The organism is Vibrio sp. Isolate30, from assembly GCF_022397975.1.
Taxonomy (GTDB): Bacteria; Pseudomonadota; Gammaproteobacteria; order Enterobacterales; family Vibrionaceae; genus Vibrio; species Vibrio fortis.
The window spans coordinates 634,385-692,055 of sequence record NZ_JAKEUS010000002.1 but is presented as its reverse complement, the minus strand read 5'-3'; the positions used below and the strand labels follow the sequence as shown (position 1 = coordinate 692,055).

Genomic DNA, 57,671 nt, shown 5'->3' with positions numbered 1-57,671 from the left:
TTGATTCATCACATTCGGCATTTATGGGGCGTATTGAACACATAACTGCGGGTAAAGAAGCCGTTAAACGAGTGCATAGTTCTCAATCCATCAAACAGTATATTGTTGACCTTGTGATGGCAACGCGTTTCCCACATCTGTATCCAGACTCTCGTTTAGAACAGTGGATTGAAGTGGGTGTAAGCCCACGAGCATCGATCGCATTAGATAAATGCAGCAGAGCACATGCTTGGTTATCAGGACGTGACCATGTGACGCCAGACGATGTTCGATCAGTAGTCGTGTCGGTGCTGGGGCATCGAATTACACCGAGCTTTGAAGCTTTATCCCAGTCAATCAGTACTGAGCAGATCGTCGACGAACTGTTGATGAATGTCGCTATCACTTAACCGGACCATTGTCCCGCATTCCAACTTTAGATAAGTCCAGAAAATTAGATAAGTTCCGAAAAATAGTAGGAGAGCGTTATGGCTCAGTCATTCGATTCTAGAGTCGCGGCGTCATTTGAATCATTAATGGCACTCAGACCACAATCCACCGGGTTCTCACTTCCACCGTTGTCCAAGAGTCGTAGCCGTCAGGCGGGAAGTCATGTATCCAGTTATCGTGGTCGAGGTCTAAATTTTGAAGAGTTTAGGCATTATCAAATGGGTGATGATATTCGCAGTATTGATTGGAACGTAACGCAAAGGATGGGAGAGGCGTATATACGAGTTCAGAGTGAAGAGAAAGATCTGCCTATCGTATTAGTCGTTGACCAGCGTAGTAGCATGTTTTTCTCTTCGGTCGATACTATGAAGTCGGTTGTAGCGGCGCAAGTAGCTAGTTGTTGTGGTTGGAAAATATCTAAAGATGGCGATCGAGTTGCGGCGCTCATCTTTTCTGATCATCAACTTCAATGGTACAAACCGCAGCGTCAAGCAAGTCATGTCGCGCGTATTCTCCAATCTTTAGCACAAACGAATCAACTGTTGTTGGAGAGTCATACTAGCCAGTCTGTAGAGGGTCTTTCATCTGCGCTTAATAAACTCGCCAAGCTCAAGCTTAAAGGCTGTCTGATGCTGTTTATTTCCGATTTCAATGGTATTACTGAAACGGATGTACAGAGAATTCAATGGTTGAAAAGACATAATGATGTGATGGCGGTTGCGATCAACGATCCTATGGAAACGGAGTTGACCATTTCAGACCCTCTAACCATCAGCGATGGCTCGCTACAGTTGCCTGTTGATAGGTCGTTAAACAGTCAACTCGTCAACTATAACCAGGAGGTCAAGCGAGCCTATAGAGAGGTTTATGACTTACTTCGAACTGGTTCTTTGGATGTGATTCGCCTGAATACATCGGGTGATCATATTGCGTCGTTCATTAGCCAAGTAAACGGAGGTCGAAGTGTCTGACAATCGTGTGCTGTTAAAAGACTTTATTGACCCAACGGTGATTGTGGATGTCAGTTGGGCACCGACCACATTGGGTTGGAAGATTCTTTATACGATATTGGTGGTTTGGCTTTTTTGGAAGTTAGTTCATCGCTATCGATGTTTCAAAGCAAATCAATATCGTCGCGACGCATTGGAAAAATTGAATCAATTAACCCGTGATAGACGAAACGGCATCATTGATGTCGACCAAGAGTTGTACCAATCAAATCGTATTCTTAAAGCCGTTGCGTGTCATGCTTATCCAAACTCTGATGTGGCTATGTTGTTTGGAGCCAAATGGTGTGATTTCCTCACGAATGTATCTGAGTTATCGCAAAGAGTAGGCCACGCAGCACCATTCAAAAACAATCAGGGTGGAGTGTTACTGGCTTGGCAACAAAATTTGTATACGTCAACCTCGACACATGATTGGACAGAGGCGCAACTCAAACAAATTCGTCAATTCGTAAAAGCTTGGATTAAATACCACCCCGGAGAGGTTCAATGATTGCATTTGAACATATGTGGGCGTTTGGACTACTGCCTCTACCAGTGATTATTTACCTATCGCTCCCTATTTATAAAACCCCACAAAAGGCCATTAAGGTTCCATTCTTTAATACTTTGGTGCGCTATTTAGGTGTCAATGGTGAGCGAGGTACAAACGCGCTGAGTGCCGGAGCATGGCAACGGTCATCGTTGTTTCTTGGGTGGTTACTTTTAGTTCTCGCAGCGGCGAAACCGGTATGGCTTGGACCTGAAGAAATAAGGGAACTTGCGGGGCGCGACATTATGATTGTATTGGATTTATCAGGTTCGATGGCAACGCGAGATTTTGTTGATTCTAATAAAGCAGAGCAGAGTCGATTGTCTGCATCAAAAAGCGTATTAAAGTCGTTTGTTGAGCAAAGAGAAGCTGATCGCTTTGGTTTAATCATCTTTGGAGACTCAGCATTTTTGCAATCGCCGTTCACTATCGACCACGCTGCATGGCTTAGGTTATTGAATGAAACGCAACCTGCTATGGCAGGCCAGAGTACACACCTTGGTGATGCCATTGGTCTAGGGATTAAGACCTTTATTTCCGAGGCCAAAAACCAAGATAAAGAGACGTTACCCACGCGTGAGCATCTCATGGTTGTTCTGACAGACGGTAACGACACGGACAGCCTAGTACCACCTATCGATGCAGCGAAAGTTGCGGCGGCGAATGGAATTAAATTACATATTGTGGCGATGGGTAACCCTGAAACTAGAGGGGAGCAGGCTGTTGATATGGAGACAATCAAGCAGATGACCACGATAACCGGAGGAGAAGATTTCCTCGCAATGTCTACGAAAGAGTTGACAGCGATTTACGACACCATTAACAGGATGGAGCCGAGTGTTTTTGATAGTTATCGATACCAACCAAAGCAGAGCCTGCACTATGTTCCAATTTTGATGGCTTTTCTCTACCACCTGTTGTTCATGCTATATCGCGTTGTTAAATATTCAGCCTTGGCCAGCGTGACAACCTTAAACAGTGTGACAAATAAAGAGGCGCAGCATGATGGATAATTTTCACTTCATACGCCCATTATGGTTGAGCCTACTGATTCCTTTCATCGCTGTAGTTTTCGTTAACTGGAGGAATAATTACAAGAACAAAGAGTGGGTGACACACATACCAAAGCACCTGTCGGATGTGTTATTGGTTGGGCAGGAGAGTCGCGGAAAGAACCTACCAATTCAACTTCTTGGGGTTCTTGGTTTGGTCGCTATTATTGTTGCTGCGGGACCAAGTTGGTACCGGCAAGCCTCCCCATTCGCTGAAGATACAACACCGCTGGTGGTGGTACTTGATGTGTCTGATTCAATGATGCAAAACGATCTCGCTCCAAGCCGTTTATACAGAGCTAAACAGAAAATCTCATCTCTGATTGAGTTGCAGGGAAAGGGGAAAACAGCATTGATTGCCTATTCAGGGAGTGCGCATTTAGCGATGCCATTGACACAAGATATCGAAGTCTTTAAGCCGCTATTGCAAGCGATTAAACCTGAAGTGATGCCACGTGAGGGAAAATTTGCTCAATACACATTACCCATTGTCGATCAGATCATTCCAAGAGATAGCGTTGCAGCAACGGTGTTGTTGGTTACTGATGCGTTAAATCAGAGGGCGCTGTCTGAGTATCATGATTACTTTAACGCGAGAGGGTACCAACTTCTCGTTTATGGGGTTGGTAACCCAAGTGTTGAGAGTGCTCTACCAGTTGAAGAAGAAAAGCTGTCGATGCTTGCCGAAGCTGCCAATGGGGAGTTAGTTCTATTCACGTCTGATGATCAAGATATCTTGCGCCTGAGCGATAGGGTTACCGCTTACGCTGAGCTATCGTCCAATCAGGCAGAGCCTTGGTTTGATGCGAGTTATCCGTTGGTTTGGGTATTGGTGATTCCCTATTTATTGTGGTTTAGAAAAGGTTGGCTCGTGCAGTGGAGTGTGTTTGGCTTGGCTTTGGCATGTTCTACTAATAGCCCTCAACTCTCTGCCGCAGAGCTTTCGATGACCGATCTATGGCTAACTAAGAACCAACAAGGGGCTTTGCATTATCAACAGCAAGAGTACTTAGAAGCCGCTAAGGTTTTTCAAACTGAGCTTTTAAAAGCAGGCGCTTACTATCAGGCGGGGGATTATGAAACGGCTCAGCAACTTTATATGCGAAGTGATACGTTACAAGGTCATTTAGGAGTCGCCGCCTGCCTTGCACAACAAAAAGAGTTCGTCGCTGCGAGAGAACATTATCGGGATATTGTTAATCGCTATCCTAGCAATCATGAGGCGCAGCATAACTTAAAGGTGATTGAAGCTGTTATCGCATATATTGATAACTTCACTGAGCAACAATCAAAAAGCAATGAGCGACAAGTCAGTAGAGAAAACGGAGACAAACCACAGCGAGCCGATGGCGTTAAACAACAAGTTGAAAAAGACCAGATCATTGAGGAACACCTGTCTGCAGAAGAGGTTTTGAATGACTCAAACGCCAACGAAAAGTGGATGAAGCGCGTGCAGAGTGATCTATCTATTTATTTGGCTAAGAAGTTTTCGCTCCAGTATCAGCAAGGGCAAGCAACAACAACGGAGTGGCGCGATGGAGAAGAATAATTGGGTTCAGTATCTCTTGGTTTGGCTTCTTTTCTTTTCCGCTACACTTTGTGCTCAGGAACACAGTACACCAACAAGTGACTCACACATTATAGTAAAAACTTGGATAAGCCATGTATCGAACAGGCCGGTTGCCCATGAGCAAGTTTTGGTTAACATCGCTGTGATGACAGATACTTGGTTTACCAAAGGAACGCGGATACATCGCTTTGAGATAGATAACGCGATGGTGTTGACCAACAGCATGTCGACGATGAACTCAACGGAACGTCTAAACGGAAAAGTGTATTCGACACAGCATTGGCAAGTGGAAGTATATCCATTGAAAGGTGGTATGTTCAAAGTTCCCTCAATCACGATTGATGTTGTGACAAAAGGTGAACGAGGATCATTGCCACAGACGTTAATGACAGAGGCGTTGGATTTTGAGGTTGAAACAAACAACGCTCTTTTGAAGCTTGAACACTCATCTCTCCAACCCGGCTCTACGTTGGTAGGACACAATGCCCAGCTTTTAGAGGAGTGGACGATTACAAAGCAAAGTTCAGAGCAAAATACAGACCTTCAAATTGGAGATTCAATAGAGCGTAAGGTGACCCTATTAGCCGAAGATACGGTGAGTATGTTATTGCCTTCTGTTGTTGAAGCATTAAGCGAAAACAATACGGATTTTATTAGCTTCCCTATTCTTGATAAGACACAAGATGAGATCGTTCGAGGTTTAAGGCTCGCCACCAAAACGCAAACGGCAACTTATGTGGTAAAACAAGCCGGTCAAGTCACTTTGCCTGCAATTACGCTAATGTGGTGGGATACACATGCACAGGCAATGCAGGTGCTGAAATTGCCAGAGAAGACTTGGCAAGTGAGTCATACACTGGCTTCGTTTTGGGACATGTATAGTAGAGTTATACTGCTTACATTAGCTGCAGCGCTTACTGTTATTTTCGGTTTAATGCGGCTCTACCACTACTTACAAAACCAATCTAGTAACGCTTGGTGGACACTAGCTGTTTCGATAAAGAGGCGAGACATCCCATTATATGAGACGTCACTTTATCAGATAGCACTTAGTCGATATCGGAAGCGAGTATTGGTGACAGGTGGTTATGCGCCATGGGCGCTGCGTGAGATTCAAACAAGATATAGAATTCACAATAAGCTCGCCAATATTGACAGAAACAATGTCTCGCGAGTCGAACTCATTAAATTGTTTGTAGGCTTTATCTTCAAATACGAACGCCTCGACTCGGTTTAGTTAATCATTGAAGGAGCCGCCTGTAGTACTTTATCTGGAGTACCGAAAAACTTTTGTGAGCCATCCTTTTCCATTAGTAAACATCTATCTGAAACTGCGACCATGGCTTTACTGGTAGTGGTAAAGATCACCGTGCAATTTGCTAACCGTTCTTTGAACAAAAGAGTGAGATAGCGGCTGTTCTCATTTTCGGCACCAACGAAGGGCTCATCGAGAATCAGAACTTTTTTATGGCAGTCCCCCAGACCGATTGCTAAAACCAATTTTCGATACACGCCGTCAGGAAGTTGGTCGAGAAACTCCGTATTTAAGAGCGTATTCTTTCCTTGAGGTAAGTAGGGTAGAAGGTCGAAGAAGTTGAGCATCTCATCAATGGTTTCATCTTGCACATATCCGTTATATACCGTGTAGTTAGCGTGCACAGTAGATGGGTAAAGGTGCATGTTGAATGGAATATATGTGAGGCTACTTCTAAGTCTGAAGTTATTGAACTGAGCCACGTTGTAGCCGTCATAGAGTAGCTGGCCTTGAAAACGGGTTTCTATTCCAGAAAGGATGTTCATTAACGTTGTTTTTCCGGCACCAGACGGTGCACATACCGCTACTTTTTGTCCTGGGGTGGCAGCAATAGATAAATTAGTTAGACCGTTGCCTACCCCAGGATAACGGTGTGACAGTCCTTTGATACTAACCCGGCCACCCAACTCTTGAATAGGTGGACTTTTCTCCATTTTGGTTTTGTCGTCATCAAGCGACATCAAAGCATTGATTTGGGCAGAAGAGGCCTTAATCGTGTCGATTTTTGCGAGTGAATTGTAGATCCCCATGATCGGCGTGAGTGTCTTCCAAACCAAAATGATGATTGCGAGCATTGCGCCAGGGTTGGCATCTCCAGCCATCACCGCAGATACTGCAGTAACAATACTGGCGGTACCAATTACTTGAATCAGACTACTGCCGAGTTGCTGGATTTTAGAGTTAGTAATTGAAACTTGATGAGAGTCTTTAAGGCGTTGAGTCAGCGCGGCGTTGAAACGGGACTTGACGACTGAAAGTAGTGGTAGCTTTTGTATTGAACCTACGTTGGTTAACAACTCGTTCCACTGGTAAGAAACCATCGCGTTGGCGCGAGAACTTCGCGATGTGGCTTGCAGGTAGATATAGCGAGCATAAATGCAGAACACCACCATTATCGCGATGCCAATTAAGACTGTAATAGCAGCGCTTCCAGACATAGCAAAAATCGCGATAAGAAAGATAAAGATAAATGGCAGATCAAAGTAGCTTAAGCTCGACTCTGCTGTTACGAGCTGTCTAAACTGGTCGATATCTTTGAGTCGCGCTAACTGTGAAGAAGTAGTGGCGCTAGAGGTCATCGCGTAGGGCAGCCACAATAACTTAGAGATAACGTGGTATGAAATATAATGGGCAAGCTCTTGCCCTGAGGTGTTGAGAATACTCATTCTCTGTCGTTTCAAAAAGTGTTCCATTAGAGCGACAGCAATTGCGCCAGAGGCAAGCCAATATAAGGTTGAGGCGGAGTCTGCGGTTAACGCAAAGGTATACACTCCCATAATGAAAAACGGTTGTATGGTTCCAAACAGAGTGATGAAAAGGCTCAATAGAGCGAGACTTTTAAATTCAGCACTATGTTCATAGAAGATGTGTTTTACCCAGTTACGTTTGTCTTGTGATTCAGGTGGAGGCTCACGAAAAATACGCGAATAACTCGATATAGCGCAAACGTGCGCCTTAAATTTTTCCGGAAGTGGACTCTGAATGGGGATATCATTTTCGTAGTCGTATAGGTGTAACACCTCTTTGTCGACACCTAACAAAATGTAGTTCTGACGATTGATTGAGATAAACGCAGGGCAACTGAGTTTTTCTAGTTGTTTAAGGTTGGTGATTTTTTCGTGCAGACATTGGTAGCCGAGTCGTGAAAGCGTGGCATCAAACGCTTTAAAGTGGTTTTTATCACTGATAAACGTGTCCGATAAAAGCTCCGCAGTGCCTTCCCATTGCAGAGCGACCAGAGTGTAGCTTAACCCCAGTAATAGAGGGTTTTCAGCGTAGCGGCTTGAAAGGTGGCCTTCTCTAAAGTGGAGTAGGCGCTCTTTTATCTCGTCAAAAGCAATTAATGTATCCATGCTATGCCACCTCACGAGCTTTGATGTGTTCGATGTTACGATCTTTGTGTTTTATCTTGTTACTTGCGATAACGAACAAATAAGAGTTGATCCTTGGACGCAAACAAGAGAGTAAATTAGCCGAAAAGTCGACGTCATAAGCGAGATCGAAGTCATCTATGAGTACGATTTTCTTATTACTGAGTAGTGCTCGTACAATGAGCAATGCAAAGTTAACCTTGCGTGAGAATGGCTTAATACCTGTAGTGGTAATCTCAGTGTAGAAACCTTGCTTGAGGTCGTCGATATCGCTTTTGATTCCTAAAGCTTCACACAGTGAGTAAGCGGCCTTGTGAAGTTCAGGTCGAAAGCAGGTGATATTATCGATGATCGTACCATCAACAAAAGTGCTGTGCTTATTGATCATGATAATGTTGTCGGTGAGGGTGACCTCGATTTTTTCTTCCAGCGTTGCCTCACTCGAACATTGGCTTAACCCTCGCAAGATCGACGATTTACCTGACCCAGATTGACCGGAAAGTATGGAAATTTTATTCGCTTGAAACAGATAGCGCTCTTGGCCCTTATAACTGACATATTTTGGTGGTACGCCTACTCGTTGATTGGATTTATGCTCAGTCGCCATTTCTAATATTTCATTCAATCTCTTGATATAACTCTTATTAACCTTCCATTGGCTAATGGCACGCATGGTCTGTTGGTAAGGGCCAAAGAAACGATTGGTGAGAAGAATAATAGCGGCCATTACGCCTTGGCTTATATCGAGGTTGATAACAGCCATCGCGCTGGTCACGACAGTTAGGATTACAGCAAGTTGTTGAATCAAAGTTAATGTTAGGCTGAATTTTGATTCTTGTTTCTCAAATTCGCTAGTGTGGTATTCACGCTCTTTAACCATGGTGTTCATTAAGTTCTCAAGCCTGTACTCCATTGAGCGACCTTTGATATCGAGCGGATAGGAGATGATATCGATGATGTTAGAATTCGTGGTGCCATCGATATCAGATTTTTTCTGCATCAAAGCCACTTTGCTTTTTGATAAGTGAAGGGCTGTAACTAACAGGAATAGGGAACTCACTACCAAAATTAATCCAGCTAGCGGGTTGATAACCGCAATGATTAATAGAGTAACAAGACAAGTAAACGCGTTGATGAGTGCGCCGATGAGTTCACCGCTGTAGTAGGAACGTAACCCTAGAATGGTGGTGAGTCTCTCCAAATATGAGCCTGTATCTAGCTTTTTGAATTGAGCACTGTCTGAATGACAGATGGCGTTGAAGATCTGATTTGTCGCAGACTGTTCAAAGCGGTTGCCAATTCTCGATACCATCGACTCTTCAATATTTTTGATTTTATAGTCGAGCATGATCGCGATCAGGATAATCACGAAGATGAAATAAAGAGATGAGCTCGATTCGTTTGGGATAATACGGTCGAAAATGATCAGTATTGAAAACGGTAATACCAACCCAAGAATAGTGGTCAATATACTCGATATCACTAAGAAGCTAGTATCGCTTGCACTCAACTTCGGGAGATAATTAAGTTTGTCCATTATTCTTCTCCTTGAGCTGACAAGCTGTCGATGATTGATAAATCAAACGTGTCTTCGATAGGAATCATCCGTTCAGAAATACGATTGAGCTCTTCTAAATCTATGGCGCCGAATAGGGCTCTTAGTTTGGTGACATTGATGACGTAATCATATTGATTGGTGTAGTACTCACGAATACTGTCAAAAAGATCTGATTCGGAATTCAGTAAGTCGGTTAAGGTTTTTGTGCCAAGTCGATAAGCCTTTTTGTTACCTTGGTAAACGCGATAGTTTGCGATCACAGCAGCACGTAAATAGGACATGGCCTCGATGTTAGCATTGATGGTCAGTACGGTATCATCTAGAGCAAATTGAGCGTCATTCAGCGCTTGGTCATATTGAGCGGAGAATTGCTGAATGCGGCCTTTGTTCTTTTGATATTCGTAATAGTCACTACCGCCCTCAAAGATGGGCAAGTCGACCGTTAAGCTGTAGGTTGTGGTGTCGGTTTTAGAATTGTCACGATTGCTGTCTTCGTACTCGTAATTAGCTGAAGCTTGTAGTGTAGGGTAGAAATCAGAACGCGACTTACTCAGAGTTCGTTTTGATTTATCTAATAGCGACTTTGCAATGGCAATGTCGAAATTCATTTCTACCAGTTTTCCTTTAAGTTGTGCTTTTTCTGAGTCAGAGATAGGCAGATATTGATTGTTGAGCGCAACGTCAAAAGAGGGGACAACTTGGGTTTGTGACGTTGACTGCAACTGATTCAACGATAAATTTATCTGTTTATTGATGTCTGATATCTGTTTGCTGGTGGTGTTCTTTCTCGCCTGCGTTTCATAAACATCCGTTTTCGGTAAATTGCCTAATTCATTGTTACGAGTAACTTGTTTTAGACGAGACACTGACGAACGATATTGAGCATCGGTGACTTTTCTTTGAGCATGAAATTTTAGATATGAAAAGTAGTTATCGACAACTTCAACCACCGTGTCATTGACCAATTTGTCATGTTGCAGTTTGCTGATCTGCACGTCCAATTCCGATTCGCGGTAAGTGTTATAACGCGAGACATCTAACAAAGTTTGTGATACCGATAGGGTGTAACCATTGCTGTTGTAATTTTGGTTGCTTGGCTGCAAAGCGCGTACGTCTGATTCATTCCATGTCGTATTGGCGTTGGCATTGATAGTCGGATAGAAAAAGGCTGAGCTAATGTCTTTGTCAAACTCGGTGCTTCGAATTTCATACCTTGAATTGATAATGCTGTAATTCTTTTCAATGGCTTCATCGATCACTATAGATAGCTCGCCAGCTTGGGTATTGATATTACCAGCAAGGGCGATTAGGGCGATTAAGGACAGACGAATGGACGACTTGCTATGCCCTCTTGCATCAAACGCTGCGTTCATTAACCCACCTTCCTAATCGCCATGTATTTCTTGATAACGGAATAAATTTCATCATTTTTGTATGGCTTACTGATGACATAATCCATGCCAGCATCGACACAGCGTTTGTGTTCTTTGTTACTGGTTAGAGCTGTTGCACCGATGATGGTGGTTGGTGGTAGGTGATTATCACGTTCGTATTGTCGAATATGAGTCGTTGCTTCTATACCATCCATGTTTGGCATAATGCAGTCCATGAAGATGATATCGAATTGTTGTTCTTTGATAAGCGCAACGGCTTTGGCACCGTCATCGACACCTTGGCACTGGAAGTCAAAATTGGAGAGAATTTTGTTAAGAATGATCTGTTGCACTCTATCATCTTCAACGATCAAGAATTGCTTGTCAGACTGGTTCTCTTTCTCACTTTCACTGTCCAATGTTTTAACGATATTGTCGACGAAGTCGATAGGGGTGAACGGGTGGTAAAACACATAATCAACGTGGTTGTATGTATCGTCTAGATCGGCTGAACTCGACATAGAGAGCATCAGTTTGATCTCTTTGGCCGCTAATCGTGCTTTAAGTGTCTTACAGAATGAATCGAGGGTGATACCCTTAATGTGGTCAGTTAAGAATATTCCGTCGTGAGGTTTTAAATCCTTCATCATCTTAAAGATGTCGTTAGCCGTGCTCGCCAATACCACATTGGCTCCTTCGTTATTAAAGGTTTGACTCAATATATCGAGCTGCAGGCTGTCGGTACCGCATAGTAAAATGGTACGCCCTTCTAAACGGTTAGTTAAAGGGGCGTACTGAGAGGTGTTGACATCAAAATTGATTACCATCTTTTCTGCTTCTTCCAATGACATCAATATCGCAGAATAGTTTTTGATTCCGGTAAGTAGGTTATTTGCGAGTTCGACATTGGTAATATCTTTGATTTGCGCATCACTCCAGTTGAGTCTTTCTAGACGCTCTATCTGGGTATAAGTATCGCGATAAAAATAGAGTGACAGAGTGATACGTAATTTGTCGACCTGAGACGAACTAGTGCATCCAACATGAAGTAAAGCATTTGCGTGCGTAGGGGTAGCAATTTTATTGGATATTTGGAGCAGCAATATCCAAAACAACCCGGTTTGACTGCCGTAGAGCTGAGCCGGAATGGTATTTTCAACGAAGCACTCAAGTGTTTTGGATTGTTGCTTAGATTTAGTGGCAGTAAGAACAATCAACTCACTAATTAAGTCATAAAAGTCGATATTCTTGTCATCGTTTAACGCGTCTACGTTCGATAAACGGTTGAAGTTGTCTGCGAGGTTTTCTAACGTCCACGTCGCGGAGATGATCTCTTTGGCAAGCAGTGCGCCATTTTCATCACTGTCCTTTACTAGCAGCTTAATACCACCCTGAATGGTATTGGTAATTCCTCGAACTTCATAACCCAACAGGTTATAAAGACGTTGGTATAAGTCAGTCTGTGATTTTTGCTCTTCCAACTGCTCATAACTTGACAGCAGCTTGGCGTAGATATTCTTTTCAATGCTTGAAGTTTCGACACTTGAGATACGTGCCTTTACAGCTTCGTGGTCGATGCTTTTGAGGTTACTTGATATCTGCTTAAAGGTCGCATGCGCTTGATCTTTTTGTGTTCGGGTCCGACTTAATAGTCGACTATTTTGGGTAAAATAGACAAATAGCGTCAAAAAGAGCGCTAGATTAAAACCGACGATCGTATAGAGCTGTAATTGTGAGTTTTGCGCGGCTTGGTTGTGGTAGTTATCCATGAAGCTATTAACGGTATTGATGCTTTTCTCAGATGCCACTCGCAATGAACGGTTTAATTGGTTTAAATCTCCGGTTTCTTGATATTTTTGGAAATGAAGCTCTAGCAAATCAAAACCTAAAACGCCTGTCAAAAGGGCTAGCGACTTCTCTTCAGAGATCAGTCGTTGTAGTTCTGATAGCTCACCTTGAAGATTACTAATCAATAAGTTAACTTGATTTTTCTCACAGCGTTGAACGTTGGTACTACATAGGTCTAACGTTGAGTTTAGTGTTGATATATCACTAAGAACTTGATGAGATTTACCAAATAAGAGCGACTGGGCATTGCTACGCTCATTGTTGTTGTAGATGGTTTGAACGGTATAAACCGCACTCGTACCCAAAATAGCAACGATAATAATGAACAGTAAGTGACTTAGTTTATGGGTGTATCTATTTGACTGACTCATGGCCGCTACCTCTCATCAAAAGATTCATCGAGCGCGGTCATGATCGGCTTCAAGGCGTAATCGATCACTTTTCGGCTACCGGTTTTAATGTCTGCAGTAAACTCCATGTAAGGAGCAATGTAATATTGGATTTGATTACGCGTTAGGTAGTTCTCGGTAATCTTGATTTTGGCGATGTAGTACTCTTGCTCTTTTTCTTCGTAAGAGCTGCGAGAAATGGATTCGATGTTGCCAGATAAGATGCCGTACTTGGCAAAGTTATAGGTATCGAATTTGAGTTTGACCTCTTGTCCTTTTTCGATGAAGCCTACGTCCTTACGCGGTATTTTGACCTCTGCATGCATCTCATTGTTGAGTGGCGTGATATCCGCGATGCTGTCTCCGGGAGGGATGACGGCTGATTGGTAATTGAAGTTGATTTTGTCGACCTTGCCATCAACAGGAGAGAACACTAATAGCCTCTCCACCTTGTCGGTTACCGACGGAAGTTGAGTCTGTTTGATCTTAAGGTTGTTGTTTACTTCAGTAAGTTTGGCGTAATAGTCGGTTCTACGATTCTTTTGGTTGTCACTCAACTGCTTTTCAAGACGAGTAAGTTGGAACTCTTCGTTTAAGATGCCTTCATTAAGATTCTCAATCTCACGCAACATGTTCAGATGCTGTACCTTCATGTTCAGCACATCTATATGCGATGCCATCTCTTCTTTATAAAGCTGATCTTTGATCTTCAGTTGCTGATTAATCACGGCCAGTTGCTGCTTTGAAGAGGCAACACGACGGTTCATTGATTCGATCAACCCTTTTTTATGCTGAATATCATGTAAGAACAGCTCATCATTAGATCGATTTCGATTGTTTTCTTCTGTCCATGAGAGGGTTTGCGTTTCAACTAAAGCAGGGTAGTTTGCGTAATGTGAAAAGTCAGGTTGTGTGTCATGAATGAGAGCTTGGTATTTGAGTTTTTCGACCTGAAGTTGAGATATTTCGTATCGAGTGGATTGCAACTCCGACACACGGTCTTGCGAAGTTAATGTTGCTATTTTTTGACCTTTATAGACAAGGTCACCGGGAGAGATATAGAGCTCTTCTAGAATACCGCCTTCTAAATGCTGTACTTTCTCAACGTCCGAATCGAGTAAAACCTCGCCTCTTGTCGACACGGTAATATCAATGGTGGCTTGGGTCGCCCAGATCACGATGCCTAATATAAAAGCAGCAATGATCACAAAGACTTTATTTACTGTAACTTTGTCTTGGGAATTTGACGTATCGAGCGTTGATTGGTGCTCTTGGTTAATCGAGCGCTCGATGATTTTATCTAGTTCATTCATAAGCCAGCCATCCTTGCCCTTCGCTTTGAATTGTTCGCAGTATACGAGTGGTATTGAGTATCAAGCGAGTTTATTGACGTTGTAATTTCGCTGCTCGGATAGGCGGTCCATATGCAACGCGTTTTTGTTTTCTTTTTACTCTAGTACAGATTTGTTAGAAGAGACGCCTAACTCGTTAATTTTTAATATGTATTAAACAGAATGAGCGTCGGATCATCTTTTTATTCCATACGGCTTTGATCAGCTTGTGTTATGTGCTTGGTGTCCTATGCTACGTATAGCATAGAAATAATAAGAAACAGATAAGTCATTGACAAGGAGTGCGTATGCCAGTTGGTCAGAACCCAGAAAACAACGAATTGAACGATGCAGTTGAGCAAGTTGCCACAGAGGACAAGTCGCCTTCTTCGTCATCTCATCCCGGAAATCAAAACAATCAGCAATCGACGACGGCAAATACAGTAGCTACAGGCTCTGACTCAGTCGCTCCGTTAGAGGAAAACGAAGAGCTGCAGTCAGAAGGCAACGAACAGCCGACTGCTGAACAACAGGGTGAAGGTGGGAATCAAGGCGGTCAACCTGTTTCCGCTGAGGCGCGTCAAAGTGAGGAGGGTGCCCCAGCTTCTAAAGTGCAAGAGGGCAGCCAAGAAGATGAACAACCATCGGAACCAAGTGAGAGCGCTCAGTCAAATGTCGGTGCCCAACAGGTAGGCGGAAATGCTTCTACTGGAAACTCTGGTAGTCAAGCGTCGAGTCAATCGGCTCAGCAATCGAGCTCACAACAATCATCACAAGGTGGAGAGAGTTCTAGTGGAAGCCGAACGACAAATTCTGATGGGACGAGTGATACTAAGCAGGATACTCAAAGCTTTGACGTTAATGTAACCCCCGACCGCTCTATCTATTCTAACGAGCTTGATAATAGCGATACGACGACAGATACCTTGTCGTTTGATGTCAATGTCGAAGCAGTGAACGACCTTCCAGATGCATCACCGACCTATCATGAAATTGATGAAGATGGCGTATTAAATTTCACGGCGGATGATTTGCTTGCTAATTCTACTGACGTTGAGGGGCCTGTGAGCCTTCAATCTGTCGAATACTCAGGTGAGGACGGTGAACTTTTAGAAAATCCAGACGGATCTTTTAGCTTTACGCCTAATGAAAACTTCCACGGTGACGTGGTGTTTGATGTTGTGATTGAAGACAACGAAGGTGCAATCGCGCAAACGAGCGCGAATCTTCACGTAGTCTCTGTTAATGACCCGGTCATAGCTAATGATGACTCTGAACTTGGTGCCGGAGAGCCGAGCATTCGCTTAGATGACGAGCCTGAAAATGGTGTACTTCAATATCTCAATGAAGACGATGTATGGGAAGACGTTGTTGTCGGTGAAGTCTATTCTGCAGATACTGAACTGCAATTTGTGCCAGATGTAGATGCCGTTGAGTCAGCGACGATTGATATCAAGGTAGGTAGCTTTGATAGTGATACCAGCACGCAGGTGTTTGATGGAACGGCACAAGCGTCTGACTGGGGTGTAGTTGATGGTGATACCGCTGTATTTACCCAAGACGATGTAATAATCACGACTCAAGTGACTGGTGGCGATCTTACCGCTTGGAATGGTGCCGGAACGTCTGTAGGGGCGGGTATTGGCGACCAATCCAATAATGGCTTGTCTCATAATGATACCTTGGTCGTCACTATCGAAGGCGAAGATGTGAACCAAATTACCTTCCAGCTTGACGGGCTTGGCGGTTGGTTTGATGAGTCCCATAGAAACGCGACCGAAGTGATCATTACCGCTTACGATGAAGAGGGCAACGAAATCGATTCTCAAGGTGGGTATCGAGAATCGGGCGAGTTCCAAGATCAGTATGTGTTCACGACTGATCAACCAGTTCATCACTTTGAACTTGGCACCACTGGGGGAACCGGCACTTATGTCGTGCAGAATATGACGGTATCTCGCACGCTCTCAGAAGAACTACAACTTGTGACCATCCAAGGTGATGGTAGTGAAGTGACTAGTGCTACTACGCTAGACCTAAACTATGATACTGCTGATCAGCCTATCGATGTTACTGAGCAGTTGATTGACGTGGATGACACCATTACTACGAGCCCTATACAAGTGTTGGAAGATGGTGTCCTTGTTCTTGATGCAAGTGATTTGCTGGCCAATGACACCGACGCAGATGGTGACTTATTATCGATAGTCGAAGTGCGAATGCTGGATGAGAGCCAAGGTGAAGTTGTGCTAGACGAAAATGGCTCGATCACCTTTACTCCAGCCCCTAACTACTTCGGTGACGCTCAGTTTGAATACACGGCAACAGATGGTAATGGCTCGTTTGATACAGCGACGGTATCTGTGGATGTCATCCCTCAGCAAGATGCGCCAGTTGTAGATGGAGTCTTAACGGATCAGGTTGATGAAGATGGTTTAATTACGCTGACTCAAGCACAACTTTTATCCAATGTTACTGAACTGGACGGTGAATCTCTAACAGCGCTCAACTTGAGTATCGACGGAAATGGAGTACTCACGGATAACCAAGATGGAACCTTTACCATTGAACCGGGCGAGCACTTTGATGGGTCAATATCTATCACCTACGACGTCACCGACGGCATTGATACGGTTAGCAATGAACTTCAGCTAAATGTTGAAGCCGTGGCAGATGCTCCAGAGCTCAGTGTGACCCCAAGTGCAGACAACCTAGACGGTGAGGTGATTCGCGATAATCAGAATGTGGTTGAGTTCGATATCGACGCTTCTTTGGTGGATCAAGATGGATCTGAAGCACTAAGTGTTACGGTTGGCGGTGCACCTGATGGTAGTGTAATTCGCTACGATAGCGACGCGATTCTTAACGATCAATCGAGCGGTTTAACCAGTTTTACCGACTCTACCGTAACAGTTACTTTTGAAGGGGAGAGTGCAGGTTATAAGAACTCAGTAGGTTACTATGTGGTAGAAGAGGATGGCTCGATCACCAACGTGAATATGGTGTATAGCGATGCTTCACAACAAGGCGCTGGTGGTACTTTAATACCGGGAGAGTCTTCTTTCTCGTTCGAACTTGAAGAGGGTCAGAGCTTCAACCTATTCGTCATCCCGAACGGTGGTCGCTACAACGATTTTGAATCACTGGAAGGCGGTGAATTTGTCTTTAGAAATGAGGATGGCTCACCGGCAAGTATCACTTCAAATGACCCACAATTGATCTACATTGCTGAAGATGGCACAGAAAGTGTGGTGCGTGGCCAAAATGGTGATGCAGTATTCCATGGTGGCACCAGCACAAATCTCAACCAAGACGGCGTAGAACATACTCGCGTTAATATGAACGACGACGGCGAGTTAATTTACGGAATTGAAGATCTATATGGTGGTGGTGACCGCGACTATGACGATTTCTCTTTCTCGATTGATTTAGGAGAAACAAACCAAGCAATTTACAGCGGTGAAATCGTAATCGCGGACGGTGAGCCAGCTATCATTCCATCTGTCGTATTGGACCAAACATTGGTATTGGAAGTACCGGAAGGCTTTAGCGACGATATTGACTTAGTGATTGAGGCGACCTCAACGGAAAGCTCAAATCAAGACTCCGCGACAACAAGCCAAACCTTACATATTGATGCTAACGAATATGCGCCAGAAGTATCACCATTGTCTGATTCGGTAAACGAAGATAACGCTATTACGTTTACTCAAGATGACCTTCTCGCTAACGCAACAGACATTAATGGCGATGATCTGACAGCATTGAATGTTTCTGTTGATCCTGCGGTTGGCTCCGTAAGTGCAAATCCAGATGGGTCGTTTACAGTGACTCCGCTAGAAAACTACAGCGGCAACATTGACGTTACCTATGATGTCACGGATGGGACACACACTGTTCCTGCTGTACTCAATTTAGATGTGGAAGCGGTCGCTGATGCGCCTGATGTTTCAGCCAGCCTAGGAGCTATGGTTGATACGGATTTTGATACCAGCAATGCTCGAGAAGAGTGGAATACTGATAATGCGCATGGTGGTTTAGAGATTCGTGGAGAGCAAGTCTATACCGGTATTAGTGATAGCGAGCGTGGTAACGTCATCGAGTTAGAAGTACACAGAGGTGATGAATCTAATATCTACCAAAATCTTGACCTTCAAGCCGGAGAAACCGTCACTCTTACCTTTGATTACTCGGCACGACGTAATTGGGAAGACGATTCAGATATCGAACTGTATTTTGATGGTGAACTTATCGACACCATCAGCCAAGACACAGTAGGGTGGCACACTTATAGTTATGAGCTGACTGCGACCACTGATAACCCACGACTTGAGTTTAACGCCCCTGATGACAACAGCTTAGGGGGCTTGTTAGACAATATTCGTGTTACTGAAGTAGCGACAGAAGATAACGATATTCGTATTGATATCAGCACAATGCTTACTGATCTAGACGGTTCGGAAAGCATGCAATCAATAGTCCTAGATGCCTTGCCGGAAGGGAGCACTTTAAGTGATGGTACTAACACGTTTGATGCAACAGCGGATAGCGATACTGTCGATGTGTTGGGGTGGAATTTAGATAACCTGCAGTTTACCCCACCTCAAGATTTTAACGGTGAGGTAAGCCTACAATTGTCGGCAACATCGGTTGAGAACTCTAATGGCGACACCTCGACCACAACGACGGATTTAACCTTTAATGTTGAAGCGGTTAATGACGCACCTATAGCACCAACACTCTTAATGGAAGGCGTTGAAGATCAGGTTATTACCATTGACCCTGCTTTCATTCTCTCAAAAGTAACAGATGTGGATGATACTGAGTTCACGTTAGAGAGCCTGTCTATTAGAACGCCAATTCAAGCGTCAATCACACCCACTCAAGACGGGCTTTATCACGTTGTGGTTCCTGAAAACTACAATGGCGCTATCGATCTCGCTTATGAGGTCAGTGATGGTGAAGCAACGACTGAAGGTACAGTAAACCTCAACATCATGGCTGTGGATGATACTCCTTTCCAAGATGGCAATGCACATTTAGCGGTGGACGAAGACGGTGCAATTACGTTTAACAGTTCTGACTTAGTGGATCTGTTTGGTGATGTGGATAGTTCATTAACCGTGTCTCGCGTGGTCACTGCAACGGGTGAAGAAGCAGAAGGAACCGTTGTGGACAACGGTAATGGTACTTGGACGTTTACTCCAACCGAAGATTTTGCGGGCACTACAGGGCTTCAAGTGGTTGTCACCGATGGTAATACCGAAGCCAGCATGGATATGAATGTTTACATCCGCCCAGTAGCAGATGGTGTAGCCATCACTACAAGCTTCGATGGCCCGTTGGTATTCAAAGAAGATACAACCGCACACTTCGGTATTGATATTGAACAGCTTGATACGTCAGAAGTTATGACTAGTGTCACCATGACAGGGTATCCAATTGGTTTTACTGTGAGTGACGGTCCAAACACTGTAGTGGTAACGGAAGAAAATCAGGCAATTGATATTGGTGAATGGAACCTTGATGCACTGACCATGACTCCTCCAGAAAACTACAACGGTGAATTCTCAGTTACTTTATCAGTCGTTTCTCTCGATGAAGTTGAAGATCCTGCAGACAATGAGGTGACAACTGAGTTAGGTCAAGGTGAACCAGAGTCTTCTTCGTTTGTTCTCGGTGATGAAAGCTATGCACTGCTTGAAAGTGAAGATTTGCTTGAGTTGGTGCCCAATAGTGACGAAACAACAACTATCAGTGACGTTTCATACAATGGCGATGGCGGTACACTTATCGACAATAACAATGGGACATGGAGCTTTTGGGGGGATCCAAACTATCAAGGTGATATTGATATCGACTTTACGACATCTGATGGCAGTCAACATCAAGTGTCATTATTGAATGAGGATCCTCTTGATGAGCCACAACCCGTGAATGCGATGGCGAAGAGCGAATCTGAGCCTGAGAGCAGCTCAAACCAAGACCCCGATTATACAGCTGCTCCGGGAGATACGTTCGACGTTCATATTCCGGATAATATTAGTGAGAACGGCGATGTAGATCATATTCAAGTTACTGGTTTACCTGATGGAGTAGAGCCTGTTCAAGGTGTTTCAGATGGTGAAGGAGGCTACAGCGTCAGCAATCTTAATGCGCCAATGGCACTGAAAGTGGATGAGGCATTTGAAGGGGAAATTCAATTGGAAATGGTGGGCATTGATGTCAATGATGTCCCAGTCGAAGGTGCGGATGCGAGTGTATCGATCCACATTGATGAAAGCTACGAAATGCAGGGGACGAGTGCAGATAGAGCAGGGAGTCCAATGTCTGGTGACGACAGCTCGCAAGGCGATTGGACTACGCAAGACAACACCGATATGGGTGTAGATGTTATGGATGACAGCTCTAGCTTCGATAATCAAAACGGTGAAAGCTCAGTTGATGACGACTTGTCGATGTTAAGTGACTAACAACGTAGCAATTTTGCGATACCTAATCAGCAGCCGTACTTACAGTACGGCTGTTTTACTTTAGAGGAGTATGCATCTTTTCTCGAAGTTAAATTTCACGAACACCAACCTTAGTTACAAATTGTTACACTTTGCGATTGGGACAACTGTACTCTGTCGTTGTGTTAATTTCGGCCACACTGCACTATTCTCTATCTGAATTTTCCATACTTAAGTATCTACTTTATGAATCTGGCTCAAGTCGACCTTAACTTATTAGTCATCCTCAAGCACTTGTTAGAAGAGAAGCATGTATCGAACACCGCATTAGCACTCGACATGAGTCAGCCAACGATCAGTCGTTCGCTACAAAAGCTTCGCACAGTCTTCAATGATGAGCTGTTGGTTCGCGGAACTTATGGTTATGAGCTGACACCGAAAGCTGAGTCGATTAAACAAGATCTCACATCAGTGTTAGGTCGCTTGGAAAAGCTAGTAGCAGGGGACGTTTTTGAGCCCCAGAGTAGTGATGCAACGGTTCGATTCTTTGGCCTAGTTCCACAAATTTCACATCTGATGCCTAAAGTGATGGCGGAAATCCGCCGTCAAGCACCGAACATGATTGTGGATATTGATTCTATTCCTAAGCGCCACTTTGAGAGCTTGGTTTCAGGAGATGCACACTTTGTTCTTTCTACCCATGAACCGTCTAGTTCAGATCAGAACCTGTATCGTACCTTTGTGACCAGTCGCGATTATCGTTTGTTGATGAGTAAAGATCACCCGCTAGCGGATAAAGAGATCACGGTTGATGATCTCCTGAATAGTCAATTAGGTCAGATTTCACTTCAAGGCGATAAAAAACTGTCTATTGAAAGCCGATTTAAAGATCTTGGGTTAATCGATAAGCAACGTAAGTTATCCATTCCTGTTCAACTCTCTAATTTCAATGTGGCTCCTGATATTGCAGAAACGACCGATATCATTTTCCATTTACCAACGCCTTTCGCTCAGCAAGCTGCAAAACAGCGAGACTTGGTTTGTAAAAGAGTGCCAAAAGCTCTGCGCCATCCATCAGAAGATGTTTATCTATATTGGCATAAGCGTTTTCATAATGATCCGATGTGCCAGTGGATTCGACGTATTTTCAAAGAGTTATACGGTTAAATGCCATCATATCTACAATAGTTACCACTAATGTAAACGTATATATTAATCAATATATGGATATGGAAGAGGATCTGTATTTGAAAAATAAATAGTCAGAATTACGATAGGGGATGAAACTTTCGTTGATGAAAATAGTAACCGAATGTCTAATGCAAACCATTATCATTTGTAAATAAAGACATTATACTATGACAGATCGTTCCCTTTTTTCTGCTAAGCCTTTCGCTATCGCAGTCGCTTTTATTTGTTCATCGGCTTCAACCGCCTCTTTTGCTAACAACGAGTCAGCAGAGACAGACGAGCAAATGGTTGTAACGGCGACACGAACAGAAACGTTACTAAAGCAAGCACCTGCTTCTATGTCTGTGATAACGGCAGAGGACATTGAGAACAATCCAGGTATCACGCTCGCCGACATCGTAGCGGATTCAACCAGCGTAGAATCAGACTTCGATAGCACACGAGCAGGGCGTCAGATGATCTCGATTCGTGGTATGGATTCGGATTACACCTTGATCATGGTAAATGGTCGTCGCTTGAGTTCTGCAAGTGCGATCATCCGTGGCAATGACTTTGACTTATCAACCATCCCAACAGAATCAATTGAGCGTGTAGAAATTATCCGTGGCCCCATGTCGGCACTGTATGGTTCAGACGGCATGGGCGGTACGATCAATATCATCACTAAAGCACCGGAGAATGATTGGAGCTCAACTTTGAGCATGGACACTTCATCGCCAATGGATGGTAACGGTGGCCAAGAGCATTCTGTCGGCCTAACCACATCAGGCGCATTAATTGAAGATGAGTTGTTTGCTCGCTTTTCTGTAAACCAAACCAGTCGTGATGCCTGGCAGCCTTATTCTGGAACTCATAGCTCAGGTTACGACAGAGAAGATATTACCGCGCTGGAAGGTCGTGACACACTAAGCTTGTTAGCGAATCTAACCTGGTATGCAACCGACAACCAGACCATTGATATTGATTTAGGTTATAGCGATGATGAGCGTGAATCTGCTGCTGAGAGTTCAAGTTCTGTCATTGAATCTGACACGCGCGTTGTCAGACATAGCCAAGCCATTACGCATAGTGGATTCTGGGGTTGGGGTGATACTCAAGTTCGCTATTCTCGTGAAAATGTAACTGACAATGATGCAGCTGACCTAGGAAACAACTTTAGCAGCGACATCGAAGAGCTGACTCAGATTGTAGAGGCATCAGCAACGACGTATCTAGGTGATAGTCACACACTGACTTTTGGTATGGATTACCAACTGAGTAAGCTTACCAACAAAGAGAACTTAGTGAGCGGCGCTTCTGAGGCGTATCAAGGTGCGCTGTTTGTACAAGACCAATGGGAAATGACCGAGCAATTAACTGCAACAATTGGCGGCCGTTTAGATAAACATGAGCTTTACGGTGAAGAGTTTAGCCCACGAGTTTACATGGTTCATCAAACGACTGATGATCTGATTATCAAAGGTGGTGTGGGCAAAGCTTTTAAAGCACCTACACTTACTCAGAACCAGTCAGACTACCAAGTATCGAGCTGTAAAGGCGGCTGTGTGTTGGTCGGTAATGAAGACCTAAAACCAGAGACCAGCCTAAACTACGAGCTAGCTACAGTTTATACTCAGCCACGTTGGAACGTTGAAGCGGCCTTATTCCGCAACGAGATCAATGACCTGATCGAACGTACCGAAGGCTATTGTCCAGATGGTGGTGATTGGAACGAAAGTGCACGTCAGTGTGAAGATTCAAATGGCAACCCAACGGGTAACCTTGGTGCTAAGACTTATCAAAATGTATCTGAAGCAATCATCCAAGGTGTTGAACTAGCGGGTGGTTTCCAGATCTCAGAACAATGGGATGTGTCGGGTAACTATACGTATTTAGATACGGAAGATAAGTCCACCGGTGAACAGTTGCTGGAACGTTATAAGCATTCTGGCTTGGTGAAATTGAACTGGAGTCCTACTTACGATCTAATGGCGTTTGTGAGTGCGAGATACCGTGGTGAACGCCAGATTGAAACGGATTTAACACAAGATGCCTACACAACACTGAATATCGGCACGGTATACAATGTGAATGATTCTGTTCGTATTCGAGCGGGTATCACTAACTTAACGGATGAAGCCGTTTCTCAAGAACTAGAGTACTTAGGGTATGTTGAGGAGCCGCGTACTTACTACGTCGGGATGACTGCGGACTTTTAATGTCTAATTTCTAAGAACTACCACCGTATTAAAACAGAAACGCAGGTCTTGAGGACCTGCGTTTTTTTGTTTTGTTCTTTATGAAAACAACTTTGACGTTAGTGGGTTGCTTTTTTCACACATGTGATGATCGCGTTCCCTGAATTTTGATCCCAAGGCGTCAGCTTTTCATAGTCGTGTTCGAACAGGTGAACATCGAAATACGGTTCTAATAATTGAACGATTTCTGCAAACGTAAATGCAACCATTGGATGTTCATCGTTCCAAATTTGCGTCTCACTACCTGTTGTTTTTTCGATACTTAGTTTGAGCGCTTGTCGATCGCCGCTACCCGAATAGAACCAACCTGAACGGAAGGTAAATGCATCTTGTTCTAAGTTGCTAGTATGACGCACAAACAGGTTGTTATTAATCTTGGCTTTATCGACAACATTAAAGCAGAAGATGCCATCTGGCTTCAATGCCGCATGAACACTCTCAATACAAGCTTTGAGATTCTCGATACCGTCGTTGTAATGAATCGAATAAAGGAAGCAAGTGATCAAATCAACAGGCTCATCGACTTTAAAGTAGCTCATGTTTTGTTGCGAAAACTGAGCTTCAGGACAGCGTGTCATAGCGATATCGAGCATAGGTTGATTCAAATCGAGCCCACTGCTGGTATAGCCGTAATCGATGAAGTGTCGAACGTGCGGACCAGTCCCACAAGCTAGGTCGAGGTGAGTACGACCTGTATTGCCGAAGATCTGGTGTAATCGACGTACGCAATTACTTTGCGACTGATAGTCGATATCGAGACACATTAAATCGTAGTAACCAGAAAGATCGGTATAGAGGGCATTAGTACGCATATTGACCTGTAGTGATTTGCTTAACATTGAGGAAGTGGCGCATCGTAAGGGACGCATTTTAGAAAGAGAAACAAAAAGGATTTATCGTTACGACCAACAATTTTTCTGTGTGAGTTTGAAAACCACTGGTTGAGCTTATGGGCAATTAGCGGGATGTTTTAGCGGGTAAGTCTCTGCTATGAAAGGCTTATCTTGGGTCTTGAATTATAAATCAGTGTTCAGTTATGCTCAGTGGTTCGTTCTAGTTATTAATCCAAACAATAATTAGAAAAAGCACAAAGCAAAGGAATGGATTCAATGGAAATTAGAAAGGATGATTTGTCGGGTGGTGATGTGATAGCGCTCCTCGAAGAGCACTTGGCAGATATGTACGCTACCTCTCCAGCCGAAAGTGTTCATGCGTTGGATGTCGGCGCACTAAAGGCGTCAGACATTACGTTTTTCAGTGCCTGGAAGGCCGATGTTCTGCTTGGGTGTGTTGCTATTAAGGAACTTGAGCCTAAACACGCCGAGCTTAAATCGATGCGAACGTCTCGCCATGCAAGACAGGGCGGTGTTGCCAGTAAACTGTTGCAACATGTGCTTGAGGTCTCGTCTTCACGTCAATATCAAACCCTCAGTCTAGAGACGGGATCGGAAGAGTACTTTAAGCCCGCTCGAAACCTCTATGAGAAATTTGGATTTCGCTATTGTGAGCCTTTTGCAGACTACAAGCTTGATCCTCACAGCCAGTTTATGACCATAGATATTCAGACAATATGACCACGTATTTATCTGGCTTCTCTCTTGGTCTGTCGCTGATCTTAGCGATTGGTTCTCAAAACGCTTTCGTATTAAAACAAGGTTTGAAAAATCAGCATGTATTTATTGTCTGTTTAGTTTGTGCGGTGTCGGACGCACTCTTGATAAGCTTTGGTGTGGCTGGATTCGGCGCTATTGTTGAGAAGTTTCCACAAATTGAACAGATCGCTCGATTTGGTGGTGCGCTGTTTTTGGCTGTGTATTCTCTATTGAGCTTTCGCTCTGCCTTGACTGAGAATCATGCATTGGAAACCCATGTTCAAAGTAAAGGCTCTTTGTTTAAAGTGGTATCCGTGTGTCTGGCGTTTACTTGGTTAAATCCCCATGTGTATTTAGACACGGTTGTGTTGCTTGGATCGATTTCAACCCAGTATCAACCCAACCAGATGCAGTTCGCCATTGGCGCGATTACGGCATCATTTGTGTTCTTTTTCTCTTTGGGGTTCGGGGCACGCTTCTTGTCGCCACTATTCAGTCGTCCTAGGTCTTGGAAAGTATTAGAATTTTTAGTCGGAATTATGATGGCAACGATCGCGATTAGCCTCGTACTTTAATCACTACCAGTTTGAACAAAACGACTTAAGCCCACTGAATCTTATGATTGGTGGGCTTTTTGTTTCCCCAAGTTACGTCGTGTTTATCTGGCTCTTTAGACGTTGGTTGTTTTACAAAGATTAATATGCCTCTAGGTGTCTATGGTTTTGTTTTTTGTCCTACACTTAAGCTATTGAATATCGTCAGTTAGCTAGGAATTACAAAGTGATAATACAAAATTATATGGCTTTGTTAGGAGGTATTGCTGCAGGCTTAATATTGATGCCTTGCGCTATTGCCGCTCTTCCAGTTGAGGTAAGTGTAGTAAGTGAAGCAAAGTTCTCAACAGTCCCTTATTACTCTGAGTGGCCATCTTTAGAGAGTGCGATAAAAAAAGATCCTCAGATCGAAGCTCGTATTGCAGAAATCTTAAGTCGGATGACGCTAGGTGAGAAAGTCGGGCAGATGATCATGCCTGAATATCGACAAGTGACACCCGCAGAAGCAAAGCAATACAAAATTGGTTCCGTGCTTAATGGCGGTGGTGGTTGGCCGAATGAAGATAAATACGCAACCGCACAAGAGTGGGCGAAACAAGCTGACAGTTACTGGTTAGCACTGGATGAGGCCTATGCTGGTCGGGGATTCCGAATTCCATTCATGTGGGCGACAGATGCCGTTCATGGCCACAACAATGTGTATGGGGCGACGCTGTTTCCCCACAATATTGGACTTGGCGCAGCCAATAACCCTGACTTGCTTCGTCAGATTGGTGAAGTGACTGCGATAGAAGTCGCAGCGACAGGCATAGATTTAACCTTTGCACCTACAGTGGCAGTGCCAAGAGATTATCGTTGGGGACGAGTCTATGAGGGTTATTCAGAGTCTCCAGACATCACATACCAATACGCGCCTGCCATTGTGGAAGGGCTACAAGGTAACCAGCAACAGCTGCAAACCGAATCAAAGGTCATTGCTACCGTAAAGCACTGGCTCGGTGATGGTGGAACCAACCATGGTGTAGACCGAGGAGTGACTCACTCTACTGAAGATCAGTTACGTAATATTCATGCGCTTGGTTATTTTTCTGCCATTGAGGCCGGCGCACAAGTCGTCATGACGTCGTTTAATTCTTGGCAAGAAATTGATGGATACGACGCCTCTAACGATGGCGAAAACCACAGCGGTAAACTGCATGGTAGTCGTTACCTTGTCACGGATGTACTTAAAGAAAAGCTAGGATTTGATGGCATCGTGGTAACAGACTGGAATGGGCACGGGGAAGTAAAAGGGTGCACTAATGCTAACTGCCCGCAAGCTGTTCTGGCGGGCAATGATCTGTTTATGGTAACTGACAATAAAGATTGGAAAGGCTTTTATCGTAATGTCATAAAGCAGGTACGCAGTGGCGTAATCCCAATGTCTCGAATCGATGATGCGGTGACTCGAATACTGCGAGTAAAAATGAGAGCGGGCTTATGGTTTAAACCTAGGCCTTCTTATCGACTCTATGCGGGGGATGAATCTCTACTCGGCGCAGAGAAGCATCGTCTGGTGGCAAGGCAAGCGGTCAGCGAATCGTTAGTGTTGCTCAAAAACAACAATCAAGTCTTACCGCTTAACTCAAACAATCAGACTTACCTTGTGATCGGGAGCGCTTCAAATGATATGCAGAAGCAGACTGGTGGTTGGACGTTAACCTGGCAAGGAAACGAGAATCGACGTACAGATTACCTGTACGGAGAGACGGTACTAGAGGCTTTCATAGAGCAAGTCGGGGAGAAAAGAGTATTTACCGACCCTGTGACTGCTCCAATGGATGCGATCGCGATAGTCGTCATGGGAGAAGATCCATACGCGGAGATGTTTGGTGATATTAAGCAGCACCAAAGCATCGCTTACTCAGAACTAAAAACCGCTTACAAGCGGGATTTACGTTTGTTGGAACAATTAAAGCGACAAGGCTTTGAAGTGGTTACTCTGTTTTTCTCTGGTAGACCGTTATACATAACACCGGAACTGAATCTGTCTGATGCCTTTGTCGCGGGTTGGCTTCCAGGAACCGAAGCAATGGGCATCACCGACGTGTTGTTTGGTGTGAATGGGAAAGATTTCACTGGACGATTGTCTTTTAGCTGGCCAAGTGACAAGTGCGTAAGTAATGTGAGCCGCCTAGAATCCCGCATACCAGATTATGCCGTTCCAGAAAACGAGCGCTCTTCTCAAGATAGCCCTCCGCTATTTGAATATGGTTATGGTTTGAATTATCAAGAGTTCAATCAACTCGATGAGATTGATATAGAGACGAAAAAGATAGGCTGCGGTAGAGATATTCAAACGACTAAAGCAACACACAGTTTTGAGATTTTTGGACGACTCGTCAGTGACCAATTTGTTCCCAAAGTCAGTGGTCAAGTAACGCAGTGGAAAGGAACATTTATCTCTCGATCTAAAGTGACGGAGATAGGTACCGCCCATACCACGCCAATTAACTACAAGCACCAACAAGACGCACTGTCTGTCAGCCTAGGACAGTCACTACCTATGCAGTTTTATTTGCAAACACCCGATAAGAAGGGCGTAGATCTCACGGATTACTTATTCGCAGGGTCTGATTTGGAGTTTGATATCGCGGTCTATGGTTCGGTTCCTCAATCTCTAAAGCTCGCGAGTCACTGTGTATATCCATGTGGCGCTATTGCCTCGATAGAAAAAGAACTGTCTAAAGCCTTATTGAACCGAGATGAACCATGGTTAACGGTTAAAGTCCCGCTGAGTTGCTTAGCTGAGAATGGCGTTGATTTTTCAGACTTGAATACACCATTTTTACTCTACACAGATGAACCATTCGATTTCGATATCGGCGAGGTACGTTATGTGCCAGAGCACTTACAAACGGATGATCAAAGCGCGTTGACCTTGTCATGTCGTCTGTTTGATAAGATTAAATAACGAGGAAAACGTATCGCTGTATACGTATCAAAACTAAGTGCCAGAAATAACAAAGCCGCTCAATACAGAGCGGCTTATTATTTCTGGGTATGTGTCTGAGAATTACGTCAACATTAGACCTTGAAACGACTCATTAAGGTACTGACGCTATGGTTGAGCTGTTTAATTTCAACAGACTCGTTTACTTGGTTAACACTCAATTTATTGAGCTCGAGAACGATTTGATCGATCTCATGAACGCTCTTAGTGATGCTTTGTGTCACTGCATTCTGCTCGGCAGACGCGCTTGAGATATCACTATTAAAACGACGCACGATTTCCATTTTTTCACTCAGCTTAGACAGCATATCCACGGCCTGAACGACTTGATTACGTGTTTTCTCACAGTTCGACTTGGTTTGTTCAATCGACGTAACTAAGCCTTCAGACTGACCTTGAAGGTTAGACAGTGCTTTTTCGATTTCAGAAGTACTCTCTTGAGTGCGATTCGCCAAGGCTCGTACTTCATCTGCTACTACTGCGAAGCCACGACCATGTTCCCCTGCGCGTGCAGCCTCAATAGATGCATTAAGCGCCAGCAGGTTGGTTTGCTCTGCGATCCCACCAATCACAGTAACAATAGATTGAATACTCTGCGATTCATTTGCCATCGCAATGATGTCGTTTGACGTGCTATCGACTTGTTCTTCGAGTGCGTTGATGTAGGACTCTGTTAGTACATTAATCTGTTTGGTCTCATCGCTAAATGTTGCCGCATTATGGGCTGCTTCTGCGGCCGACTGAGAGTTCTTTTCCACCTCAACGGAAGCGTGAGAAAGACTATCAATGGCTGTGACCACTTGGCTGGTTTCATTGGTGTGAACTTGCAATACGCTATTGGTCTCTTGGCAGCAACCTTCGATACTGCCGACTTTGCCTTCAAGTACTACATTCTTCTGTTTGATATCGGTGATCATCGCTTGCAAGCCAGTGATGAAGATATTGATGTCACGAGCAATTTTACCTAGGTCATCATTGGTCTTTTCTTCTAGACGCTGGGTGAGGTCACCGTTGCCTTGTGAAAGATCGTGGACAATATTACGTAGCGAAATGATAGGGTGGTACAGCATGTTGAGAAGAAGCGTCATTACGACAATTGAACCCAACACAGCGCCAACAATTAAGAGTTGAGCGTTAAAGACAACACTGTCGAGTGTTTTCATTGCAATTTTAGGGTCGATAACCGAAATCATATGCCACTGCGTAGAGTCACCAATGTTGACCACTTTTGCCATCAACATCATCTCTCTTTGATCAATAGTGCCGCGAATGAACTGCTCTGGTTTGCTGGTGGCGACGGCAATCTGCGTTGACTGTGGCAGTGAGCCAAGGGTGCTTTGCGGCAAGATACTTTCGATAGTCGATGCGATCACCATACCGTCGTTGTCAACGATAAGGCCGCGTGCTTGGTAAATCTTTTCTAATTCTAAGAGCTTATCTTCAAGATCATCAAACCTTAAATCCGCCATCAATACACTATCTTTGAACGAGTACATCACGCCAACCATCGGTGTTTGAGTACTTTTGGTGAAAAACAAGTCACTTAATGAGAGACCAGAGCGTGTTTTGGCTTGTTTGTACCAAGGGCGCGTAGTCGGGTTGTATTTCTCAGGAATACCGACTCCATTTGGGAAAGACTCAGAAGGGCGAGAGGTAAAAGAACGGCCATCATCAAACCCAACCACCATCTTATCGATACCACCTAACTTAGCCGCATAGTGCATCAACGCCTGATTTGGTATGTCAAAGTTGGCAGCTCTCATCTCGGCAGCAGTTGCGTTGACGGCAGCAATAGTACGCTCAACGTCTTGTTCGATTTGATTAATTTCTACCGAAAGAGAGCGGTCGATCTCTTCGTAGATTCTTTCTTCGACCTGTTGTTTTGCGAGGTCAAATGAAAACCAGTTGGAAGCGAGTAGTGAAATTGTGGTCACTGCGGTGACCATGAGGATAAGTTTGCCTTTAAAACCTAGTGGAAATAACGTTTTTATACTTTTCATATTAGTTCACGCGAATAGACCAGTGAGTTGAGATATTGGTTCTGTTGTGCTGAAACGGTACAGCATAATTAACCAATTGGTTATGTTATTGTATTATTTTTAGCTTATGCAATCTGTGAGCAAAATTCATCTGTAAATTGAAATAATAGTCAAGTATGTGACTTAACTAGAATTTACAAAATGTCGAGATATCGCTCCCAACTACTGAACTTTATGCCACAAGTAGCAATACATTTGATCAATAAGTAAATCGGATTTTATTGACTTAGCTCTCTATTTTGGACTTGGGAACTAACCATTTATTCATATTAGTAATACAATAATGCTGATTAAGGGGTCTGGAGGCCTTATATGTTGTTATTAGGCTCCTTAGTTTTTGTTACTTTTGAATTGGCATTTTGCTGGATTCTAGAGGTTACAAATGAGTTATGTTCCCATATTTTCTGGACACAGCAGATGGCTCGAAAGAGCTTTGATTTAAGGAAATGTCAGTAATTACAAGGTGAACGTAGAATTCCGTGGGGGTATCGTTCGGCTTTCTGTCTATCCTTCTTTCTGCATTTGTTCAGGCGGATTATCCGTTTAGCCCACGTTTCGTTCTCGAACGTGGGCTCTTTTATATGTATGACAAGGCTCTGGTTTTATCTGTAGTAATAACAATGGAATCGTAAAGACCCTACAGATGAACGAAAAAATGGCCTAATCCCTTTCTCTAAAAGGGTTGATCGCCTCAAATGACACTAAAAAATCGTTAGGATCGACCAATTCACAAAAATAATATTAATCTGCCATTAATCACACTTTTGACTTATTGTAGTACAATAGAGTGGGTTTATAGCTATGATGTACAGGTCGAAACTAATTATAGAAAAACAAAAGGTCTATTAGAATGGAACTCAATACAGCTATTGTAGGCATCTATTTCTTATTTCTTATCGCGATAGGATGGATGTTCAGAACGTTTACTAGTACCACCAGTGATTACTTCCGTGGGGGCGGTAACATGCTCTGGTGGATGGTAGGTGCTACTGCATTTATGACGCAATTCTCTGCTTGGACGTTTACCGGTGCAGCGGGTAAGGCATATAACGATGGTTTCGCAGTAGCCATCATCTTCTTAGCAAACGCATTTGGCTACTTCATGAACTTTGCATATTTTGCTCCAAAGTTCCGCCAACTTCGCGTTGTTACAGTAATTGAAGCTATTCGTATGCGTTTTGGTGCGGCGAATGAGCAAGTATTCACTTGGTCTTCAATGCCTAACTCTGTTGTATCAGCAGGTGTTTGGTTGAACGCACTAGCCATCATTGCTTCTGGTATCTTCGGATTCGACATGACCATGACTATCTGGATCACAGGTCTGGTTGTACTCGCCATGTCAGTAACAGGTGGCTCATGGGCGGTAATCGCGTCTGACTTCATGCAGATGGTTATCATCATGGCAGTAACTGTCACTTGTGCGGTTGTCGCTGTTGTTCAAGGCGGTGGTGTTGGTGAAATCGTCAATAACTTCCCAGTAGGCGACACAGGTTCTTTCGTAGCGGGTAACAACCTTAACTACCTAAGCATCTTCAGCATTTGGGCATTCTTCATCTTTGTTAAGCAATTCTCAATTACTAACAACATGCTTAACTCGTACCGTTACCTAGCGGCAAAAGACTCTAAGAATGCTAAAAAAGCAGCACTTCTTGCATGTGTGCTGATGCTTGGTGGCGTATTCATTTGGTTCATGCCTTCTTGGTTCATTGCTGGTCAAGGTGTAGACCTATCTGCAGCATACCCTGATGCAGGTTCTAAAGCGGGCGACTTCGCTTACCTATACTTTGTTCAAGAGTACATGCCTGCTGGTATGGTGGGTCTACTTGTCGCGGCAATGTTTGCGGCAACAATGTCTTCAATGGACTCTGGTCTAAACCGTAACTCAGGTATCTTCGTTAAAAACTTCTACGAACCAGTTGTTCGTAAAGGCCAAGCTTCTGAGAAAGAGCTAGTAACAGTATCTAAGGTTACTTCTACTGTATTTGGTATCGCAATCATCCTAATCGCACAGTTCATTAACTCTCTGAAAGGTCTGAGCTTGTTCGATACGATGATGTATGTGGGTGCTTTAATCGGCTTCCCAATGACAATCCCAGCATTCCTTGGCTTCTTCATTAAGAAGACTCCAGACTGGGCAGGTTGGGGTACGCTAATTGTTGGTGGTATCGTATCTTACATTGTTGGTTTTGTTATCAACGCAGAAATGGTGTCAGCAGCATTTGGTCTAGAAGAGCTAACTAAGCGTGAATGGTCTGATGTTAAGGTTGCGATTGGTCTAATCGGCCACATCACATTAACAGGTGGTTTCTTCATCGCGTCTACGCTGTTCTACAAACCACTGCGTGAAGAGCGTCAAGCTGATGTCGACAAGTTCTTCAATAACTTAGAGACTCCACTAGTGTCTGAATCTACAGCACAGAAGAAACTGGATAACAAGCAACGTCAAATGTTGGGTAAACTCATCGCAGTAGCAGGTGTTGGTGTCATGCTAATGGCTCTTCTACCTAACCCAATGTGGGGACGTATGGTGTTCATCCTGTGTGGTTCGATTGTAGGTGGTGTTGGTCTACTACTCGTTAAAGCGGTAGACGGCAGCGTCGAAGAGAACAAGTCTGTGACAGAGCAAACGTCATAATGACTGAGTTTGATTAAAGGAAAAGCGGCCGATTGTTCAGCCGCTTTTTTGTATCTAACGTATTACTGTATTGGAGCATTAAACTCATTCTCAGTAGAGTAGATGGAAGGCCTTAACAAACACAGTATGTAGATGTATGAAAAAGCCCCCTGGTTTATTAACCAAGGGGCTTTTCTATAAGCATTGTTTTTATTAGACGTTGCAAGTAAGACAGTACCAACGCGACCGATAAGTAATGTTTAATTAATGACTTAAGTGGTAAAGCTTACCAATGGTAATTGGTGCAGAAGGCGAGAGGCGCTTAGTTTGGGCCAAGAACAGTTCCGCAGTCGAGACCGCATCTATTAATGCATTGTGGTTATTGTATTCCGGTAGGCCGTAGCGTTCACGAGTTGAAGAGAGTGAAAAATCAAGGTCGTGAGCATTTCGTGCCTTTGCCATGTTTTTTTCGATGACCAAAGTGTCTAACCAAATGATAGGGAGATCTGCGATTTGAAATTGACTGTCGACGTAGTTGTCGATGAATACCTTTTCAACGCTACACGCATGAGCAATGACCACTTTACCAGCCGCAGCTTCAAAGAAGGTCGACATCGCACTCTGCAGCGAGACGCCTTTTTCAAGCATTTGCGGTGTGATGTGATTGATCACCGCCGTTTCAGGCACCACTGATGATTGGTCGTTGATGTAGAGGTGCGACGCCGATCTTAGGTCGATCTTTTGATCGATGACCTCTACCCAGCCCATGGATAAAATTAAGTCTTGCTCGACACTTAGCCCTGTTGTCTCCAGGTCAAGTACAATGTAATCGACCTGCTGAGATGTCGTGGCAAGCGTGCAATATGGCTCAAGTATAAGGTTGATAAGCTCTTGCGCCACGTTGTCGCGTTCAAGAAATTGTTCGCGTCGTTTATTTAGACGCATCAGAGGATGAAAGCGTTTAAAAACCAAGACTTACCCTCCAAACTTCACTTTTGCTGCGTCTTGTAACTCAGCAATGATTCTAAATGCATCTTTTAAGTGCTTACGTTCAAAACTACCAAAACTGTTGGGATTAATATGGTTGTTTGGTTCCCCGCCGTGCTTAAGTGCTTCAAGCTGATGGCTGAAGCGAAATGACAGAATGAAGCGATAGGCGTTGATGATGTTCTTATACGAATCTTCGCTCAGAGATCCTTTTTCAAATGCGGTTCTGAAGCGTTCGTCAGTCGCAGAGAGGTCACAAGAAACAGCCAAACCGTAGATACGAGCGAGGTCGATGATCAGGTTGATTGCGTATTTCTTAATGTTGAGCGTCTGCTTATTTTCACCGCTCTTTTCAAGAACAAGGCTGTTGAAGATACCTAGAGGCGGGTTGGTTGTTACTGCATCATTGACCAACATCGTTAAGAAACTTCGATTACTTTGAATGTTTTGGTGTAGCTCATCACGCAGAATCTTTTCGAAATCACTGTTGCCGTAAACTGAGCGAATTTCTAAGAAGACACTGATATTGAGTAAACGCTCATACTCTGGATTGTCGACCCACTTTTTATAGTATTGTTTCCAGACTGAAAGTGGTTGGCACCATTTTGGTGTTGCGGCCATGTACTTACCTGGACACAACGGGTAGTGGCAGCTTTCCAAACCTTTTGTCACGATCATAGCGAGGTGCTTAAAGTAAATCTTGTCGTTTTCGGTTGCATCGTCGGAAAGCACAATCGCGCTATCTTGATCTGACAGCATATGAACTTCATTTCGAGCGTGAGAGCCAGCCACAATCCATGAGAAATCGCAGGGTGGAGGACCAAGTTTATCGATAGCAATTTGAATCAATCGGCGAGTATAAGCATCCATAATCATGGTCATCACTTTGCCGACCACTTCTGGGCTCACTTTCCCTTCGACAAGAGCTTCAAAAATTGCCTGTCGCTCAGAAGTAAATTTCGCGAGTGACGAGACACTGCCTGCGTATTTGATCTTTTCGATTAGGAAAATCGCTTGAACACGGTGGTTTTGAACCAAGTGAGTGGTGGTCAGCAAGCCAACCACTTTGTTATCTTGTACTACAGGTAAGTTGCGAATATTGAACTGCATCATCATCGATGCCGCTTGCAGAACGAGATCATCCGGAGAGATGGTCAAAGGTGACAGTGTCATGACTTCAGAAATAGGGCGACAGGTGCTGACATCTTTCGCGATAACTCGTTTGGTCATATCGCGATCGGTGATCAGCCCAACAATTTCACCTTCTTCATAGACCACTGCGCAAGGTGAGCGTTGAATTAACATTTCTTTGGCGACGTCTTTAATCGGCTGGTTAGCGGTGACAACAGCCACACGACCGCTAGCAACATCTCCAACACGTCGAATGAACAAACCTTTTTCTTTGTTTGACCAAACGACATCTAATGCTGACTTGAGACGTACTTGTGCTTGTGATGCGAAATGTTCAGCCGATTCTGGGTGTTTAGTAAATAGTACTTTGAGTGCCGAATGAGGAACCAAGTAGATTAGCGAATTCTCAATCGCAATAGCTCGGTATATTTCACTGCTTTCTTGCTGCTGACCAAGGAAGGTGAAGCCGAATAAATCTTCAGGACCTAGTTTCGCTCTAAGCACGCCGTCTGATTTACGTTGTTCCAATGAACCTGTACGGACAATGTAGAGGGACTTTTCACCTCGATTGGCACATAGGTCTATTACTTCCCCTTTACCGACATAGCTTATCTGAATATGAGAGGCGAGCTCTCTCAGTGCCTCTTTTGGCACTTTGTCAAAGGGATCAATCTTATCAATAAACTGCAGTATGTTAGGTAAAAGGGTATCAGACATGGTTATTGCTCATCGAAATACATTTGTATGATTATAGCGTGATTTCTAACATTCTAAAACTAGAATAATTAGTCAAGAGATTCTTTCTATAACACTATGTTTGAAAAGGAGCGAGTGTAATCCTGTTTCACGAAAATCTGAGCTGTAGCTCTCGTTATTAGCTATGTCGATTGCAAGGCTTAAAGTGGTATTGTATGATTTAATGAGTTAAGAGTATTTCGAAGTACAAAGGTGGCTGTTGATGTTTAATGATCTAAAAGGCAAGCGCGTTCTGATTACGGGCTCTACATCTGGAATGGGACTTGCGACCGCTAGGTTTTTTGCACAATGTGGTGCAAAGGTGGGTTTAAATGGACGAAGCCCGAAGTCACCAGAGATTGAAACCATACTTGATGAGTTGCGTGAAACGGGTGGTGAAGCGGAGTTCTTTCAAGCTAATTTGGTTGAATCAGCAGGCTGTGAAGCATTGGTTACTGCATTTACCGAGCGTTTTGGTGGCTTGGACGTGCTTATTAACAATGCTGGTGGGCTAGGGGGACGTGAAAACCTTGAAGACATTGACGATGCGTTCTTTGACCGAGTAATGGATCTGAATGCGCGCTCAGCCTTAATGATGACTAAGTATTCTGTCCCTTACCTTCGTGCATCAGCCTTAGAGTCTGGTGAGACGGCATGCGTGATCAGTACAGGCTCTATTGCCGCTCGTGAAGGAGGCGGTGTAGGCGCAGGAATATACGCTGCGTCTAAAGCATGGTTACATGATATTCATCGCAACTGGGTCAAAGAGTTCACCAAAGACCGCATACGCTTCAACATTGTGGCGCCTGGCACAATTGATACCGCATTCCACGATGGCAAATCTGATGACCTAAAATCAACGATTGCGGGAACAATTCCGATGGGGCGTTTTGGGCGGATCGAAGAAGTCGCACCTAGTTTTGCGTTTTTCGCATCTCACGCTTGTGCTGGTTATATCACAGGTCAGATACTCGATGTAAACGGAGGTCAAATGGCGCCATAGGTATTTATCTTTGTAATGTAAAAAATCTCAGAAGAGTCAGCATCATGCTGGCTTTTTTGATCCTATACGTTTGAGAAAATTGGTTGAATCAATAAAAGAAGTGATTGTAGTCACATTAATTTGTGTTATTTGTATGACAAGATATGTCAATCATCTAAAGTCCGCACTAAAGCAAATCCAACAAGGAAGTTACTATGAACCTATTCTATGAAGCCGATGAGCACCCATGGGAACATATTGGCGAAGGACTCAAACGTAAAGTTGTATCACTGTCTAAAGATCTGATGGCTATCCATGTTTGCTTTGAAAAGGGGGCGGTTGGCGCTATTCACAATCACACCATTCAAGAGCAGATTGGCTACGTTGTAAAAGGAAGCTTTGAAGTAGAAGTGAATGGTATAAAACAAACCCTTAGAGCAGGTGACGCTTTTATGTCGCAACAACACCTTGAGAACGGTGCAAAATCCCTAGAGCATGACAGTGTGTTGCTGGACTTGGTAAACCCAAATTACTGACATATTGAAAATAGCAAAAAATCTAACTCCCCAATTCTCCATCGCGATGATGTTTAGGCTAACGAAACCTCACCTCAAGTAGTCACCTAAACGAATATACATAGTTAGCCGTTTCATTGTGTCTTTCTGGGCACGCAGTTTCGGCTGACTTAAGTTTTTTCCTACTATTCCTCCTGCTCAGCACCGATAAACTTTAAGTGAGCCAACTTTCCCCCAAAAAAATTTGGAGACGTAATTGACAAGATTGATATTCCACATATGTCATATCTTATGTTCTCGTTTTAAGCTTGTATACGAATTGAGTGGGGCCATTTCATCTAGAGTACTTGATTCAGTTTGAACTTATACCTTCCGGATTATTCATTCCATACGCTTATATTTGTATGTTTTAATGTCTTAGTTTGATGTTGTTTAGATTCTGTTTATCTTTATTTATTTAATCTTTACTCCCTTTAAATTGGCGCTTTTTGCTCCTTTTTATTCAATTTTTCCTCAATGATGTTTATTTATTTGTATGAATAAATGTTTATGTTGGGCGTGATATTAGCGTCGCTTCTGTGACTTATGTTTTAGTTTCGACTTAATCATCGTGGTTATTGTGAGAGAGCTCATTCTATCGGTATGCACTATTTGAAGCTTTGTCTTATTTGTCTAACAATAAGACTTAATCCAATTGCGTAACAAAAGAAGAGAAGGGAATATGAAAAATTCTAAAGTGGCTATTGCAGTGGTTACAACATTATTTGCCGGCATGGCATCGGCCGCGTCAATTGATTACCGTTACGAATATCGCGCTGCTACCGATTACACCTATGAAAAAGATGGAACAAGTGAAACGCGCCACGTCGACGCTCGTCATCAACATCGTGTGAAATTGGGTGACAGCTTTAAGCTCGATGATAAGTGGAAGCACTCGTCAAGCTTAGAAATCAAATTCCATACCGATGATTCTTACTACGATGCTGACTCTGGCAGTGTTAAGAATGCCAACAGTAAAAGTTTCTACAACGGTAACTGGTATATCTACAACATGGAGTTAGATAACACTGCGACTTACAAAGTAAACAGCAATTGGTATCTACAAATGGGTATGCCAATCGCGTGGGATTGGGATGAGCCAAACTACAATGATGGTGACTGGAAAATGAAAAAGGTCACTTTCAAACCTCAATTCCGTGTTGGCTACAAAGCGGACATGGGCCTAACCACTGCTATTCGCTACCGTCACGAATACTCAGATTTCCGTAACCACACACGTTTTGGTGACACGGACAATGAAACTGGTGAGAAACTAGAATCTGCACAGAAATCTAAAATCACACTAACGGGTTCATACAAGGTTGAATCTCTGCCTAAGTTGGGTCTGTCTTACGAAGCTAACTATGTGAAGTCTTTAGACAACGTACTTCTTTACGACAACAATGATTGGGAATGGGATGCGGGTATCAAGGTGAGCTACAAGTTTGGTTCATGGAAACCATTTGGCGAACTATGGTCATCAGACATCAGCTCTCGTTCAAGCGACCGTGAAGCGAAGTACCGTGTGGGTATTGCTTACTCATTCTAATACATAAAGAGGCAATAGTTTTTGATTAGCTCCGCGTCGAGTGGGGCTATGTTTTTCTGTCATATCCTCAATACGGATGAGAAAAACCTTTTGTCTAAAAATAAATAAAAGTTATAACGAACAAGAGAGTTTATTATGCAGATTTCTAAAGTCGCAATGGCTGTCGCAGTTTCCACAGGTTTGCTTTTTGGCTGTAATAGTGATGGTTTACCTGTACCGACAGATCCAGTTGCTCCAGCTCCGGAATTAAAAATTACCAGCGGTTATTGGCAGTTAGGCACTGCAGCGTCAGCGACTAGCTTTTCAACAAGCAGCGCAGATCTTCCAAACGTTTACGTGTTTAGCGAAGATGGCAACCACAAATATTATGATGATGACGCAACACCTGGTACATACGTGATCAAAGATGCATCAGCATCAACTAATGACTACGATGAAGACGCAGGTACGATTTCATTCATGCTTTACGATAGCGGCACTTCAATGGAAGTGTCTGGTGAATTCACGCTAACAGAAGCGTCTGGCGACACTCCAGCATCAATGACGTTTGTTGATGAAGATAACGGTGTCGATCTATCAGGCTCTGATGAAGTTGATAACGATTCAGTTAAAGATGCGGTTGTCGATGCTAATGAAGACAGCGGTATCAACAATGTCGTTCAAATCCTAGATACAAACTTCGGTGGCGCTAAAAATGACGTTGGTGAACTTCGTCTAAAACTGTCTGAATCTGCGGACGTTTCTAGTATTGCTTCAGGTAAAGTAACGGTAGACCTTATCTACCAAGTTGATGAAGACACAAGCGAAGAAGCAAACGATAGCGGCAATAACGCGTACATTTCTTTATATGGTGCAGGCACTTCAAACACGAACCTACATGGTGAAGTGATCTTCAATGCTGGTGAGATTTTCTATCGCTCTACAGTGACTAGTGGCGGTAAACCACAAATCTCTGAAGAGCCAGTGGGTACTTATGAATTAGGTGAAGACCTTGCTGTTGAAGTGAGTTGGGCAAATGGTTACTACACATTCACTGTGAATGACACAGTTTATGACAACAGTGGTAATGGCTTTGAATCATTCGATAAATCAGCAGTAACCGTTATTTCATTGAAGTTGGGTGATACATCTAATACCACTCACTATGAGCTGATTGCTGATAACTTCATGGTGTACTCAAACGACGAATCAGACGACCAAGTTGTATTTGAGGATAACTTTGACAGCTATGCAAATGGCGCAACGTTAGGTGGTTCAGATCCTTACAATAACAATAGTGCTGAAGCGACCGTTGTTACTGAAGGTGACGCACCTACTGACCCAACCGATCCTGAGCCAGAGCCTGGCGAGGTAACGGATGATTTTGATAGCTACACTGCGGGTGCTCGTATTGATGCTGCGAACAGTGTTTATGCAATCAAAGGCGACAAAGACGGCGATGACGAAACAACGATTGTAGCTGAAGTGAGCACGGAACAAGCTAGCTCAGGTGATAATTCACTGTTATTGCATGACAATTCAGGACTAGGTAAGCCAGTAGTGTCGCGTACTTTTACGGAAGATGCGGAGTCAGGTTCGGTTTCTACTAAAGTTTACGTCCCTGCAGATGGCTATGTTAAATCAACATACCTCTACTTAGGCGATTCGAACTCGGGTTCATCAAGCAGCCGATTCACGGAGCTGGTATTTGGTAGCTCAGCGGTTAAATTCAGAAACGAGAGTGGTAGCCAGAAGGACCTAGCAAGCTACTCGCAAGATACCTGGGTAGATGTAACGGTAGCCTGGGAGCCAAATTCAGACAGCTCTGGTTATGACGTGACAATCACACTTGACGGTCAGGATTACACATCATACCAAGATGGCGATGTCACTTATCCTTTGGTTGCTGAAAATGCTTCTGAATCTGCGCCAACATTATTCGCCCTTTATGTGGGGGATAATGGCTCTAGCGGTACTTACAGCTACTTCGACGACTTAGATTCTGAATTATTCTAAATCATAAATCATTTAGTTTTAAAGAGGCCATTTAGGCCTCTTTTTTTGGTTTTTACCGACCAATTCAACGTTATTTAAGCCTATCTTGAAAGCAAAAACAGAACACAAAACAAGAAGATTTGGCCTGCAAATTTGCCTCAACAAGACTCTGATCTCATTTATTTATGATTCGATGTTGATGTATAAGAGCTCGATCTCATTTATGACTTTTCAGGGGTATTTGTATTACTTTATTATGTTTATACTTGTGTCATTAGCGTGAAGGACATAGCTAATACGGTACATGGAACGTAGCCTAGTGCTTGAGTTTCATATCAATAGGGTATCTTGTCCTCGTCTTATAATACAAATAATTCAAACTTAAGCATTAAAGGTGAAAGGTCTAATGAAAAGTATCTATCTAAAAAGCTTGCTTGCTTCTTCGATTGTTCTAGCCGTTGGTTGTGCGAGTACTTCAGCACCTGTAGTAGAGCAGTTTCCAAACAACAAAGAAACTGGTGAGCCGCTTCTAACGCCTGTAGCGGTTACAGCGAGTAGCCACGACGGTAATACACCTAGTCAACTTATTGATGGCAACATTATGACGCGTTGGGCTGCAAACGGTAATGGTGAGCATGCAACGTTGGATTACGGTTCAGTTCACGAGTTTGATGCAGTTCAAGCGTCGTTCAGTAAAGGTAACGAGCGTGTGACTTCGTTCGACATTCAAATGAGTGAAGATGGCGAGAACTGGATGACTGTACTTAAAGATCAGAAGAGTTCTGGTCGCGCACTGGGCTTGGAGCGTTTTCAATTTGAGCCTGCTGTAAAAGCGCGTTATGTACGTTACGTAGGTTACGGTAATACTAAGAACCAATGGAACTCAGTAACTGAGCTTGCGGCTGTGAACTGTGGTATCAACGCATGTCCTTCAACTCACCTCATTACTGATGCTGTTGTAGCTGCAGAAGCAGATATGATCGCCCAAATGAAAGCTGAGCAGAAAGCACAGAAAGAGCTTCTGAAGAAAAACCGTAAAGGGGATTTCGGTGCGCCACTGGTACGCCCATGCGAAACAACGGTTGAGTGTGACCTTTCACAACCTATGCCAACACCAACGCTGCCTGCAACTCTACTAGCCACTAATGCACCGGGTCAGAATTTCGACCTAACTCGTTGGAAACTGACAACACCTTATGATCATGATGGTGATGGTCGTGCAGATGACATCGATGAGTGGGATCTAGCTCATGGCTTCCAGAATGAAGATATTTTCTACACAGCAGAAGATGGCGGCATGGTATTTAAAACTTACGTGAAAGGCTCACGTACGTCTAAGAATACCAAATACGCGCGTACTGAGTTCCGCTCAATGTTGCGTGCGGGTGAGAAGTCTCACAAAACTAAAGGTGTGAACCCGAATAACTGGGTATTCAGTTCTGCTCCGATTGAAGATCAACAAGCGGCTGGTGGTGTTGATGGCACACTAAAAGCAACATTGAAGATCGATCACGCAACAACAACGGGTCAATCTCATGAAGTCGGTCGTTTCATCATTGGTCAAATTCACGACAAAGATGACGAGCCAATCCGTCTTTACTACCGTAAGCTTCCAAATCAAGCAACGGGTACTGTTTACTTTGCTCACGAAAAAACCAAGACGGGCACAGAAGACTACTACAACCTAGTTGGTGACATGACGGGTGAAATCGGCGAAGACGGTATCGCACTAGGCGAGATGTTCAGCTACGAGATCGATGTTAAAGGCAACATCATGACAGTAACCCTAACACGTGAAGGCAAAGAAGACGCCGTTCAAGTTGTTGATATGAGCGACAGTGGTTACGATGAAGGTGGTCGTTACATGTACTTCAAAGCGGGTGTTTACAACCAAAACATGTACGGTGAGCCAGATGATTACGTACAAGCGACGTTCTACAAGCTAGACGCAACGTACGGTGAGTTCCAAGGTTAATTAACCTTTAAATTCTCTAAGTAAGATACTTAAGCCAGTAGCATTCGCTGCTGGCTTTTTCGTGTGCATATAGATTTATCAATGGCGTACGAACTTTTCGATTGCATATAAAAAAGCCACAGAACCTTATAAGGAATCTATGGCTTGGTTTGTGGTTATCCAGTGGTAGGCTTAATGGGCTTTTGACTATTTTGACTAATGGAAAAGGGAGAGTTACTCCTCGTGCTCTGTCGAAATCTCACTGAAGCTGACATCAAAGATCTCACCACGGTATTTATCATCGGGTTTGAATTGAGGGTAGATACCGGCTTTAAAGTAAAAGGCGATGTCATCGCTTGCCCAGTCACTGCTTAATGTGACGGTGTCTCCATTCATGTCTGTGTAGTTCGCTCCCCAGTCAATTTGGTGAGAAACAAGGTTACTGCCATTAACGTCCGTGGTTGCTAGAAACAATCCATCCTGCGTTGCTCGAATAATGTAGCGCCAATCTTCATTCGCTGAGTATTGACCTAAGGTTACGCTGAATGGTTCACAGGAATCACAGTCTTGATTATTGCGTTCAAAACTATCGTTAAGAATCACTCGTACCGGTTTATCGTCGCCTTCCCAAAGTAATTTCACTAGCGCTTGGCTGATCTTCCAACCATGGATTTGACCTAGAACGACCTTTGGGCGTTGTTCGCTAAAATCAATGTTCGGATATTCATCGATTCTAAGTTGAGCTTCTAACGTGTGACTCTTCGCATTAGTACGTGTGTCATTAAGGTACCAACTGGTATCCTCATCGCTGGTACTACAGTCTGGCGAATCAGTGCTAATGTAAAGTTCTCTTAGCTCTGAGCGAATATAGCTGGAGTTTGTGGTTGAAGTGCCGTACCCCATGTCAGCGCGAAAGTGCATCTCACCGTCAATGACATTGAAATAGGACAATCCTAAGTCGTTGTCATAAACATTACTGTCGTTCGACAATACATCTTTACTTGAATTACACCGCTCGGGTTCAAGTTCTGCAGCACTGGTTCCGCCACTGCCATACCAATCATCTTTGCTAGGGGGAATGGTGATCTTCCAATCATCTATGTTCCACTTCGCCGAAGTATCAGTATTCTCCTTTTCGTAGGTGAGTTGACTAAACTTGGCTTCACCTTCTCCATTTTCGAATTGGTTATAGATACCGGCTTTAAAATAGCTCAAAAGATGTGACCAGTAGGATATATCTATTTGCGCTTTGGACTCGTCGTTGACTTCGATGGACAGCGTGTTTTCAAATATAGATATTTCAAAACGGGTAAAGTCATCTAGGTTCGCTGCACCTAAATCATATCGGTCATAAGAGTCATTACATCCTGCGGCATTTGAATTTGAACTGCAGTCTAACGCATTATTTTTGAGAACCGCCCAATAGTGTCCTGTTAGGCCGTTTCGCTCTTGCTCCCAAATAATACGAACCAGCGGGTGAGGGATGTAACCTGTTCCATCAGAGCTAGTACCTTTATTGTGGATCTGTAAAAACGTGACTTCGTCATGGTCTGCAGGTGAGTTAGCCATCGCGAGGTCGATGTCAGGTAGCTTAACTTCTGCGTAGAAAGTGCGTTTAACGCCGGTTTCGCTGACATCAAAGTTCTCTAGCTCTCGAACTTCAGAACGCATTTTATAGTTCGACATCTTGAATACTAGGTGCTCAGTTTCCTCCTCGGTATAAAAGTAGTCACTTTGATAGCCCTCAAACGCGCCGCCTTTGACTTCAGAAGTTTTGTTGCCTTCACTGCCATTCGGATCCGATACCTGTAGATCAGAGTTGTCGAGAATGGCTTGGTATTTACCAATGCTATAGGGCGCAACAGTTTTACTGATTGGGTCTGTTGGATCGGTTGGTTGATTGGGCTCGCTAGGAGATGAGGAGGAAGAGCTACCACCACAACCTGCTAAGAGCACAGTTATAACGGCTGCTGTGATTGGTTTTAATTTCATCATACTGATTATTCTTATTATGGAAAAAAACCAATAATTACATTTGTATTATTTTAACTCAAATAAGCTGTTTTGGTTTTGTGACTCAATGTGAGTCTATTTTCTTCTTCCATCGCGTACTTTGGTTAAATTGCGGTCGAACAGTCAGATATCGATGAATAGTTGCTTTTTCATAAGCTTATTAAAGAGATATGCCTGAGCGATTTTGATAGATTAAGAACATTCGATCCCCGTAGCGAGACACCATGAAAATCCTTCACACGTCAGATTGGCATCTTGGCCAAAATTTCTATAACAAGAGTCGTAAAAACGAACACCAACAGTTTTTAGATTGGTTGCTTCAACAAGTTGACGAACAAAGTGTTGACGCCATCATCGTAGCGGGGGACATCTTTGATACCAGTACACCGCCAAGCTACGCACGTGAGATGTACAATAAATTTGTGGTGGATTGCAGCAAGTTAAGTTGCCAACTGGTGATGTTGGGCGGAAATCACGATTCAGTTTCGGTATTAAAAGAGACGCAACAACTACTGAAATACATGGGTACAGACGTAATCCCAAACACCAATGAAGATTATGCAAGTCAAGTGCTTCCACTGAAAGGCAAGTCGGGACACGTTGAAGCCTTGGTATGCGCGATTCCATTTATCCGCCCTCGGGATGTCCTGACCAGTCAAGCTGGTGTTTCTGGTGTGGATCGTCAAAAACAACTAGGTGATGCAATCAAGCACCACTATGCGAGTGTATATCAAGCTGCTGTTGCTGAGCGAGAGAACTACGAGAATTCGACCGACATTCCTATTGTTGCAACAGGGCACTTAACGGCAATGGGCGTGCAGCAGTCTGATTCCGTGCGTGATATTTACGTTGGCAATCTAGATGGTTTTGCTGCGGATGGCTTTCCACCAGCGGACTATATTGCGCTTGGACATATTCACAGACCACAAGTGGTGGCTAAACAAGAACATATTCGCTATTGCGGTTCGCCAATCCCTCTTAGTTTTGATGAGCTTAAGTCTACAAAGCAGGTATGCATTGTCGAATTTGAGCAAGGCAAACGCACAATTTCTCAGCTTAATGTGCCGACATTTCAACCTCTTGCTGAAATCAAAGGTGACCTAAGCAGCATTGAGACTCAACTCAATCAGTATATTGGATTAGATGCGGACCAGAGTGTGTGGCTGTCGATAGAGGTACAAGCGCAAGATTACCTATCTGATCTTCAAGAGCGTATCTCTCGATTGGCCCAAGATCTCAATGTAGAAGTTCTGCAATTAAGAAGAGCGCGAGAGAAGCGAAATCAGACATTAAATCAAGAGTCTGCAGAGACGCTATCAGAACTTAGCCCAATGGAAGTGTTTGAAAAGCGTATCGCACTTGAAGACTTCGAAAGCGATACTGAAAAAGCGCGCTTGGAACGTATGACCGTGACATTTAAACAAGTGATGACCGAAGTGACAGACGGAGAGGCTGAATAATCCGCTATGAAAATTTTATCATTAGAATTTGAAAACCTAAACTCACTCAAAGGTCGTTGGAAGCTAGATTTTACTCAATCTCCGTTCGCTGAAAATGGATTGTTTGCGATTACCGGGCCAACGGGGGCAGGTAAAACCACGATTTTGGATGCGATCTGTTTGGCTTTATTCCACCGAACGCCTCGTCTAAAAAGTATCGCGAAAGGCAACAACGAGATCATGACGCGTGGCACAGGTGAGTGTTTTGCTGAGATCGAGTTTGAAGTGAAGGGTAAAACTTACCGTTCTAACTTCCATCAGAAACGTGCTCGTAACAAGCACGATGGCGCACTGCAAACACCGACCTGTGAATTTTCGGATGCCGACACCAATAAAGTGCTTGAAACCCAACTGAGCAAAAAGATTAAGCTGGTGGAATCAACAACGGGACTCGATTTTTCACGCTTTACCAAGTCTATTCTACTTTCACAGGGCGAATTCGCTGCGTTTTTGAATGCTAATGCTAACGACCGAGCAGAGCTGCTTGAAGAACTTACCGGGACAGAGATCTACAGTTTGATCTCTGAGCGCATTTACGAGCATTACAAATCCAGTGAAGAAGGGTTAAATCAACTCAAAGCGAAAGCTGAAGGCGTTAACCTTCTAACGGCAGAACAAGTCGAAGAGCTTTCTCAAAACAAAACAAACTTAGAGGTCGGATTAAAGCAGTTCGACCAAGAGCTGAAAGGCTGGTCAGAACATTTGGCTTGGTGGCGAGAGCTCAATAAAGCCAAGCTATCTCTTGAGAACAGTGAAAATGAGCTCAAATCGGCACAAGCGGAGATGGAAGCCAACAGTCAATCGCTGGAACAGTTAGCGAAAAGTGAACCTGCTGAAAAACTGCGTCCACTGCATAAAGAGCGTAATCGCGTTCAACAAGAAGTGACGGCGTTAACTGCTCAATTGGCGGATGCAAACAAGCAGCTTGAAGTAGGCAATCAAGAGAAGCTTCAAACGGAAGCGGCGTTAAACACACAAGCAGAGACAACAAACCAACTTCGCAAAGAGCAAACGGATCTTATCGCTACTATCGAAAAAGTACGTCCACTTGATCAGCAAATTGCTTTGCTTAATGAAAAGCGAACAACGCTGCAGCAATCTCAGTCAGCACTCAAGGTAGAACAAGATACGAAACAGTCTTTGATTCAAAGCGCTGCCAAGTCGCTTGAAGAGTTAAAGCACACAGAGAAAACATTGGCCGAGTACTTATCGGCCAATGAAAGCAGCAAATCTCTTGACCGTTATTTAGGGCAGTGGCAAACCAATGTTGCTCAGATCCGAACGCTCGAACAACAGCAATCCGAGCAGCAAAAGCGCGTAGAGCGTCTTGCTAATGAAATCAGTGCCCAACAGCAACAAGCTCAACAACTAACTCAAGAGCAGCAAAAGAACACTCAAGAGTTATCAGCACTGAGGACAGCAGAGCAAACTGCCAAAGTACTGTGGGAGCAATCTCAGCAGGCACATGGTGAAGAACAGTTAAATGGCTTAAAACAAGCTCTTGAAACGTGGAACCGACAAACTCATGCATTAACGGATATTCAACGTCGTTATTTGATGGCGACCGAACAGCTCCAAGCTAAACGTGTTGATTTGCAAAACAAAACCAATGAAAACGCTGAGCTGACAAAGCAACGTGAAGTCTTGGTGGAGCGTTACAAAGAGAAAGAGCAGTCGCTAGAGCGTTTGAAGACCTTGATTGCTCAAGAGGGTGAGCTCGCTAAGTATCGCGCAATGTTAGCGCCGGGTTCTGAATGTCCATTGTGTGGCTCAACGGATCACTCAGTTGAACAATCTCAAGATATGAATGCGTTACTTCAGCAACAAAACCAAGAGTCTGAAGCGTTGGCGTTGGTCAAAAAAGAGGGGCAGGATCTTCGCCAGAAATTGGACTCTCTGAGCCCGATTTTGAGCCACCTTGAAGGTGAGATTAAGAACTTAACCACGAATGCAGAGCAAGCTAAGCAATCTTGGTTGGCAGTGGTTGAAAAGCTTACTCAAATCGGTGAAGAGAATTCAGACAACCAGGCTCAAATTATGGAGTGGGTTGTTACTCATGATCAGATTGCCGACAAAGATGTTGTCGCGATGTTTGTTGACCGTTGTGAGCAGGAACTGAATCAAGTTATTCAACGCCAACAGCAACAAGCGCAAGCAAAGGTCGACTACCAGTCAGCAGAGAAGCAGCGCATTAATATGGAATTAGCGTTGAAAGACGCGCTCAATAAGGTCGAAGCACTGTCTACACGCGTTGCGGATTTGCAAAAACAGCGCGTTGATGCACAAGAGCAGGCAGATCAATTAAAACAGACTCAATCATCACAATGGCTGGCATTACAAAATAGTATTTCTGAGACAGGCAACAGTGCACCTGAGTTGGAACACATTGATCAATGGCTAGAATCGAAGAGTTCGGCGTCGCAAGAGTGGCAAACCAATTATCAACAAAAAGCCGAACTGGATAAAACGTTGATTGCCCAACAAGAGAAGCATCAGTCTTTGGCTGCGTCATTAGCTGAGCAAACGAATAAGCTTACACAGCTTGAGAAAGACCTGGCTTCGATTTCGGATGATCTTGCTAAGATCCAGCAGGAGCGTCAGGTACTATTTGGCGATAAGCAAATTCAACAGCAAGAGCAGTTAATGAATGCGCGATTGGAAGAGTCGTCAAAACAGCTTGAAACCTTGAAAGGTGTGTTTAACCAGTGCGAGCTAACGCTGCGCGAATGGCAAACCAAACAGTCAACGTTCATGCGCGAGCTTGATGCTAAGGAAGTCGAGCTAACTCAAGCAAATGAATCTTGGATTGCTTCGCTTACGGCAAGTCCTTTTGAATCAGAAGGTGAGTTTGAGCAAGCACTGTTGGATGAGCAGGTGCGAATTGACCTTGTTGAACTCAAACAAAGGCTCGATAACGCAATAGTGAGCAGCTCTGCAAAACTCAAAGCTACAAAGCAGAGTGTCGAAGAGTTGCTTGAAAACGCAAATGCAGAGCAATGGCAACAGATTGAAATTGAAGAAGTGGAGCAACAAGTTGCTGACTGCCAACAACAGCAACAAGCGACCGCTAGTCAAATCGGTGCTATTAACGCAAATCTCGAAATGGACAGGAAGAACCGAGAGAACCAACAACACTTGTTTAAAGAGATTGATGAGAAGCAACAAGCGTTTGATGATATCTCGCAGTTGAATTCATTGATTGGCTCAAAGAACGGCGACAAGTTTAGGAAGTTTGCACAAGGACTAACCCTTGAGAACCTTGTTTATCTTGCCAACAAACAGTTGCAACGCCTACATGGTCGCTATGAGTTGAAGCGTAAAGCGGAAGATGGGTTAGAGCTTCAAGTGTTAGATACGTGGCAGGGTGACGTGGTTCGTGACACCAAAACACTCTCTGGGGGCGAAAGCTTTTTAGTGAGTCTGGCTTTGGCATTAGCGCTGTCTGATTTGGTGAGCCATAAAACCAGTATTGATTCGCTGTTCCTTGATGAAGGCTTCGGTACTCTTGACAGTGACACATTAGATATTGCCCTAAACGCGCTCGATAACTTGAATGCATCTGGGAAGATGATAGGTGTGATCAGTCACGTCGAGGCACTAAAAGAGCGAGTGCCAGTCCAACTTAAAATCACTAAACATTCTGGTTTGGGTGTTAGTGAGATGAGTAAAGAGTTTAAGGTCGCCTAAACCTAAACAATGACTATTACTAACTAACAAGTACAAAGGGGCAGTGAATCTGCCCCTTTTCGGTTGTTTGCTTTGTCATTCCATCAGCATTTCAAACCCTTAGCTGTTTTGGCGCGTATAGTCTCTATCATCCTTAAGTTAGAGAAACACGATGCAAAAGAAACGCGACATTCCCACTAAACTCTGTCCAGTGTGTTTGCGCCCGTTCACGTGGCGCAAGAAGTGGCAAAAGTGTTGGGACGAAGTGCAATATTGCTCAGAACGTTGTCGCCGAAACAAAGGCAGCATCCACAAGCAGTAAGTTACCAAGGCAGCTCTTCACCGTCGTATGCGAAGAAGCGACCACTATCTTCCGGCGTTGATCTTTCAATAATACTCAACAATTGACGGGCTACATCGTCTGCATCGAACAGTTTTCCTTCAGGAACATTGGTCTGAAAGGGCTTGGAGAGTGGGGTATCGGTCGTTCCTGGATGCAAAGAGAGGATCGTTGCTTTCTTGGCAATACGGCTCCACTCGATTGAGATAGATTTAATCAACATATTGAGTGCCGCCTTAGAGGAGCGATAGCTGTACCAACCACCCAAACGGTTGTCATTGATGCTTCCAACCTTGGCTGAAATGGTTACAAGCTTACCTGAGGGAGAACGTTTCAATAAAGAGGTAAAATGCTTTGCAAGCAGTAGAGTCGGAAGCGCGTTAGTCGTCATGTTCTCTAAGAAAAACTCTGAGTCGACGGTGTTTAGGCTCTTTTCTGGCTTATGAGTCGTTGTGTGAAGTATCCCAACACAATTGATCACCCAATCCAACGAAGTGAAGTGGGATGCGAGTTGTTGTACATCTGATTCTTTAGTGATGTCGACCCTATGCCATGTGACATTATCGATAGAGAAGTCTGGCTTGCCATTGCAGAAAGTCGTATGGATGTTGGCTGCGGGATCTATTGTTTGCAACTGTTTCACAATGGCTTTACCTATACCGCCAGAGCCTCCAATCACTAACACCGTCTTTATCGCGTTTTCCATTACAAATCCTCCAAATGTTCGAGGTAAGTTTCAGCACGTTTTAGCGTCTTTTCTTGCTCCTGTTCGTCCATATTGTCCCAAGAGCGATAGATCATTCCCATTCTTGGGTTTCGAGTGAGTTGCTCGCGGTGCTTTGTCATGAAACGCCAGTACAGGCTATTGAACGGACAAGCATCTTCATCGCTTCTCGACTTCACGTTGTAGTGGCAACCCTTACAGTAATCACTCATCTTATTGATGTAAGCGCCACTCGCAGCATAGGGCTTAGTGCCAACAATCCCACCATCAGCAAACAGAGCCATACCGCGTGTATTTGGCATTTCAACCCACTCTATAGCGTCGATATAAATGCCAAGATACCACTCATCAACTTGGTCTGGCTTTAGCTCCGCGATCAAACTGAAGTTGCCAGTCACCATCAGTCTCTGAATATGATGGGCATAAGCAAATTCGTGTGACTGCTTGATGGCTTGTTTCATACACTGCATTTTGGTTTCACGATCCCAAAAATAATGAGGCAGTTGGCGTGATGCGTGAAAGTGATTAATGGTTTTGTAGCGCGGCATATTGGCCCAATAAACGGCTCGAATGTACTCCCGCCAACCTAAGATTTGACGTACGAACCCCTCAACCTGAGAAATATCGATGTTTGCGTTACTGTGGTAAGCAGCAAGCGCCGCATCGATTGTTTCTTGGGGAGTAATGAGTTTGCTGTTTAAGCTGAATGACAAACGACTGTGGTACAAGCTCCAACGAGAACTATGATCCTTGGTCATGGCATCTTGAAAACGACCAAATAAGGGCAGGCAGGTATGGCAAAAGTGCGCGAGCAGCGACAAGCTTTGTGCACGATTAATTGGCCATAGAAGTCTCGTCTTATCGATATCACCAATGGTTGCAATAACATGCCTTTCCATGCGTTCAACAATGTCGCTTACATCGTTAGCAAACATCAAAGGCGAGGGTAGCGCTTCAATATCTTTTGGCTTGAGCTTGTTTCGGTTGTTGCCATCGTAGTTCCACTTTCCGCCCACAGGTTTGCCGTCGTCCATCAATATTGAGAATCGCTTGCGCATTCTACGATAGAAATGTTCCATCATGATGTGCTTGCCCGCTGGGAATTGAGGTTCAATCTCTTCAAATGGCAGAAGGAAATGCTCAGTGCAGGTGCAGAGTTTTACTGCTTTCGGTAGCTTGAGTTGAGCGAGCTGACTTAACAGTCTGTATTCATCAGGGCGTTGGTACTCAAACTTTTCCGCCTCAAACTCTGCCGTGTAGTGCACGATCAAATCATTCAGTGTTGGAAACTGTTGAGTGTCGTCCAAAGTCAGGTGCAGCACCTCATGACCTTCATCTTTCAGTTCGGCAGCGAAAGCCGCCATTGCGCTAAAAAATGCCGCGACTTTTTGACTGTGGTGTTTGACGTAGTCAGTCTCTTGGTGAAGCTCGGCAATGATGTACAGGACACTAGAATCACAGTTAGAGAACCAAGAGTGTTGAATATTGAGTTGATCACCCAGTATTAAGCGTACAGTTTTGAATTTCATTCTCTGTTCCTATTCGGCAATCTGGTGTTGCTTGTCAGTGGTAACCCATCGGCGAATAAAGTCATGTTGTGGGTCGTACATTTGAGTCTGCTTATCAAGATCGAAGTGGCGAGCCTGTTGTCCGTTCATGCCAGCAATATAGGACCAGTTACCCCAGTTAGACGCGACATCGTAATCGACCAATTGAGTTTCAAAGTAAGCTGCTCCCCAAAGCCAGTCACAACCTAGCTCGTAAACAAGGCAGCTTGCAGCCAATTGCCTGCCACGGTTAGACATGTACCCAGTTGCGTTCAACTCACGCATACAAGCGTTAACAATCGGGTAGTTGGTATTGCCCGTTTTCCATTGGGTGAAAGCCTTTAAAGCTTCAGAGTTTGGTGAGTCACCAATGTGAGGTTTTTTAATCACAGGTTTTGAAAAGAGAGCATGTCCTGCAACGCGCGCACGCCAATAAAAATATTCACGCCAAAGCAGTTCGAATTTAATCCAATAAGTTGATTCGTTTGATCCATGCAGATCTTCGTATTGATGAAGCGTGCTAACTATAGTCTTTGGTGACAAACAACCCACTGCTAACCATGGCGAAAACTTGGTGGAGTGACTCATACCATCAAATGCGTTTCGGGTTTGTTTGTAATCGCTGGCATAAGAGTGTTGGAAATAGTCGTAAGCCCGGCACTTTCTCCTCCTTCAAACAGAGTAAAGTTTGTTGGAACTGTTGTGTTTGGAGTAGCGGGTGTCTCTGAAAGTTTGACTGGCGAAATACTGGGATTACTCTGGAGAGCATCGTTCAGCGAACCTGAAACTTCAGGAAGTCTTGGAACTGGATTTAGTTGAGTACTATTTAAAAGGTCACTCTCAGCCTCGACAGTTTTTCGAAAACGCGTAAAGGAACTCGGAAGCTTACTCATTTCAAATGGTAGCTGTTCAATGTCGAACAAAGTGTTGTTGCTACTGGTGATAAGTTCGATGTTAGGCAATGAGTGTTGCACCTTTATGATTAAGTCACGTTCATCACTACCGGGGTGTTGGTTGTAGTAAACATGACTTACTTGGCACGTTTCGATTAATTGAACTAGGTCTTCAGCTTTGATGCTTTGTAATGTAAATAGGCGGTGATTTTGGGAATCGAAGTGTTGAGCGAGATCTTCAAGAGATTGTTGCCAGAACAGCAATCTCTTCTGTCCAATTTGCTTTTCAACAGAATGTTGTTGAACGAATGGGGAGATGTGAATAGGCATAACGACGCCTATCAATTCGTCAACTTGGTTGCATGCAGCTGACAGAAGTTCATTGTGCAAAAAGCGTAGGTCGTTAGTAAAAAAGTAAAGGCCAATTTTTTTCATCTTTGTGCTTCTCTTGATACGAATCGCGTAAGTTGATAACCAGTAATAGTTACGATCCAGTTGCGCTTTTAGATCAGGTGAGAGCAGTAAGAATGGGTAGGAAAATCAAAGAGGAAGTGTGACTACCGAGCACCACGTAGATTGAAAAAATAAGCGCGATGCTCGGCAAGGTTGCAAATCACCGACTATTCAATAGGTACCACTAAAATATCGACAGGTGACTTATCAATAAGCTGTTTGGAATGCGAGATAATCTTGCTCCAAAAGTCATGGTGATGGCCGCAAATCAGAAAATCGACTTGGTTAGCCGCAACGGTTTCTTTGAGCTTTTCCGTCAAATCACCCGTTCCCATGAATAGGTGCTTAATATTGTGTTCTGAGTAGGATTCGAAATCTCTTAGCTGTTTAACTGCATCTTCATTGAATGGGAGTTCACCGCTGTGCTGTTTAATGTCCACCAACTCAGGGTATATCTCACCATGCGTACCATCGATATAAACGAAAGAAAGATCGGCATCGAGTTTGTTGGCAAAAAATGTCGCTCTATCAATTAAGATATTTGTGTCTTGAGACAGCTCTATCGCGACGAGTATGTGTTTGTAGTCCATAGCTCACCTCTCTTATCTAGGGTCTATAAATAGCATAGAATTTCGCCAGTAAAATTCCTTCGAACGGATCTCATATTAAACAAAATGCTCATATCTATTTGTTCTAAAGGAAGAAGTTTCTATTACACTGATAGTTCCCTCAGCATTACCTGAATAACTTTGAACTAAGAATTACACCGATTTATATAAGCGCTTAAAATTCTTGTAAATATGAGAACAAAAACCGAGCGATTTCTGAAATTTTGCCATTGGCTCTCAATACGTATTCAACTGATATCGTAATCTATGAATAGATTTTGAAGACTAACGATAGAGGAATGCATTATGACTAATGATCGCCATGGAATATCCGTTGGAGTAGAGCGAATCGACCATGAATATGTACTAATGTTCAAAGCGACAGGGCACTTAACCCACCAAGATTATCTCGCCTTAACCCCGAAATTAGAGTCGGCACTGAAAACCGTCGGTTCTGAAAACATTAAAATGGTTGCTGATATTAAAGAGCTAAACGGCTGGGATATCAGAGCCGCGTGGGACGACTTAAAACTGGGGATTAAGCTGAGAACCAATTTAGGCAAAGTCGCTATTTACGGTGATAAAGGCTGGCCGGAGCTAGCGTCTAAAGTAGGCAGTTTGTTTATCGCTGGTGAGGTCAAACAGTTCACTGAATATGATGATGCTATCGATTGGGTAACGGCGACAACGTAATCCATTTATTCGACCTCTTTTGATTTTCAATGCGTTGTCTCGATTTTCGGCATACAATTTAGGCAACGCATGCATTTGATTATCTACCCAAATGCGAACCTATAACTGGATACGAACCCCCTGTTGAGACAACATAGGGCGTATTTCTATCTTGCCGAGAATTACCATGAGAAAAAACTACGTTGTTGAAGGCGATATTAACGCCAAGAAGCAAAAAGATGCCTATCCAAAACGAGTGCTTTGTGAACAGTGCGTGTCCTCTTTTATTGTCATCAGTGAAGGCGATAGAACTTACCAAGCGTGTGACAGTTGCGGCGATGACTCGTAACGCTGATTTACAACTCAACCTTCCTAAATGTAGACGTTTACTGTGAACAACTATTTTGAAAGTCCCTTTGCGGGCAAGTCTCTTAAAGAGCAAGTCACCAACCCGAACATCATTGTTGGTGAGCATAGCTACTATTCCGGCTATTACCATAACCACAGCTTTGACGATCGTGCTCGTTATCTTGCACCAGACAGAGATGATGTCGATAAGCTAATCATTGGTAGCTACTGCTCCATTGGTAGTGGTGCTGTGTTTATGATGGCAGGCAATCAAGGTCACCAAAATCAGTGGGTCAGTACCTTTCCTTTCTTCTACCAAAACGATGAAAAATTTGAAGGGGCGATCGACGGGTTCGAACGTTCTGGAGACACTGTGATTGGTAATGATGTCTGGATTGGCTCAGAGGCGATGATCATGAGTGGTGTAAAGGTTGGCGATGGAGCCATTATCGCCAGCCGCGCAGTGGTAACCAAAGACGTTGAGCCGTACTCAATTGTCGGCTCTAATCCGGCTCGTCATATCCGCTATCGTTTTAGCGAAACTGAAATTACACAGTTGCTAGAAATGAAATGGTGGGAATGGAATGAAGATCAAATCAAAGGTGCAATGTCCTTGATGTGCTCTTCTGATATCAATGGCTTGTACCAGTATTGGAAGACCTTTGCTTAGTACCTTCTGCTTGGTAAATTGAATCGTGATTTAGCTAGATGCCGGCTCCGACTTGAAAGTAGAGTGCGGTATCTTCTTCGCTAAACGCAATATCAATCCCCGAAATTAGGCCATACCGTCTCGCGATAAGGTATCGGAAGCCAACGCCATACGCTGAGTGTGCGCTTTGGTCGAACATATCGCTGTCACTGTCGCCAGCATAGCCAA

Annotated in this window: 38 protein-coding genes and 1 pseudogene (2 of these 39 running past the window's edge); 24 read left to right on the top strand and 15 right to left on the bottom strand. The window is 43.8% G+C overall.

The window, feature by feature from the left end; genetic code table 11:
* The 6 genes from L1D60_RS10060 to L1D60_RS10035 all read left to right on the top strand — a co-directional run.
* Positions 1 to 389: the end of an AAA family ATPase gene (locus L1D60_RS10060; RefSeq protein WP_239840955.1), read on the top strand. Its footprint begins 646 nt before the window's first position; only the last 389 of its 1,035 coding nucleotides appear in the window; the start codon falls outside the window, past its left edge; it ends in the stop codon at positions 387 to 389.
* A 78-nt stretch (positions 390 to 467) separates the two neighbouring features.
* Positions 468 to 1,400 carry a DUF58 domain-containing protein gene (locus tag L1D60_RS10055; RefSeq protein ID WP_239840954.1) on the top strand — a complete coding sequence of 311 codons (933 nt, stop codon included), beginning with the start codon at positions 468 to 470 and terminating at the stop codon, positions 1,398 to 1,400.
* The gene (locus L1D60_RS10050; RefSeq protein WP_239840953.1) at positions 1,393 to 1,929 is read left to right on the top strand and encodes a DUF4381 domain-containing protein; all 537 of its coding nucleotides are present in this window, start codon (positions 1,393 to 1,395) and stop codon (positions 1,927 to 1,929) included. Before L1D60_RS10055 ends, L1D60_RS10050 begins: the two co-directional genes overlap by 8 nt.
* Positions 1,926 to 2,981 carry a VWA domain-containing protein gene (locus L1D60_RS10045; protein ID WP_239840952.1) on the top strand — a complete coding sequence of 352 codons (1,056 nt, stop codon included), beginning with the start codon at positions 1,926 to 1,928 and terminating at the stop codon, positions 2,979 to 2,981. The genes L1D60_RS10050 and L1D60_RS10045 overlap by 4 nt, the downstream gene beginning before the upstream one ends.
* Positions 2,971 to 4,569 carry a VWA domain-containing protein gene (locus tag L1D60_RS10040; RefSeq protein ID WP_239840951.1) on the top strand — a complete coding sequence of 533 codons (1,599 nt, stop codon included), beginning with the start codon at positions 2,971 to 2,973 and terminating at the stop codon, positions 4,567 to 4,569. The genes L1D60_RS10045 and L1D60_RS10040 overlap by 11 nt, the downstream gene beginning before the upstream one ends.
* Positions 4,556 to 5,827 (top strand): BatD family protein, encoded by a 1,272-nt coding sequence (locus L1D60_RS10035; RefSeq protein WP_239840950.1) that lies wholly within the window; start codon positions 4,556 to 4,558, stop codon positions 5,825 to 5,827. The genes L1D60_RS10040 and L1D60_RS10035 overlap by 14 nt, the downstream gene beginning before the upstream one ends.
* Here the strand turns inward: L1D60_RS10035 and L1D60_RS10030 are convergent.
* The 5 genes from L1D60_RS10030 to L1D60_RS10010 are packed head-to-tail and all read right to left on the bottom strand — an operon-like array spanning position 5,824 to position 14,476.
* Positions 5,824 to 7,977, bottom strand: a complete 2,154-nt coding sequence (locus tag L1D60_RS10030; RefSeq protein ID WP_239840949.1) for an ATP-binding cassette domain-containing protein — start codon at positions 7,975 to 7,977, stop codon at positions 5,824 to 5,826. The two genes, L1D60_RS10035 and L1D60_RS10030, sit on opposite strands and share 4 nt — an antisense overlap.
* Before the next feature lies 1 nt (position 7,978).
* A complete protein-coding gene (locus tag L1D60_RS10025) occupies positions 7,979 to 9,532 on the bottom strand; it encodes an ABC transporter ATP-binding protein (protein WP_239840948.1) in 1,554 nt (517 codons plus the stop codon).
* Positions 9,532 to 10,926, bottom strand: a complete 1,395-nt coding sequence (locus L1D60_RS10020) for a TolC family protein (protein WP_239840947.1) — start codon at positions 10,924 to 10,926, stop codon at positions 9,532 to 9,534. Before L1D60_RS10020 ends, L1D60_RS10025 begins: the two co-directional genes overlap by 1 nt.
* On the bottom strand, positions 10,926 to 13,145 hold the full coding sequence (locus L1D60_RS10015; protein WP_239840946.1) for a response regulator: 2,220 nt from the start codon (positions 13,143 to 13,145) through the stop codon (positions 10,926 to 10,928). The genes L1D60_RS10020 and L1D60_RS10015 overlap by 1 nt, the downstream gene beginning before the upstream one ends.
* A 5-nt stretch (positions 13,146 to 13,150) precedes the next feature.
* Entirely contained in the window at positions 13,151 to 14,476 is a 1,326-nt protein-coding gene (locus L1D60_RS10010) for an HlyD family type I secretion periplasmic adaptor subunit (protein WP_239840945.1), read from the bottom strand.
* A 326-nt stretch (positions 14,477 to 14,802) separates the two neighbouring features.
* On the opposite strand from L1D60_RS10010, the gene L1D60_RS10005 reads away from it, so the two are divergent.
* From L1D60_RS10005 to L1D60_RS09995, 3 genes are all read left to right on the top strand, one after another.
* Positions 14,803 to 20,967: a tandem-95 repeat protein gene (locus L1D60_RS10005; protein WP_239840944.1), complete on the top strand. Its 6,165-nt coding sequence runs from the start codon at positions 14,803 to 14,805 to the stop codon at positions 20,965 to 20,967.
* Between the two features lie 225 nt (positions 20,968 to 21,192).
* Positions 21,193 to 22,113 carry a LysR family transcriptional regulator gene (locus tag L1D60_RS10000; protein ID WP_239840943.1) on the top strand — a complete coding sequence of 307 codons (921 nt, stop codon included), beginning with the start codon at positions 21,193 to 21,195 and terminating at the stop codon, positions 22,111 to 22,113.
* A 191-nt stretch (positions 22,114 to 22,304) separates the two neighbouring features.
* Positions 22,305 to 24,335, top strand: a complete 2,031-nt coding sequence (locus tag L1D60_RS09995; RefSeq protein ID WP_239840942.1) for a TonB-dependent receptor — start codon at positions 22,305 to 22,307, stop codon at positions 24,333 to 24,335.
* A gap of 98 nt (positions 24,336 to 24,433) precedes the next feature.
* Here the strand turns inward: L1D60_RS09995 and L1D60_RS09990 are convergent, their stop codons facing one another.
* Positions 24,434 to 25,186 (bottom strand): class I SAM-dependent methyltransferase, encoded by a 753-nt coding sequence (locus L1D60_RS09990; protein WP_239840999.1) that lies wholly within the window; start codon positions 25,184 to 25,186, stop codon positions 24,434 to 24,436.
* 297 nt (positions 25,187 to 25,483) lie between these two features.
* Here L1D60_RS09990 and L1D60_RS09985 point away from each other — a divergent pair, with 297 nt between their 5' ends.
* The 3 genes from L1D60_RS09985 to L1D60_RS09975 all read left to right on the top strand — a co-directional run bounded on the left by L1D60_RS09985 (position 25,484) and on the right by L1D60_RS09975 (position 29,473).
* Positions 25,484 to 25,948: a GNAT family N-acetyltransferase gene (locus L1D60_RS09985; protein ID WP_239840941.1), complete on the top strand. Its 465-nt coding sequence runs from the start codon at positions 25,484 to 25,486 to the stop codon at positions 25,946 to 25,948.
* Positions 25,945 to 26,541, top strand: coding sequence for a LysE/ArgO family amino acid transporter (locus L1D60_RS09980; protein WP_239840940.1), 597 nt, complete (start codon positions 25,945 to 25,947; stop codon positions 26,539 to 26,541). Before L1D60_RS09985 ends, L1D60_RS09980 begins: the two co-directional genes overlap by 4 nt.
* A 205-nt stretch (positions 26,542 to 26,746) precedes the next feature.
* Positions 26,747 to 29,473 (top strand): glycoside hydrolase family 3 protein, encoded by a 2,727-nt coding sequence (locus L1D60_RS09975; protein ID WP_239840939.1) that lies wholly within the window; start codon positions 26,747 to 26,749, stop codon positions 29,471 to 29,473.
* 113 nt (positions 29,474 to 29,586) lie between these two features.
* On the opposite strand, the gene L1D60_RS09970 is transcribed toward L1D60_RS09975, so the two are convergent.
* Positions 29,587 to 31,458: a methyl-accepting chemotaxis protein gene (locus L1D60_RS09970; protein ID WP_315974642.1), complete on the bottom strand. Its 1,872-nt coding sequence runs from the start codon at positions 31,456 to 31,458 to the stop codon at positions 29,587 to 29,589.
* 943 nt (positions 31,459 to 32,401) lie between these two features.
* Here L1D60_RS09970 and L1D60_RS09965 point away from each other — a divergent pair.
* On the top strand, positions 32,402 to 34,186 hold the full coding sequence (locus tag L1D60_RS09965) for a transporter (RefSeq protein ID WP_239840937.1): 1,785 nt from the start codon (positions 32,402 to 32,404) through the stop codon (positions 34,184 to 34,186).
* A 243-nt stretch (positions 34,187 to 34,429) separates the two neighbouring features.
* Here L1D60_RS09965 and L1D60_RS09960 read toward each other — a convergent pair whose 3' ends face one another.
* Both L1D60_RS09960 and L1D60_RS09955 read right to left on the bottom strand, forming a co-directional pair.
* On the bottom strand, positions 34,430 to 35,110 hold the full coding sequence (locus L1D60_RS09960; RefSeq protein WP_239840998.1) for a 3'-5' exonuclease: 681 nt from the start codon (positions 35,108 to 35,110) through the stop codon (positions 34,430 to 34,432).
* A 30-nt stretch (positions 35,111 to 35,140) separates the two neighbouring features.
* On the bottom strand, positions 35,141 to 37,000 hold the full coding sequence (locus L1D60_RS09955) for a DUF294 nucleotidyltransferase-like domain-containing protein (protein WP_239840936.1): 1,860 nt from the start codon (positions 36,998 to 37,000) through the stop codon (positions 35,141 to 35,143).
* Positions 37,001 to 37,241: 241 nt separating this feature from the next.
* Here L1D60_RS09955 and L1D60_RS09950 point away from each other — a divergent pair, with 241 nt between their 5' ends.
* From L1D60_RS09950 to L1D60_RS09930, 5 genes are all read left to right on the top strand, one after another.
* Positions 37,242 to 38,021 carry an SDR family NAD(P)-dependent oxidoreductase gene (locus L1D60_RS09950; RefSeq protein WP_239840935.1) on the top strand — a complete coding sequence of 260 codons (780 nt, stop codon included), beginning with the start codon at positions 37,242 to 37,244 and terminating at the stop codon, positions 38,019 to 38,021.
* A 194-nt stretch (positions 38,022 to 38,215) separates the two neighbouring features.
* On the top strand, positions 38,216 to 38,536 hold the full coding sequence (locus L1D60_RS09945) for a cupin domain-containing protein (RefSeq protein WP_239840934.1): 321 nt from the start codon (positions 38,216 to 38,218) through the stop codon (positions 38,534 to 38,536).
* A gap of 700 nt (positions 38,537 to 39,236) precedes the next feature.
* Positions 39,237 to 40,103, top strand: a complete 867-nt coding sequence (locus L1D60_RS09940) for an oligogalacturonate-specific porin KdgM family protein (protein WP_239840933.1) — start codon at positions 39,237 to 39,239, stop codon at positions 40,101 to 40,103.
* A 135-nt stretch (positions 40,104 to 40,238) separates the two neighbouring features.
* Positions 40,239 to 42,098, top strand: coding sequence for a hypothetical protein (locus L1D60_RS09935; RefSeq protein ID WP_239840932.1), 1,860 nt, complete (start codon positions 40,239 to 40,241; stop codon positions 42,096 to 42,098).
* Positions 42,099 to 42,483: 385 nt separating this feature from the next.
* A complete protein-coding gene (locus L1D60_RS09930; protein ID WP_239840931.1) occupies positions 42,484 to 44,052 on the top strand; it encodes a polysaccharide lyase family 7 protein in 1,569 nt (522 codons plus the stop codon).
* Between the two features lie 213 nt (positions 44,053 to 44,265).
* Here the strand turns inward: L1D60_RS09930 and L1D60_RS09925 are convergent, their stop codons facing one another.
* Complete coding sequence (locus L1D60_RS09925) at positions 44,266 to 46,023, bottom strand: polysaccharide lyase family 7 protein (RefSeq protein WP_239840997.1); 1,758 nt, start codon at positions 46,021 to 46,023, stop codon at positions 44,266 to 44,268.
* A 245-nt stretch (positions 46,024 to 46,268) separates the two neighbouring features.
* On the opposite strand from L1D60_RS09925, the gene sbcD reads away from it, so the two are divergent.
* From sbcD to L1D60_RS09910, 3 genes are all read left to right on the top strand, one after another.
* A complete protein-coding gene (sbcD, locus tag L1D60_RS09920) occupies positions 46,269 to 47,504 on the top strand; it encodes an exonuclease subunit SbcD (protein ID WP_239840930.1) in 1,236 nt (411 codons plus the stop codon).
* 6 nt (positions 47,505 to 47,510) lie between these two features.
* On the top strand, positions 47,511 to 51,230 hold the full coding sequence (locus L1D60_RS09915; RefSeq protein ID WP_239840929.1) for an AAA family ATPase: 3,720 nt from the start codon (positions 47,511 to 47,513) through the stop codon (positions 51,228 to 51,230).
* A gap of 151 nt (positions 51,231 to 51,381) precedes the next feature.
* Positions 51,382 to 51,531: a DUF2256 domain-containing protein gene (locus L1D60_RS09910; RefSeq protein ID WP_239840928.1), complete on the top strand. Its 150-nt coding sequence runs from the start codon at positions 51,382 to 51,384 to the stop codon at positions 51,529 to 51,531.
* Position 51,532: 1 nt separating this feature from the next.
* On the opposite strand, the gene L1D60_RS09905 is transcribed toward L1D60_RS09910, so the two are convergent.
* From L1D60_RS09905 to L1D60_RS09890, 4 genes and pseudogenes are all read right to left on the bottom strand, one after another.
* Positions 51,533 to 52,255, bottom strand: a complete 723-nt coding sequence (locus L1D60_RS09905; protein WP_239840927.1) for an SDR family oxidoreductase — start codon at positions 52,253 to 52,255, stop codon at positions 51,533 to 51,535.
* The gene (locus tag L1D60_RS09900) at positions 52,255 to 53,802 is read right to left on the bottom strand and encodes a cryptochrome/photolyase family protein (RefSeq protein WP_239840926.1); all 1,548 of its coding nucleotides are present in this window, start codon (positions 53,800 to 53,802) and stop codon (positions 52,255 to 52,257) included. The genes L1D60_RS09905 and L1D60_RS09900 overlap by 1 nt, the downstream gene beginning before the upstream one ends.
* 9 nt (positions 53,803 to 53,811) lie before the next feature.
* Positions 53,812 to 55,148: pseudogene (locus L1D60_RS09895) on the bottom strand (DASH family cryptochrome).
* A 185-nt stretch (positions 55,149 to 55,333) separates the two neighbouring features.
* Positions 55,334 to 55,756: a universal stress protein gene (locus L1D60_RS09890; protein ID WP_239840925.1), complete on the bottom strand. Its 423-nt coding sequence runs from the start codon at positions 55,754 to 55,756 to the stop codon at positions 55,334 to 55,336.
* 324 nt (positions 55,757 to 56,080) lie between these two features.
* Between L1D60_RS09890 and L1D60_RS09885 the strand changes: the two genes are divergently transcribed.
* The 3 genes from L1D60_RS09885 to catB all read left to right on the top strand — a co-directional run bounded on the left by L1D60_RS09885 (position 56,081) and on the right by catB (position 57,464).
* Positions 56,081 to 56,467 (top strand): STAS/SEC14 domain-containing protein, encoded by a 387-nt coding sequence (locus L1D60_RS09885; protein WP_239840924.1) that lies wholly within the window; start codon positions 56,081 to 56,083, stop codon positions 56,465 to 56,467.
* Between the two features lie 166 nt (positions 56,468 to 56,633).
* Entirely contained in the window at positions 56,634 to 56,795 is a 162-nt protein-coding gene (locus L1D60_RS09880; protein WP_239840923.1) for a hypothetical protein, read from the top strand.
* A gap of 42 nt (positions 56,796 to 56,837) precedes the next feature.
* Positions 56,838 to 57,464 (top strand): type B chloramphenicol O-acetyltransferase, encoded by a 627-nt coding sequence (catB, locus tag L1D60_RS09875; RefSeq protein WP_239840922.1) that lies wholly within the window; start codon positions 56,838 to 56,840, stop codon positions 57,462 to 57,464.
* Positions 57,465 to 57,498: 34 nt separating this feature from the next.
* Here the strand turns inward: catB and L1D60_RS09870 are convergent, their stop codons facing one another.
* On the bottom strand, positions 57,499 to 57,671 hold the final stretch of the coding sequence (locus L1D60_RS09870) for a BamA/TamA family outer membrane protein (RefSeq protein WP_239840921.1). 1,006 nt of this gene lie beyond the right edge of the window; the window shows 173 of its 1,179 coding nt (coding positions 1,007-1,179); its start codon lies off the right edge, out of view — the gene reads right to left on this strand; it ends in the stop codon at positions 57,499 to 57,501.

Coding starts and splice junctions, on each gene's coding strand:
- L1D60_RS09910 (WP_239840928.1), top strand. CDS start 51,382: ATGCAAAAGAAACGCGACATTCCCACTAAACTCTGTCCAGTGTGTTTG.
- L1D60_RS10025 (WP_239840948.1), bottom strand. CDS start 9,532: ATGGACAAACTTAATTATCTCCCGAAGTTGAGTGCAAGCGATACTAGC.
- L1D60_RS10005 (WP_239840944.1), top strand. CDS start 14,803: ATGCCAGTTGGTCAGAACCCAGAAAACAACGAATTGAACGATGCAGTT.
- L1D60_RS09995 (WP_239840942.1), top strand. CDS start 22,305: ATGACAGATCGTTCCCTTTTTTCTGCTAAGCCTTTCGCTATCGCAGTC.
- L1D60_RS09990 (WP_239840999.1), bottom strand. CDS start 25,186: ATGCGTACTAATGCCCTCTATACCGATCTTTCTGGTTACTACGATTTA.
- L1D60_RS09890 (WP_239840925.1), bottom strand. CDS start 55,756: ATGGACTACAAACACATACTCGTCGCGATAGAGCTGTCTCAAGACACA.
- L1D60_RS09950 (WP_239840935.1), top strand. CDS start 37,242: ATGTTTAATGATCTAAAAGGCAAGCGCGTTCTGATTACGGGCTCTACA.
- L1D60_RS10040 (WP_239840951.1), top strand. CDS start 2,971: ATGATGGATAATTTTCACTTCATACGCCCATTATGGTTGAGCCTACTG.
- L1D60_RS09905 (WP_239840927.1), bottom strand. CDS start 52,255: ATGGAAAACGCGATAAAGACGGTGTTAGTGATTGGAGGCTCTGGCGGT.
- L1D60_RS10000 (WP_239840943.1), top strand. CDS start 21,193: ATGAATCTGGCTCAAGTCGACCTTAACTTATTAGTCATCCTCAAGCAC.
- L1D60_RS10030 (WP_239840949.1), bottom strand. CDS start 7,977: ATGGATACATTAATTGCTTTTGACGAGATAAAAGAGCGCCTACTCCAC.
- L1D60_RS09885 (WP_239840924.1), top strand. CDS start 56,081: ATGACTAATGATCGCCATGGAATATCCGTTGGAGTAGAGCGAATCGAC.
- L1D60_RS10045 (WP_239840952.1), top strand. CDS start 1,926: ATGATTGCATTTGAACATATGTGGGCGTTTGGACTACTGCCTCTACCA.
- L1D60_RS09940 (WP_239840933.1), top strand. CDS start 39,237: ATGAAAAATTCTAAAGTGGCTATTGCAGTGGTTACAACATTATTTGCC.
- L1D60_RS09935 (WP_239840932.1), top strand. CDS start 40,239: ATGCAGATTTCTAAAGTCGCAATGGCTGTCGCAGTTTCCACAGGTTTG.
- L1D60_RS09965 (WP_239840937.1), top strand. CDS start 32,402: ATGGAACTCAATACAGCTATTGTAGGCATCTATTTCTTATTTCTTATC.
- L1D60_RS09925 (WP_239840997.1), bottom strand. CDS start 46,023: ATGAAATTAAAACCAATCACAGCAGCCGTTATAACTGTGCTCTTAGCA.
- L1D60_RS09970 (WP_315974642.1), bottom strand. CDS start 31,458: ATGGTCACCGCAGTGACCACAATTTCACTACTCGCTTCCAACTGGTTT.
- L1D60_RS10010 (WP_239840945.1), bottom strand. CDS start 14,476: ATGAATGAACTAGATAAAATCATCGAGCGCTCGATTAACCAAGAGCAC.
- L1D60_RS10035 (WP_239840950.1), top strand. CDS start 4,556: ATGGAGAAGAATAATTGGGTTCAGTATCTCTTGGTTTGGCTTCTTTTC.
- L1D60_RS09930 (WP_239840931.1), top strand. CDS start 42,484: ATGAAAAGTATCTATCTAAAAAGCTTGCTTGCTTCTTCGATTGTTCTA.
- L1D60_RS10020 (WP_239840947.1), bottom strand. CDS start 10,926: ATGAACGCAGCGTTTGATGCAAGAGGGCATAGCAAGTCGTCCATTCGT.
- L1D60_RS10055 (WP_239840954.1), top strand. CDS start 468: ATGGCTCAGTCATTCGATTCTAGAGTCGCGGCGTCATTTGAATCATTA.
- L1D60_RS09960 (WP_239840998.1), bottom strand. CDS start 35,110: ATGCGTCTAAATAAACGACGCGAACAATTTCTTGAACGCGACAACGTG.
- sbcD (WP_239840930.1), top strand. CDS start 46,269: ATGAAAATCCTTCACACGTCAGATTGGCATCTTGGCCAAAATTTCTAT.
- L1D60_RS09915 (WP_239840929.1), top strand. CDS start 47,511: ATGAAAATTTTATCATTAGAATTTGAAAACCTAAACTCACTCAAAGGT.
- L1D60_RS09955 (WP_239840936.1), bottom strand. CDS start 37,000: ATGTCTGATACCCTTTTACCTAACATACTGCAGTTTATTGATAAGATT.
- L1D60_RS09985 (WP_239840941.1), top strand. CDS start 25,484: ATGGAAATTAGAAAGGATGATTTGTCGGGTGGTGATGTGATAGCGCTC.
- L1D60_RS09900 (WP_239840926.1), bottom strand. CDS start 53,802: ATGAAATTCAAAACTGTACGCTTAATACTGGGTGATCAACTCAATATT.
- L1D60_RS09880 (WP_239840923.1), top strand. CDS start 56,634: ATGAGAAAAAACTACGTTGTTGAAGGCGATATTAACGCCAAGAAGCAA.
- L1D60_RS10015 (WP_239840946.1), bottom strand. CDS start 13,145: ATGAGTCAGTCAAATAGATACACCCATAAACTAAGTCACTTACTGTTC.
- L1D60_RS09945 (WP_239840934.1), top strand. CDS start 38,216: ATGAACCTATTCTATGAAGCCGATGAGCACCCATGGGAACATATTGGC.
- L1D60_RS09980 (WP_239840940.1), top strand. CDS start 25,945: ATGACCACGTATTTATCTGGCTTCTCTCTTGGTCTGTCGCTGATCTTA.